The following is a 53,663-nucleotide window of genomic DNA, read 5'->3' as shown; positions in this document are numbered from 1 at the left end:
CAGGCCGACCACCGTGGCCGCGAGGACGACGAACTCGACGGTCAGCAGCGCGATCTGGCCCCAGACGTAGCCGTAGCCCTTGGTCGTCGGGTCGAAGAAGAAGTACGGGTACGGCAGCGGGTAGTTGGAGAACAGCCCGTTGCGGGCGAGCACGATCGCCGCGTAGCCGAGCGGGAAGGCCAGCCAGAGCGGGATGTCGCGCCAGGCGGAGGCGTTGCGCGGCTTCAGCGTCAGCCAGTCGATGATCACCATCACCGGCGTCACGTAGTGCAGGAAGAAGGACGACCAGTGCTGCAGCTTGTCCGGTCCGTCGAAGAGCCCCGGCAGCGGGTTGGCGCCGTGCTCCAGCAGGACGTGCGAGACCAGCCCGGTGATCAGGATGTAGAGCGTGGCAGCCCCACGCAGCCGGGGGGCGGGCGCGTCCACCGTGCCGCGCTTGACCATCCAGTAGACCGCGCCGATGAAGTAGCCGAGCACGATCACGTTGCTCTGGATGGTGAAGTAGACCAGCGGGGCGGTCTGGAGGGTCAGGCCGAGGCCCGCCGAGAGCACGATGCCCATGCGCCACCAGAGCGCGGGGCCGGTCCGGACTGACATGCGGTCACCAGTTCGTTTCAGGCGATACGGGAGGTATCGGGTGGAAGAGGGGGGATCGACGCACTCTACTCGCTGGTAGGGCCGGGACGGAAGAAACGTCACCGCAGGTGGCAGGCCCCCCGGCCCCGGCCGCTCCCTCGTCCCGCCGTCACCCCGGCAGGACGAAGCCCGACTCGTACGCGGCGATCACCGCCTGGGTGCGGTCGCGGGCGCCGAGCTTGGCCAGCACGCTGCCGACGTGCGTCTTGACCGTCTCCGGGCTGAGCACCAGCCGCCCGGCGATCTCGCCGTTGCTGAGCCCGGCGGCCATCAGCCGCAGGACCTGCCCCTCCCGCTCGGTGAGCCGCCCGATCGGCCCGTGCCCCGACGCGGCCGCCGACCGCCCCGCCGGCCGCTGGCGCAGCGCGAGTTCGCGCACGGCGGCCGGGTAGAGCAGCGAGTCCCCGCGCGCGACCAGCCGCACCGCCTGCACCATCTCCTCCGCGCTGGCCCGCTTCAGCAGGAACCCGGCGGCGCCGGCCCGTAGCGCGTCGTACACGTGGTCGTCGTGCTCGAAGGTGGTGACCACCAGGATCCTGGGCGGTTCGGCCATCCCGCCGACCAGCTGCTCGGTGGCCCGGATGCCGTCGATGCCGGGCATCCGGACGTCCATCAGCACCACGTCCGGACGCAGCTCGCGCACCAGCGGGACGACCGCGGCGCCGTCCGCCGCCTCGCCGACCACGGTGAGGTCCGGCTCCGCGTCGATCACCACCCGCAGGCCGGTCCGCACCAGCCGTTCGTCGTCCGCGATCACCACCCGGACGGTTCCGGTCGGGTCGTTCATCGTGCTCCCTCCAGCGGTAGCCAGGCGGTCAGCCGCCAGGTCGTCCCGTCGCCCGTCGGTCCGGCGGCGCAGCCGCCGCGCAGCACCGCCGTCCGCTCGCCGATCCCGCGCAGCCCCCGGCCGCCGCCGGGGCGGCTGGGCCGGGCCTCGCCCAGCGGATTGGTCAGTTCGATCTCCAGCCGGTCCGCCGCCAGGCCGACCCGGAGCCCGGCGGGCGCCGGCCCGGCGTGCCGCAGCACATTGGTCAGACCCTCCTGGACGATCCGGTAGGCCTCGCGGGAGACGGCGGCCGGCAGCCGGTGCAGCCCGGGGCCCAGCTCGGCGTCGACCTCGACGCCGGTGCGGGCGAGCTGGCGCAGCAGGTCGTCCAGCCCCGCCAGGGTCGGTCCGGCGGACTCCGCGTCCGCCCGGTCCTCCTCGCGGAGCAGCCCGAGCACCGCGTCCAGCTCGGCGACGGCCGCCCGCGCGGTCTCGGCGATCGCCCCCAGTGCCTCGGCGGCGAAGTCCGGGTCGGTCCGCAGCACCCGGGCCGCCGCCGAGGCCTGGATGCCGACCGCGCCGAGCGCGTGGCCGACCGAGTCGTGCAGCTCGCGGGCGAGCCGGTTGCGCTGGGCGAGGACGGCGGCCCGCCGTTCGGCGGCGGCCAGCCGCTCCTCCGGGGTCGGGCCGAGCAGCACCGGCGCCCACCGGGCCAGCAGGGCGCCGCAGCCGGCGCTGGTGGCGAGGATCAGCAGCAGGAGCGCGAGGCCGAGCACCGGTCCGGGCAGCCAGGCCGGGAACCCGCGGTCCTGCCAGAAGCGCACCACGTCGTCCACCGCCGGCCCGCCGAGCGGAGTGATCACCAGCACCACCGCGAACGGCGTCCCGGCCAGCGTCATCCCGCTGACGATCCCGCCGAACAGCACGTGCAGCACGTACCAGGCGGCGCTCCGGCGCCTGGCGGCCCAGGACCTGGCCGGCCCGGCGGAGACCTCCTCGGCCCGCTCCGGCGCGCAGAGCGCCCGTGCCGCCGCCCCCTCCAGCGACCGGACCGTCGGCACCAGGGCGGTGACGGCGGCCATCGGCAGCGAGAGGGCGAGCGCGGCGAAGTAGAGGAGGACCTGGACCACGGAGCCGTGCGCCGGGTCGAGCGCCCCGAGCAGGACGGTCGAGAGCATCCAGTACGGCATCAGCAGGGCGCCGCCGAGCACCAGGTGCACCCAGCGCAGCCGGGCCCGCCGGCCCAGCAGCGCACCGCCGATCCGCCGCGCGGTGCCGCCCGCGCCCACCCCCGTGATCACCCGGCCGACTCTACGTCAGCGCCGGCGGTCCCCGGGGGCCTTGCGGCCGCCCGCTCGACCAGCGCGACGGCGCCCACCGCCAGCACCAGCAGCCCGGTGACCACCTGGACGGACTCCACCAGGGTGAGCAGGCCGGGCATCGCCCGGCGCAGGTCGGTCACCGTGGTGAACGTGCCGTACGCCACCAACTGCCAGGAACCCCAGGCGAACAGCGAGCCGCCCGCCGTCCAGGCCACGGCCAGCGGCACCCGCAGACGCCAGTGCGGCCGGGCCCGGAAGGCCAGGAGCAGCAGCGCCGCCGGGGCGGCCACCGCCATCACCGCGGTCACGCAGTTCATGACCGCCACGCCCCGGCTCTGCTCGTCGGCCCACTCGGTCGGCAGCCCGGTCCGCCCGCCCGCGGCCCAGTACCACCGGGCCGCGGCCACCCCGAGGCCGAGCAGCGCGGCCACGCAGGTGAAGGCACGCTGGAGCGTGAGGGTGGGGGAGTCGGGCAGCCCCCCGATCCGGCTGCGCAGCAGGCCGGTCCAGCGCCGCCGGGCGTACAGCAGGAAGCCGGTGATCAGCGCGACGCCCTGGACGGCGAACCCGCCGTACACCAGCGGGAAGACCCAGCCGGCCTGCCCGCCGCCCGCGCCGCCCGCGCCGCCCGCGCCGTCCGCCTCGGGTCCGAGCACCAGCGTGCCGAGCAGGAACAGCGGCAGCGCCACAAGGATGGTGCCGAGCAGCCCCGTCGCCACCCACATCGGGAACGCCAGCAGCCCGGCCGGCGCGCGCCGCCCCCACGGCCGGACGAAGGCGAGGGCCAGCAGCACCGCGATCGCGTCCATGCCGAAGGACAGCAGGTTCACCAGCCGCAGGTCGTCCAGCCGGTTCGAGCCGCCGGCCCCCACGGGGTGGCCGGTCAGCCAGAGCAGTTTGAGGGTCAGGTACGGCAGGGTCGCGGCGACGGCCACCACGGCCGCCGCACCTCGCACCCCGCCGACGGAGGTCGTCGTGGTCATGCCCCCACGTTCGCGCGGACGCCTCGCCGGCACGTCCCCCCAGCACACGATCCCCCTCCCCCGCCAGGGGGATCCGCCGGCCCACGCCCTCGTCCCCGAGGCCCGGGCCGGATCCGGCGGGCCGTGGCGAGGGGGTGAAGGGTCTTGTTACCGGCGGGTCGCTTCCCTATCATCGCGAGTGTTACAGCTTTACTGTCAAACCCCGAGGGGGCGGTCGCCAGTGCGTGACCCGAGCAGTCCCGGCCCGCTGGCCGGGGTCCGGGTGGTCGAGCTCGCGGGGATCGGCCCCGGGCCCTTCGCGGGCATGCTGCTGGCCGACCTCGGGGCCGACGTGGTCCGGGTGGACCGGCCCGACCCCTCACCGCTCTCCCAGGACCCGGCCTACGACGTCACCAACCGCAACAAGCGCTCGGTGCTGGTCGACCTCAAGTCCCCCGGCGGGCCCGCGCAGGTGCTCGACCTGGTCGAACGCGCCCACCTGCTGATCGAGGGCTACCGCCCCGGAGTCGCCGAACGCCTCGGCGTCGGCCCCGAGGCCTGTCTCGCCCGCAACCCCGCCCTGGTCTACGGCCGGATGACCGGCTGGGGCCAGGACGGACCGCTGGCCGCCCGGGCCGGCCACGACATCGGGTACGCGGCGGTGGCCGGGGTGCTCGGCCTGATCGGATCGCCCGAGCAGCCGCCCGCCGTCCCCGCCAACCTGCTCGGCGACTACGCCGGCGGCTCGCTCTACCTGGTCGTCGGTCTGCTCGCGGCCCTCCACCACGCCGGTGCGACCGGCGCCGGCCAGGTCGTCGACGCCGCCATCGTGGACGGCGCCGCCCACCTCACCACCGTGCTCTGGGGGCTGCTCGCGGCCGGGCAGTGGCAGGACCGGCGCGGTGTGAACCTGCTCGACGGCGGTGCGCCCTGCTACGCCGTGTACCGGGCCAAGGACGGCGGCGACCTCGCCGTCGGCGCGCTGGAGCCGCGGTTCTACGCCGAGTTCGCCCGGCTGCTGGAGCTCGGTCCGGACGCCCCGGGCCAGTACGAGGTGGCCCGCTGGCCCGAACTGCGGGCGCGGATCTCGGCCCGCTTCGCCACCCGTACCCGGGCCGAGTGGGAGGCCGTCTTCGCCGGCTCCGACGCCTGCGTGGAGCCGGTCCTGACGCTGCGTCAGGCCGCTTCGTACGGGCACCTGGTGGCCCGGGGGACGTACGTCGAGGCGGACGGCGTCACCCAGCCGGCGCCGGCGCCCCGGTTCTCCGCCACCCCCGGCACGCTGCGCCGTCCGCCGGCCCGGCCGGGCGCCGACACCGACGAGGTGGCCCGCGACTGGGGCGTGGCCGCCCTGCTGGCCCCGCCGGACTCACCTGCTGAGCCCGCTGAGCCGGCTGAGCCCGCTGAGCCCGCTGAGCCCGCTGAGCCGGCTGTCCCCGCTGTCCCCGCTGTCCCTGCCGACCGGGCCGTCCCGGATTCCCCGGACGCCCCCGAGTCCCCGGATTCCCCGAATTCCCTGGGCTCCGAGGCCCGTTAAGGAGCTTGCCGTGGAACGCGACATCTACACCGAGGAGCACGAGGACTTCCGGGCGACCGTCCGGTCCTTCCTCGCCAAGGAGGTGCTGCCGCACTACGACCGCTGGGAGCGGGCCGGCATCGTGGACCGCTCCGCCTGGCTGGCCGCCGGCCGGCAGGGGCTGCTCGGGCTCGCCGTCCCCGAGGAGTACGGCGGCGGGGGCGCCGCCGACTTCCGCTACGCCGCCGTGCTCGCCGAGGAGTTCGCCCGCGCGGGCGCCTCCGGCCTGGCGCTCGGCCTGCACAACGACATCATCGGCCCGTACCTCACCTCACTCGCCACCGACGAGCAGAAGCGCCGCTGGCTGCCCGGGTTCTGCAGCGGCGAGCTGATCACCGCGATCGCGATGACCGAACCCGGCACCGGCTCCGACCTCCAGGGCATCCGCACCCACGCCGTGGACCAGGGCGACCACTACCTGCTCAACGGCGCCAAGACCTTCATCTCCAACGGCATCCTGGCCGACCTGGTGGTCGTGGTCGCCAGGACCACCCCCGAGGGCGGTTCGCGCGGGCTGAGCCTGCTGGTGGTCGAGCGCGGGACGCCCGGCTTCGAGCGCGGCCGCAACCTCGACAAGATCGGCCAGAAGGCCCAGGACACCGCCGAGTTGTTCTTCGAGGACGTCCGCGTCCCCAAGGCGAACCTGCTCGGCGAGGAGCACCAGGGCTTCCTCTACCTGATGCGGAACCTCGCGCAGGAGCGGCTCACCATCGCGGCCGCCGCGATCGCCGGCGCCGAGTACCTGGTCGAGATCACCACCGACTACGTGAAGCAGCGCGAGGCCTTCGGCCGGCCGCTCGCCAAGCTCCAGCACGTCCGGTTCGAGATCGCCGAGATGGCCACCGAGTGCGCGGTCACCCGGGCCTTCGTGGACCGCTGCATCACCGAGCACAACCGCTACGCGCTCACCCCGGCGGACGCCTCGATGGCCAAGTGGTGGGCCACCGAACTGCAGAAGCGCACCGCCGACCGCTGCCTCCAACTCCACGGCGGCTACGGGTACATGACCGAGTACCCGGTCGCCCGCGCGTTCACCGACGGCCGGATCCAGACCATCTACGGCGGGACCACCGAGATCATGAAGGAGATCGTCGGGCGCTCCCTGCTGGGCTGACGCCGCTCCCCGCCCCCCGCCCGCCCGGCGAAGCGCCCGCCAGGCCGCGGAACACCCGCCCCGGCCCCTCCCGAACCCTCCCACCCCCCCGCCCGGTCAGACCCCCGAAAGGCACTCCACCGTGACCACCGAAGCGTACGTCTACGACGCGATCCGCACCCCGCGCGGCCGGGGCAAGGCCAACGGCTCACTGCACGGCACCAAGCCGATCGACCTGGTCGTCGGCCTGATCCACGAACTGCGCCGCCGCTTCCCCGAGCTGGACCCGGCGGCCGTCGACGACATCGTGCTCGGCGTGGTCAGCCCGATCGGCGACCAGGGCTCCGACATTGCCCGGATCGCCGCCATCACCGCCGGCCTGCCCGACTCGGTGGCCGGCGTCCAGGAGAACCGCTTCTGCGCCTCCGGCCTGGAGGCGGTCAACCTGGCCGCCGCCAAGGTCCGTTCGGGCTGGGAGGACCTCATCCTGGCCGGCGGCGTCGAGTCGATGTCCCGGGTGCGGATGGGCTCCGACGGCGGTGCCTGGGCGATGGACCCGATGACCAACTACGAGAACCACTTCGTCCCGCAGGGCATCGGCGCCGACCTGATCGCCACCATCGAGGGCCTCTCCCGCACCGACGTGGACGCCTTCGCCGCCGAGTCGCAGGCCCGGGCCGCCAAGGCCCAGGCCGACGGCCTGTTCGACCGCTCGGTCGTCCCGGTCCGGGACCGCAACGGCCTGGTGGTGCTGGACCGCGACGAGTTCATCCGCCCCGGCACCACCGTGGAGACCCTGGCCGGCCTCAAGCCCTCCTTCGCCGGCATCGGCGAGGCCGGCGGCTTCGACGCGGTCGCCCTGCAGAAGTACCACTGGGTCGAGGCCATCGACCACGTGCACCACGCCGGCAACTCCTCCGGCATCGTGGACGGCGCGGCCCTGGTCGCGATCGGCAACCGCGGTATCGGCGAGCGGTACGGCCTGCGCCCGCGCGCCCGGATCGTCTCGGCCGCCGTCTCCGGCTCCGAGCCCACGATCATGCTCACCGGGCCGGCCCCCGCCACCCGCAAGGCGCTCGCCAAGGCCGGGCTGACCGCCGCCGACATCGACCTGGTCGAGATCAACGAGGCCTTCGCCGCCGTCGCCCTGCGCTTCGTCCGCGAGCTCGGCTTCCGCCCGGACCAGGTGAACGTCAACGGCGGCGCGATCGCCCTCGGCCACCCGCTCGGCGCCACCGGCGCGATGCTCCTCGGCACCCTGGTCGACGAGCTGGAGCGCCGCGAGCTGCGCTACGGCCTGGTCACCCTCTGCGTCGGCGGCGGGATGGGCATCGCCACCGTCGTCGAGCGCGTCTGAGCCTCCGGCGGCCCGCCGCCGCCCCTTCCCGGGGCGCGGTGCGCGCGGCACCCCCCTTGTCCCGGCCCTCACAGGAGATCCCAACCCCATGAGCGACACCACCACCATCCGCTGGGAGCAGGACCAGGACGGCGTGGTCACCCTCGTCCTCGACGATCCCACCCAGTCCGTGAACACCATGAACGAGGCCTTCACGGCCGACTTCGACGCCACCGTCGAGCGCCTCGCCGCCCTCGGCGACGACCTGCGCGGCGTCGTGGTCACCTCGGCGAAGAAGACCTTCTTCGCCGGCGGGGACCTCCGGATGCTGTCCGCCGCCCGCCCCGAGGACGCCGCCGCCGTCTTCGAGAAGTCGATGCGGATCAAGCGGGCGCTGCGCCGGCTGGAGACGCTCGGCAAGCCGGTGGTCGCCGCCCTCAACGGCAGCGCGCTCGGCGGCGGTCTGGAGATCGCCCTCGCCTGCCACCACCGGATCGCGCTGACCGCCCCGGCCAGCCGGATCGGCCTGCCCGAGGTCACCCTCGGCCTGCTGCCCGGTGGTGGCGGAGTCGTTCGCACGGTGCGGCTCTTCGGCATCACCGACGCCCTGCTGAAGGTGCTCCTGGAAGGCCGCCAGTACCGTCCGGAGCAGGCGCTCCAGCACGGCCTGGTCCACGAACTGGTGGACACCCCAGAAGAGTTGACCGCCCGGGCACGCGCCTGGATCGAGGCCAACCCGACCGCCGTCCAGCCCTGGGACGTCAAGGGGTACCGGATCCCCGGCGGCACCCCGGCCACCCCGGCGCTGGCCGCCAACCTGCCGGCCTTCCCGTCCAACCTGCGCAAGCAGCTGGCCGGCGCGCCCTACCCGGCGCCGCGCAACGTGCTGGCGGCGGCGGTCGAGGGCGCCCAGGTGGACGTCGACACCGCGATGGTGATCGAGGCCCGCTACTTCACCGAGCTGGCCTGCGGGCAGACCAGCAAGAACATGATCCAGGCGCTCTTCTTCGACATGCAGGCGGTCAACTCCGGCGCCGGCCGGCCGCAGGGCGTCGAGAAGCGGACGGTGCGCAGGGTCGCCGTGCTCGGCGCGGGCATGATGGGCGCCGGGATCGCCTACACCTGTGCCAAGGCCGGCATCGAGGTGCTGCTGAAGGACGTCAGCACCGAGGCCGCCGAGCGCGGGAAGGCGTACTCCGCCGGCCTGCTGGACAAGGCGGTGGCGCGCGGCCGGGCCACCGAGGCGCAGCGCGAGGAGCTGCTCGCCCGGATCACCCCCACCGCCGAGGCCGCCGACCTGGCCGGCTGCGACGCGGTGATCGAGGCGGTCTTCGAGAACCCCGAGCTCAAGCGGAAGGTGTTCCAGGAGATCGAGGGCGTGGTGGCGCCGGACGCGCTGCTCTGCTCCAACACCTCCACCCTGCCGATCGGCCTGCTCGCCGAGGGCGTCGGGCGCACCGCCGACTTCATCGGCCTGCACTTCTTCTCGCCGGTCGACAAGATGCGGCTGGTGGAGATCATCCGCGGTCCGCAGACCGGCGACGAGGCGCTCGCCCGCGCCTTCGACCTGGTCCGGCAGATCGACCGGACACCGATCGTGGTCAACGACTCGCGCGGCTTCTTCACCTCCCGGGTGATCGGCCAGTTCATCAACGAGGGCGTGGCGATGGTCGGCGAGGGCGTCGACCCGGCCACCGTCGAGCAGGCCGCCGCCCAGGCGGGCTACCCCGCCAAGGTGCTCTCGCTGCTGGACGAGCTGACGCTGACGCTGCCGCGCAAGATCCGCGACGAGTACCGGCGCGCGGTCGAGGAGGCCGGCGGCAGCTGGACCGCCCACCCGGCGGACGCGGTGGTGGACCGGATGGTCGACGAGTTCGGCCGCCCCGGCCGCAGCGGCGGCGCCGGCTTCTACGAGTACGGCGAGGACGGTCGGCGCGGCAGGCTCTGGCCGGGCCTGCGCGAGCACTTCACCTCGGCCGAGGGCGCCGCCGGGAGCGCCGTCCCCTTCGAGGACCTCAAGGAGCGGATGCTCTTCAGCGAGGCGCTGGACTCGGTCCGGTGCCTGGAGGAGGGCGTGCTGACCTCGGTCGCCGACGCCAACGTGGGCTCCATCCTCGGCATCGGCTTCCCGGCCTGGACGGGCGGCGTCTTCCAGTACGTCAACGGGTACGAGGGCGGCCCGGCGGGCTTCGCGGCCCGCGCCCGGGAACTCGCCGCCGCCTACGGCGAGCGGTTCGCGCCGCCGGCCCTGCTGGAGCGGGTCGCCGCCGAGGGCCGGACCTTCTCCGACTGACGGACGGTCGGTCAGCCGGGCGGGGCGGCGTCCTCCACGGAGCGCGCCGCCTCGCCCAGCTCCTCCCGCAGCGACCGCTGGAACGCGGTCACCAGGGCCTGCGCCACCATCGGCTGGATGTGGTCGGTGAGTTCCTTCATCCGTTCCAGCTCGGCCGGCGCGGGCTCGCTCTCCCGGTACGGCTTCCAGACCGTCTCGCGGAACAGCCGCTGCAACTCGTGCGCCGTCGCCCGGCTGTGCTCCAGCACCACCGCGCGCGCGGCCAGCAGGGTCTCCAGCGGGATCGGCACGTCCAGGATCCGCACCCCGAGCGGCAGCAGCCCCGGGTCCACCCGGAACACCTCCGGGTCGGGCGTGCGCTCCAGCGCGCCCATCGCCGCCAGCCGTTCCAGCTGCGCGGGCGAGAGTTCCCGCCCGGCCCGCCCCTCCAGCTGCCCGCGGCTCAGCTCCTCCGCCGTCTCCGGCGTCCAGGACGCCACCAGCGCCCGGTGGATGGCCAGGTCCAGTGGCGTGCTGTCCCGCGGCAGCCAGGCCAGGTAGCGCTCGATCGCCGCCAGCGTCAGGCCCTGCCGCTGCAGCTCCTCGATCAGCCCGAGCCGGTCCAGGTGCTCCGCGCCGTACCAGCCGACCCGGCGCGGTCCCAGCTCCGGCGGCGGCAGCAGCCCCTTCGTCCCGTAGAACCGCACCGTGCGCACGGTCACTCCCGCCCGCGCCGCCAGCTCGTCCACCGTCAGCCGGATCTCGACACCCTCCCGCGCCCCCATCCGCCACCTCCGCCTCTGTTGCACCACTGCTGTGACAGCAGCAGTGTGACAGTGCTGGGCGACCCGGTCCACCGGCGGTGCCCGGCACGCCCCGGGCCCCGCCCGGCGCCGTCGGCGCGGGAGCGGGGCCCGGGGCGGTGTCCGCCGGTGCGGTCGAGGGGTCGGCGAGACCGGGGCGGTGGGCGCGGGTGTAGCCCTCCCCCTCGTTGCGGCCGAACCCGCCGGGGGTCAGCGCGAGCCGGCGTCGGCGAGGTCGGGGTGGTGACGGCGGGTGACCTCGGGGTGGGCGCGGGTGTAGCCCTTCCACTCGTTGAGGCCGAACTCGGCGAAGAGCGGGTTGCCCGGGTCCTGGGTGGCGCCCGGGGCGTGGTGCGCGAGGGGGAAGTCGAGCGGCTCGATGTGGGCGTCGAGGCGCGGGTTGTAGAAGAACGGGATGGAGAAGCGCTCGCGGGCGCCGGCCGGGCTGACCACGCGGTGGTTGGTGGCCTTGAGGTAGCCGTCGGTGGCGACCTCCAGCAGCTCGCCCAGGTTGACCACGAAGGCGCCCTCCATCGGCGGCACCTCCAGGAAGCTGCCGTCCGCGCGCTCGACCTGGAGGCCGCCGACGGTGTCCTGGAGCAGGAGGGTGATGAAGCCGTAGTCCTTGTGCGCGCCGACGCCCTGGCCGGCGCCGTCGGGCGCGGTGCCGGGGTAGCGGACCAGCTTCAGCCGCAGGTGCGGGTGGCCGGCGAAGGCGTAGTCGTAGAAGTCGGGAGCGGCGCCGATCGAGGCGAGGAGTTCGTGCAGCAGCCGCTGGGCGACCGCGCCGAGGCGGTCGATCCAGCCGAGCGCGGCGGTCCGCAGCTCGGGGAGCGCGGCGGGCCACTGGTTCGGGCCCTCCAGCCACCAGTACGGGGGCTCGCCCCGCTCCGGGACGTGCGGGGGCAGCTCGGCCCCGATGTCCAGCTGGTCCCGCCAGTCCTGGCTGCCGCCGGTGAGCTCGTGCCCGGTGCGGGTGTAACCGCGGAAGTGCGGGGAGTTGAGGTTGCTCACGGCGAGCCGGTCGGCCTCCGGCAGGGCGAAGAACGCCCGCATCGCGTCGATCAGGGCGGCCGTCTCGGCCGGGGTGACGCCGTGGCCGACGAGCTGGAAGAAGCCGACGCCGGTGGCCGCCTTCCGCAGGTCGTCGTGCAGGCGGAGCCGGTCGTCGGCGCTGCCGTCGGCGAGCGAGAGGTCGATCACCGGGAGGGCGTCCGCGGGGGCGGCGGAGGGGGTGCTGGAGGAGTGCTGCTGCGTCATGGGTGACATCCGCTGGGTCTCGTCCTGGCCTGTCCCGGTGATCGACCGGGGATGCCGGGGCCGCGCCTGGTGCGGCGGGTGCTCCGGGGGTCAGGAGGGGGGACGCGGCCGCCTGGGGCCGCGCATGAGGGTGGGAGGCGCGAGGTTCAGCTGGAGCGTCGACAGGACATGCTCGTCACGCGGAGCAGGTCCACGTGGCGACGGCGAACGAGTATGAGCACCTCACCAGCCTAAATGACGGTCGCACCGCCGGGGGAGACCCCTGCACCGAGTTGATGGCGTGAGCCTGACAAGCTGCCCCGGGCGCTCGCGCCACCGGTCAGCCCCGTGCCACCCGGGCCGCCTCCCGGAGGGAGGCGAGCAGCTGGGCGAGGGCGGGCTGCCCCCAGGCGGTGGTGCGGACGGCGGCGTGCACGGCGCGGACCGGCTCCGGGGCGCGGAGCCGGCGGACGGTCACACCGGGGTGGCGCCGGGCGAGGCCCAGGAGCGGGACCAGGGCCACCCCGAGCCCGGCCGCGACGAACCCCTGGGCGGTCGGGTAGTCCTCGCTGTCCACCGCGAAGCCGGGGCGGAACCCGGCCTCGGCGCAGGCGTGCAGGACGGTGTCGAGGCAGGGGCCGGTCCGCTCGCTGCCGACCCAGGGCTCACCGGCCAGGTCGGCCAGGTCGAGGACGCGCCTCGCACCGAGCCGGTGGCCCCTCGGCAGGACGGCGCGGTACGGGTCGTCGAGCAGGGGGACGAGGCGCAGCCCGGGGTGCTCGCCCCCGTGCGGCCGGACCACCACCGCCACATCCGCCCGCCCCCGGAGAACGTCCTCCAGCGGGTCCTCGGGGTCGGTCATCCCCAGGTCGAGCCGCACCCCCGGGTGCTCGCGGCGGAAGGCCGCGACGGCGGGCGCCACCAGGGCGGCTCCCGCCGTGGCGAAGTAGCGGACCGTCAGGGAGCCGCTGCGCCCGGCCAGCAGATCGGCGAGCGCCGTGCCGGCCTCGGCCACCTGCCGTTCGATGACGGCGGCGTGCTCGGCGAGCAGCCGCCCGGCGGCGGTCGGCCGCACGCCGCGCCCGGCGCGTTCGAGCAGCGCCGTCCCGGTCTGCTTCTCCAGCGCCGCCACCTGCTGGCTGACGGCGGACGGCGTGTAGCCGAGCGCGGTGGCGGCAGCGCTCACCGAGCCGCCGGTGACCACGGCGCGGAGCACCTGCAGACGTCGCACATCGAGCATGTAGTCCAGCTTAAACGTGCTGAAGAACGTTTCACTTGTCCTGTCGGGTCCGGGCGGGCAGCGTTCCTTCCGGCGCTCCCGGCGCTCCCGGTCGGGAGGCCGGCCGACGAAAGGCAGGTGTCCCGTGCTGCGGATGGCCGTGCTCGCCCTGCTGTGGGGATCGGGCTTCCTGTGGACCGAACTCGCGCTCCGGAACGGGCTGACCCCGCTGCAGATCACCGTGCTGCGCTCCGCCCTCGGGGCCGCGGTGCTGCTGCTCCTCGCCCGCTCCGCCCGGCAGCGGCTGCCGCGCGGCGCCGCGGTCTGGCTCCGGCTCGCCGTGGCCGCCCTGTTCTGCAACGTGCTGCCCTTCTTCCTGGCCGCCCTGGGCATGCGGACCGTCGGCTCGGGGCCCGCCGGGGTGCTCAACGCGACGACCCCGCTCTGGTCGCTGCTGATCGGCCTGGCGCTCGGGACGGAACGCGGGTGGCACCCGAGGCGCCTCGGCGGACTGCTGCTCGGCTTCGCGGGGGTGCTGGTGATCTTCTCGCCGTGGCAGGGCGACGCGGGGCCGGCGCACCAGCACGGCGGCGCCCCCGGCTGGGGCGTGCTCGCCCTGCTGGGCGCGGCCGCGAGCTACGCGGTGGCGTTCACCTACATGGGCCGCGTGCTCACCGGCACCGGTACCGCCCCGCTCGCCCTCTCCGCCGCCCAGCTCACCGTGGCGGCCGGGATCGGCTCGCTGGCGCTGCCGGCCGCCGCCGGTGCCACCGACGGATTCAACGTCCGGGCCCTCGCGGCGGTGACCGTGCTCGGGGTGCTCTCCACCGGGCTCACCTTCCACCTCAACTACCGGCTCATCGCCACCGAGGGCGCCACCGCGGCCGCCACCGTCGGCTACCTGCTGCCGGTCGTCTCCACCGGGCTCGGCGCGCTCGTGCTCGACGAGCCGTTGAGCGCGAGGGGTGTCACGGGAATGGCCGTGGTGCTGGCCGGGGTCCTCCTGACCCGTCCGCGGCCGACCCGGGAACGGGCGGTCACGGCCGCCCCGGACGCCCGGGCGACCCCCGTGCCGGCTCTGCCCGCCCTGCCCGCCGTGCCCGCCGATCGGACGAACGGACCGGGAGCGCCGGACCACTCTGGCGGACACCCGGCTCCCGCACCCTGTTCACCGCCACCGCGCTCACCCGGCTCGGCACCGGCATCGGCCACGTCGCACTGCCCCTGACCGCCGTCACCGCCCACGGCGCGAGCGCCGGGCAGGTCAGGGCCGGGGTGGAGCCCGCGGCCCAAAAGGCTTGACCTCAAGTCGGCTTGAAGGTCGATCATGGTCATCATGAACACGAACACCACGGCCGTCGAGGCCGATGCCCGGATCGGCGCCGAGGCCGACATCGCCGTCGAGACCGAGGCCGTCGGGCGGGTCGTCGCCGCCCTCCAGTACGCCCAGGTCAACGAACTCGTGGAGGAGTTCGTCGGCCTCTTCCGCGAGGACGCGATCTGGACCACCGGCCACGGCAAGCGCCTCACCGGGCGGGACGAGATCGCCGCGTTCACCCGCACGGTGCTCCCGGGCGCCTTCCTCGGCTCCGGGAACACCGCCGAGTACGAGGTGGTGCACGTCCTCTTCGTCCGCCCCGACGTGGCCGCGGTCAAGGTCCGCCAGCGCTACCTCACCCTCGCCGGCGAACAGGTCGGCGAGGAGGGCAGCCCGCTGTACGTGATGGCCAAGGAGGACGGGCGCTGGCTCCTGACGGCCTGCCAGAACACCCTCGTCGTCCCCGAGTGAGGGCGCCGGTCCGGGACGGAGTGGGTGCGGCGGGCGGTCAGCCCCCGGCCGGGTCCGTGCCCCCGGCCGGCCCGGTCGCGGCGGGCGGGAAGGGGCAGCCGCCCCGGGGCGCGGCGCCGTCCCCGGAGGCGCCGTACCCGGAGGCGCCGTCCTCGAAGGTGCCGAGCTCGGCGATCCGGTACCCGCCCGGGTAACTGCGCACCTGCCGGCCGTCGCGGGCCAGGCGCGGGGAGCGGCGCGGCGGCAGGAGACGGACGAGCCGCCCGCGCAGCCGCATGCCGGAGCGGACGGCGTACCGGAGCGCGGCCGGGGGCCGGGGGTACCCGAAGGCCTCGCGCAGCGGATCGTCGAGCAGGCAGATCGAGGACACCCGCATCGAGGGCCGCAGCGGGGCCGGGTACCAGGAGGCCATCAGGCCGAGGGTGGCGTCGGAGACCTCCAGGCCGCCCCGGTCGTGGCCGAAGTGGGCGCGCTCGTAGCCGTCCAGCAGCCGCTCGAACGCGTCGTACGTCTCCGGGATGTCGCTCAGGCCCATGTGGCGGCCCAGTTCGCGGTAGTAGTTGGTGGTGGCCCGCACCTCGTGCTCGGAGTACGGGCGCCAGCCGTAGTCGTCCAGCCAGCGCTTGGGTACCACGACGAAGGTGGCGAGCACGTACAGGAAGTCCTCGTTGGAGATGTCGTACCGGTGGTGCATCCGGTTCATCCGCCGGATCGCCTCCCGGCCCTGCTCCGAGGCGAAGCCGTGCTCGACCACGGCCTCCAGGATCAGCACGGTGTCGTCGTAGCGCTTCTGCGCGCGGCGGGTGAACTCGCCGGTCCGCGCGAGCAGTCGGCCGATGCTCGGAACGGCGTAGGTGCGGTAGAGCGCGAAGCTGAGCGACTGGGTGGTGTCCCACGGGAACTCGTACCAGCTGCTGATCCGGTAGATCTCGGTGAACTCGGTCTCCGGGTCCATCCGCTGAATCGTCTTCAGCCAGTCGTATCGCTGCACAGGCCAGACCCTAGGGTCCCGGTCAGGGACAGGTCAACGCGGCCCCGCCGCGCCGCCGGCCACCCCGTGGCGCGCGTGGGCCTACGCTTCCCGGGGGCGGCACGCCGGGTCGGCCGCCGGGGGAGGGGGAGACGGCATGCTCGAATGGCTTCTGGTGGTCCTGATTCCGGTCGGCCTCGTCGCCGTGGCCGGCCTCGCGTACTGGTGGTGGGCGAGAGTCGGCACCGAACGGCCCGTGGAGCACCACAGCTCCATGCCGAGCGAGTACCACGGCACGGACGGCGCGGGCTGAGGCCCGCTCGGGGAGGTCAGGTCGAGCGGTCCTGGCCGGCCGTGCGGGCTGCTTGTTCGACTCGGGTGTGGTGCTCCTCCCACTGGGGGCGGTCGCCGGGGGCCATGTTCCCGTCCCCGTCGCGCAGGCCGGTGGTCCCGTCGAGCTGTTCCCGGACGATGTCCGCGTGGCCGGCGTGGCGTTGGATCTCCGCGATCATGTGGACGAGGACCCGGTGGAGCGTCAGTTCGCTCCGGTTGCCGAAGGGCACCCGGCCGACGGCGTCCAGCGGGAGTGACCCGATCGTCGCGTCCGCGTGGACCCATGCCGCGCGGTACCGGTCGACGATCTGCTCCCGGGTCTCCTCGGGGGTCGCCCAGAGGTCGGCGTTCGGCTCGGCGTCGCCCGTGATCCACAGGGGCGTTCCGGCGAACGGCCGCCCGAAGGTGGCGCCGAAGTAGAGGGCCTCGGCGCCGGTCGCGTGCTTGACCAGCCCCAGCAGGTTGGTGCCGGTCGGCGTCATCGGGCGGCGGATGTCGTACTCCGACAGCCCGTCGAGCTTCCAGAGCAGGGCGTCCCGGGCGTCCTGCAGATAGATCTGAAGGTCCTTCTTGAAGTCCGGTCCGATCATGGGACCAGTCTGCCACCCCGCCTCCGACCGACGGGCGGTCAGCGCCGCGGCGGGGTCCGGCCGGGAGGCGTGGTCAGCGCGGTGGCGGCGGCGTCGAGGATGTTCCGGAACGTGCGGGTGATGACCGGCCGGGCGAACAGCCGGGTGAGCGGGCCGCCGAGCAGCGGGACGCCGACCTCGGCGCGGGTGGTCCACCGGACGTGGGTGCCGCCGTCGACCTCCGTGAAGGTCATCCGGCCGAGTTCGTGACGGGACGGCGGCAGGCTGCGGTCGACGACGTACTCGGTGGCGTACGGGGGGTCGTAGTGGGTGATGCGCTCGCTGAACCAGCCGATGAGCCACAGGTGGTTGCGGACGGCGCCGACGCCGTAGGGCGCCCCACTGCCGCGCCGGGCGAGGCGGCAGCGCAGCACCAGCGGCGAGGCCGTGTAGTTGGTGGTCGTGGTGAGCCAGCGGAACACGTCGTCGATGGGGGCGTCGATGACGCGTTCGACGGTCATGGTCTCCATGGTGCGTCCTCCTCGGTCGAGCGGGTCGCTTCCTCGTGTGCCAGGGAGACGACGTGCACCGGCGGGATGTGACGCTCCATCAGTGTGACTGCGGTCACGCCCGGTTGGCGAAGGCTTCGGTCGCGGAGCCGGGCTCGCGAAGGCGGCGGGGCGGACACCTCGCGCCCGTCGGGTGCGCGGGTGTCCGCCTCGTCGGTGACCCCGGTCCGGGCCGGATCCGGCCGTTCCGGGCAGTGCTTCCGCTCAGGCGAACTGGCCGGGCCGGTAGTCGCCGGCGGGCATCTGGAGCATGACGTTCCCGCGGTTGAAGGCGTTGATGACGGTGATCACTCCGACCAGGGCGCCGAGCTGGTCCTCGTCGTAGTGCTGGGCGGCGTTCGCCCAGATCCGGTCGGAGACGCCACCGGCCGCATCGGCGATGCGGGTGGCCTCCTCGGCGAGTTCCAGGGCGGCGCGCTCGGCCTCGGTGAACACCGTGGCCTCGCGCCAGGCCGCGACCAGGTTGAGGCGCTCCGGGGACTCTCCGGCGTGCACGGCGTCCTTGAAGTGCATGTCGGTGCAGAAGCCGCAGCCGTTGATCTGGCTGGCGCGGAGCTTCACCAGCTCCTGCGTCGCGGTCGGCAGGGTCGAGCCTTCGAGCACCTTGCCCGCGGCGATGATGTGCTTGAAGACCTTGCCCAGGACCGGGTTGGTGAAGGGGTTCAGGCGTGCTTCCATGACGCGCTCCAAAGTCGGGTGTCCGGCGGCTTGCACTCCTTTGACGAGGTAGCCCGGCGGGTTGTGACGCGGCCGTTCCGTGAGGTGCCCGGACCCCGCCGTGCCGGGAGGGCGGCGCCCGCGCCGCGACGGGGGTACCCGTGCCGACCTGGGCGATCGCCCCTGGGGCGGCGGTCCGGGGCGGTCCGGGGCCGTCCGGGGTGGCCCCCGAGCGGCGGGCAACACGGAGAGTGACCGTTGGGGTGGACCAAGCAGACTTGAATCTTTGCGAACGAATGTTCGATCCTGGGGGTGTGCCCGTTTTCGAATCTGTTTTCGAATCCACCGCCGAGCGGCAGCCGCTCCGCCCGGTGGTGTCCGCGGCTGCCCTCGGTGCCGCTACCGGCACCGAGGCGGTCGACGGTCGGCGCGGGCTGCTGCCGGTGCTGCCCGCGCTGGGGGCGGTGCTGCCGGAGGGCGGGCTCCGGCGGGGGACGGCGGTGTCGGTGGGGGCCGGGGACACCGGGCTGCTGCTCGCGCTGGCCGCCGGCGCACGCGGGTCGGACGGCGGCTGGGCGGCCGCGGTCGGGCTGCCCGATCTCGGGCTCGCCGCGGCCGCCGGGTACGGGCTGGACCTGCGGCGACTGCTGGTGGCGGACGACCCCGGGCCGCACTGGGCCGAGGTGGTGTCGGTGCTGGCCGGGGCAGTCGAGCTGATCATGCTGCGTCCGGACGGGCCGGTGGCACCCAAGCCGGCCGCCCGGCTGGCGGCCGTGCTGCGGCGCAGTGGCTGCGTGCTGCTGGTGGCCGGGCCGTGGCCGGGGGCGGGGCTGCGGCTGGAGGTGCGCTCCGGCCGCTGGTTCGGGCTGGGTGACGGGCACGGCCAGCTCACCGGGCGGCAGGTGGAGGTGGCGGTGGAGGGGCGTGGCTCGGCGGTGCGCGGGCGCACCGCCCGGCTCTGGCTGCCGGACGAGCACGGCGAGGTGCGGGCGGTGGCCGAGGCCGCCGAGGCGGGGGAGGACGTGACGTCGGGGGTCGGGGCGGACCTCGACCGAATGGCGGTGGTGTGAGATGACCGACGGTGGAGCGCCCGGAGCGTCCGGAACACCTGCGGCAGCCGGGACCCCCGGGACGCCGCGGGTGCTGGTGGTCTGGTGCCCGGACTGGCCGGTGATGGCCGTCGAAGGGAGCGCGGCCGGCGGCGGCGACGTCCCGGTGGCGGTGGTCGCCGGCGGGCGGGTCCTGGCCTGCTCGGAGGCGGCGCGGTCGGCCGGTGTGCGGCAGGGGCAGCGGCTCAAGCTGGCCCAGCGGCTCTGCCCCGCGCTGGAGCTGCGGGAGCGGGACCCGGAGGCGGAGACCCGGCGGTTCGAACCCGTGGTCGCGGCGGTCGAGGCGTTCACGCCCCGGGTGGAGGTGCTGCGCCCGGGTCTGTGCGCGATCCCGATGAAGGGCCCGAGCCGGTACTTCGGCGGCGAGGAGGCGCTGACGGCGAAGGTGCAGCGGGCGGTGGCGGCCGCCCTGGCCGGTGCGGCGGACCGGGGCGAGGAGGCCCCGGAGGTCCGGGCCGGGCAGGCCCATCCCGCGGACGCCGAGTACGCCGGGCCCGCCGGGCGGGCGCACCCGCCGGAGCCCGGGGCCGCCGACGCCCCCGGGTGGACGCGCCCGGCGGAGGCCGAGCGTGCGGCGGCGCGGCGCCGCGCCGGGGCGGTGGACGGCCTGTTCGCCGCGGCGCCCGCGGCCCGGGACGGCGCACCGGGCGGGTTCGCCCGGCCGCCCGAGCCGCCCGCCGGGCCGGATTGCGGGCCGGACACCGAGGCGCGCCCCGGGGAGGCGGTCGCGGTGCCGCCGGCCCGGATCGGGGTCGCCGACGGCCTGTTCGCCGCCGTGCTGGCAGCCCGGGCGGGGGTGCTGGTGCCGGCCGGCCGGACGGCGGAGTTCCTCGCCCCCTATCCGGTGGCCGCGCTCGGCGACGAGGGGCTGGCGGAGCTGCTGGACCGGCTCGGCCTGCCCACCGTCGGGGCGTTCGCCGCGCTGCCCGCCGAGGCGGTCGCGGACCGCTTCGGCCCGGCGGGCACGGCCGCCCACCGGCTGGCCCGGGGGCTGCAGCCGCGCCCGCTGGTGCCGCGGACGGAGGGGCCGGACCTCTCCGTCGAGCAGTGCTTCGACCCGCCGGAGGCGCTCGCCGAACCGCTGGTGTTCGTCGCCCGCACCCTGGCCGAGCAGTTGCACCAGCGGCTCGCCGGGGCGGGTCTGACCTGCCAGCGGGTCGCCGTCGAGGTGGCCTGCGCGGACGGGCGGACCGTCTCGCGGCTCTGGCGGCACGAGGGCCGGCTGTCGGCGGCGGCGCTCGCCGAGCGCGTCCGCTGGCAGCTCCAGGCCTGGCAGGGCGCGGGGACGTTCGCCGTGCCGGACGGCGGGCCGTCGCACGACGCGGGGTTCACCGCCCTGCGGCTCGTACCCGATGACCTCTCGCCCGACCAGGGCCGGCAGCTGGCGCTCTGGGGGCAGGCGGTCGCGGACGACCGGGTGGAGCGGGCGGTGGCCCGGGTCCAGGCGGTGCTCGGGCACGCCGGGCTGCGCCGGATCGAACCGGCCGGCGGGCGGGGACCGGGCGAGCAGGTGGTCCGGGTGCCGTGGGGCGAGCCGTACGACCCGGCGGCGCCGGCCGACGCGCCCTGGCCGGGGCGGCTGCGGGACGTCTGGCCGGCCGTGGTGCACCGCGCCCCGGTGCCGGTCGCGGTGCTGGACACGGCCGGGCGGCCGGTGAACGTGGACGGCCGGGCGGGGGTGTCGGCCCGGCCGGCCCGGATCGCGGTGCGCGGTCGGGACCTGGTGGTCGACGGCTGGACCGGACCCTGGCCGGCGGTCGAGTACTGGTGGGACCAGGCGCGCGCCCGCCGCCGGGCACGGTTCCAGGTCACGGTGGCGGACGGGCGGGCGCTGCTGCTCACGGTGGAGAACGGCGAGTGGTTCCTGGAGGCCGGTTACGACTGACGGAGCACGGCGGCGGTGCGGCGGGGACGGAGCGGCGGGGACGGAGCACGGCAGGGAGAGATCGGCGAGGAGAGGCCGGCGGGAAGCGCGGCAGGGAGCGGCCGGCGGGGAGTACGGCAGGGGGGCAGGACACGAGCGAGAGACCGAAGGCGACAACCCCCGATGGGATTCACCAGCCACCCCGCGCTCCCCTGGAGCGAGCTGCACCGACGCCTGGCCGGCGGCCGGCCGGGCCCGGCCGCCGGCCAGGTGGTGCCGATCCGCCGCCGGGCCGGGGACCGCGGCCCCGGGCCGGCCGGGCCGACCGGCGATCCGGCCTGGGCGGAACTGCACGTCCACTCGGCCTTCAGCTTCCTCGACGGTGCCAGCGACCCCGAGGAGCTGGTCGCGGAGGCCGCCCGGCTGGGCGTCGAGGTGCTCGCGCTCACCGACCACGACGGCCTCTACGGCGCGGTCCGCTTCGCCGAGGCGGCCCGCGAGGCGGGCGTCGGCACGGTGTTCGGCGCCGAGTTGACGCTGCGCCGCGACCAGGAGGTGGAGCACCTGCTCGTCCTGGCCCGCGACCCGGCCGGCTACCGCCGGCTCTCCGCGGCGATCGGCGCCGCCCAGCTGGCGGGCGGGGCCAAGGGCCGTCCGGCGTACGACTTCGCCGCGCTCGCCGACGCGCACGACGGCCACTGGGCGGTGCTCACCGGCTGCCGCCTCGGCCGGGTCCCGGCCGCCCTGGCCGTCGGAGCCGCCGCATCCGCTCCCGGCGCCGGAGCCGCCGGAGCCGCCCTGGCCGCCGGAGCCGCCGGGGGCGGGGCCCGCGCGGACACCTCCCGGGGCGTCGACGGGGCCGAGCGCCGGCTGCGCACCCTCACCGAGGCGTTCGGCCGCGAGAACGTCCACGTCGAGCTGATCGACCAGTGGCTGCCCGGCGACGACCTGCGCAACGACGCCCTCGCCGCGCTGGCGGCCCGGCTCGGCCTCCCCGTCGTCGCCTCCACCAACGCGCACCACGCGGGCCCGGCCCAGGGCCGGCTGGCCCAGAGCCTGGCCGCCCTGCACGAGCGCCGGACGCTCCAGGACGCGGCGGGCTGGACGCAGGCGGCCGGCACCGCGCACCTGCGCTCCGGCCGCGAGATGGCGGCCCGGCTGGCCCGCTTCCCGGGGGTGCGGCAGGCCACCGTCGACCTGGCCCGGGCCTGTGCGTTCGACTTCACCCGGCTCGACCCGGAGCTGCCCGGCTTCCCCGTCCCGCCCGGCCACACCGAGATCAGCCACCTGCGCGCGCTGGTCGCCGCCGGCGGCCCGGCCCGCTTCGGGCCCGGGAACGCGGCCGCCCGCCGGCAGCTCGGCAAGGAACTGGACGTCATCGAGGACCTGGAGCTGGCCGGGTACTTCCTGATCGTCCACGACATCGTCGACTTCTGCCGCCGGGAGTCCATCTGGTGCCAGGGCCGGGGTTCGGCGGCCAACTCGGCGGTCTGCTACGCGCTCGGCATCACCGCCGTCGACCCGATCCACTACCGGCTGCTGTTCGAACGCTTTCTCTCCGTCGCCCGGGACGGGCCGCCCGACATCGACCTGGACATCGAGCACCGCCGCCGCGAGGAGGTCATCCAGTACGTCTACCGCCGCTACGGGCGCGAGCACGCCGCCCAGGTCGCCAACGTGATCACCTACCGGCCCCGGCTGGCGCTGCGCGACGCGGCCCGGGTGCTCGGCTACCCGCAGGGGCAGGTGGACGCCTTCAGCCGGCAGAGCGACTTCCGCTCCGCGCCCGGCCCGGACGCCGTCATCCCCGCCGACGTGCTCGCCCTGGCCGGTCAACTGCACGGCCTGCCGCGCCACCTGGGCATCCACTCGGGCGGCATGGTGCTCACCAGGGAGCCGATCGCCGAGATCTGCCCGACCGAGTGGGCCCGGATGCCGGGGCGGTCGGTGCTGCAGTGGGACAAGGACTCCACGGCCGGTGCCGGACTGGTCAAGATCGACCTGCTGGGCCTCGGCATGCTCTCCGCCCTGCACGACACCTGCGACCTGATCGCCGAACACCACGGCGCGCACTACGACCTGGCGACCATCCCGGTCGACGACGCGGGCGTGTACGCGATGCTGCGCCGGGCCGACACGGTCGGTGTCTTCCAGGTCGAGTCGCGCGCCCAGATGGCGACCCTGCCGCGGCTCAAGCCGGACCACTTCTACGACCTGGTGGTCGAGGTGGCGCTGATCCGCCCGGGCCCGATCCAGGGCGGCTCGGTCCATCCGTACCTGCGCCGCCGGGCCGGGGTCGAACCGGCCGGCTGCCCGCACCCGTTGATGGAGAACGCGCTCGGCAAGACCCTCGGGGTGCCGCTGTTCCAGGAGCAGATGATGCAACTGGCCATCGACTGCGCCGGGTTCACCCCCGCCGAGGCGGACCGGCTGCGCCAGGCGATGGGCTCCAAGCGCTCGCACGAGCGGGTCGCCCGGCTGCGCGAGCGGCTGCTGGGCGGCATGGCCGAACGCGGCATCCCGCCGGAGACCGCCGAGGACGTCTACGTCAAGATCGAAGCCTTCTCCAACTACGGCTTCCCGGAGAGCCACGCGATCAGCTTCGCCCACCTGGTGTACGCGAGCGCCTGGCTCAAGTACCACTACCCGGCCGCCTTCACCTGTGCGCTGCTGGCCAACCAGCCGATGGGCTTCTACGCGCCGCTCAGCCTGATCTCGGACGCCCGGCGGCACGGCGTACGGGTGCGCGGGGTGGACGTCAACGCCAGCGGGGCCCGGCCGACCCTGGAGCCGTACCGGGGGCCGACCCCGGAGCCGCCGCTCACCGCCGGCAAACCGCAGGCGGCCATCCGGCTCGGGCTGGACACCGTGCGCGGGGTCGGCACCCCGCAGGCCGAGGCGATCGCGGCCGGGCAGCCGTACGCCGACCTGGAGGACTTCGCGCGGCGCACGGGCCTGCCCGCGCCGGTCCTGGAGGCCCTCGCCGCGGCGGGCGCGTTCGGCTGCTTCGGGCTGGGCCGGCGTCAGGCGCTCTGGGCCGCCGGGGCGTTCGCCGGAGTGTCGACGGCGCTGATCCCCGGCACCACGCCCGGCACCGAGGCCCCGCCGCTGCCCGAGATGACCCCGGTGGAGGAGACCATCGCCGACCTCTGGGCCACCGGGGCCTCCGCCACCAGCCACCCCGTCCAGCACCTGCGCGCGCACCTGGAGCGCGGCGGCGCACTGACCGCCGCCCAGCTGCCGGGGGTGGAACCCGGCTCGGCGGTGGTGGTCGGCGGACTGGTGACGCACCGCCAGCGGCCGCCGACGGCGGGCGGTGTGCTGTTCCTCAGCCTGGAGGACGAGACCGGCCTGATCAACGTGATCTGCAGCCGCCCGGTCTGGGAGTCCCAGCGTCGCACCGCCCTGGACCGGGCCGGCCTGCTGGTGCACGGCCACGTCGAACGGGACCGCGGGGCCACCAACCTGGTCGCCACCCGGCTCACCCCGCTGCGCCTGGGCGCCTGACCCGGGGGCGCCGGTGACGGCTGGCCGGTCAGCCGTCCGACGCCGGCCCGGTGGCGCCGTCCGGAGCCGCCGCGGGCTGCGGGTGCAGGATCTCGCGGGCCTGCTCGGCGGACCGGGCGATGCTCTCGGAGACGAAGTCGAGGAAGCGGGCGATGTTTTCGAGGCGGGCGCCGGCCGGCGTGCCGGCGTCGAGCACGCCGACACCCTGGCGTGCGGTCTCGGCGATCTGGGCGGTGGAGCGGGCGCTGGCGATCATCGACTGGTACCAGATGTCGTTGTCGACGAGGTAGCGCTCCCGGCGGCGCTCGTCGCGCTCCCGGCGGACGAAGCCCTGGGCGTCGAGGAACGTGATCGCCTTGGAGACGGAGGCCGGGCTGACCTGGAGGCGCTGGACGAGTTCGGACGCGGTGAGGCTGCCCGAGTCGGTGAGGCAGAGGCAGGCCATCACCCGGGCCATCATCTGGGGCATGCCCGACTGCAGCATCGCGGTGGTGAACACCTCCTCGTACGCGCGCACCGCGTCGGCGTCGCGGCCGTGCTCCTGCGGGACGGCCGCGGGGTCCCGGGGCGCCGCCTGCCGGCGGCGGGCGCGGTGCCCGGTGGCGCGCTGGGCCAGGTCGGCGCGGTAGCCGGTGGGGCCGCCGTTGCGCATCACCTCGCGCGTGATCGTCGAGGTCGGGCGGTCGAGCCGCCTGGCGATCTCGGCGTAGGGGAGGCCGTCGGCCAGCCCGAGCGCGATCTGCTGGCGTTCCTGCTGGGTGAGCCTGCCTCCGGGCATCGCGGTCTCCTTCGGGGTGGGTGGTGCGCCGAGCATAGCGTTCACTCTCAATCCATTGCAACGAATGGATAGCGGCTCGTTGCATTAGGCGCGAAACCATTGCAATGAAATCACCGCAACTACCTGCGCAGATAGGATTCTGACGCAACGAGTGTGTTGCCAGCATCGTGAATGCAACGTAGCTTTTCCCTCATCGGAAACGACGGGCCGACCGAGTGCCCGCCGCCGCAGAAGGAGAAGAACGATGCAGAAGTTCGCCACCACCACCCCGATCGCCGCCGTCCTCGACATCCCCGCCGGCAGCGTCCGGCTGATCGCCGCCGACCGCAGCGACACCACCGTCGAGGTCCTCCCCGCCAACGCCGCCAAGGGCGCCGACGTGAAGGCCGCCGAGCGGATCACGGTCGAGTACACCGACGGCGTCCTGCGGATCGCCGCCGCCCCGGCCGCCCACCGCCTCCTCGGCCAGTCCGGCGCCGTCGAGATCACCGTCCAGCTCCCCGCCGGCTCCCGGATCCAGGCGAAGACGGCCGCCGCCGACCTGCGGGGCGTCGGACGCCTGGGCGACGTCACCCTCGACGGCGCCCAGGGCTCGGTCAAGCTCGACGAGACCGCGAACGCCCACCTCACCCTCCTCGCGGGCGACATCACCGTCGGCCGGCTGAACGGCTCCGCACAGCTCAGCACCCGCAAGGGCGACCTGCGGATCACCGAGGCCACCGGCGGCACCCTCGACCTGCGCACCGACGCCGGCGCCATCGAGATCGGCGCCGCCCGCGGCATCTCCGCCACCCTCGACGCCGGCACCACCCACGGCCGGATCCACAACACCCTCCAGAACACCACCGGCACCGACGCCGCACTCACCATCCGCGCCACCACCTCCCACGGCGACATCACCGCCCGCAGCCTCTGAACCGCTCACAGCCCCCGCACCGCCCGCAGCCCCGAACCGCCCGCAGCCTCCGAACCGCTCACAGCCCCCGCACCACTGTTCGCAGCCTCTGAAGGAGCACCTCTCATGACCGACCTGGCCATCGCGGCGAACGGGCTGCGCAAGTCCTACGGCGACAAGAGCGTCCTCGCCGGGATCGACCTCGCCGTCCCCGAAGGAACGGTGTTCTCCCTGCTCGGCCCGAACGGGGCCGGCAAGACCACCGTCGTCAAGATCCTCTCCACCCTGATCGGGGCCGACGGCGGCCAGGCCCGGGTGGCGGGCCACGACATCGCGACCGCGCCGCAGGCGGTGCGCGCCGCGATCGGTGTCACCGGGCAGTTCTCCGCCGTCGACGGCCTGATCACCGGCGAGGAGAACATGCTCCTGATGGCCGACCTGCACCACCTGTCCAAGCGCGAGGGGCGGCGGGTCGCCGCCGAACTCCTGGAACGCTTCGACCTGGTGGAGGCGGCGGGGAAGCCCGCCTCCACCTACTCCGGCGGTATGAAGCGCCGGCTGGACATCGCCATGACGCTGGTCGGCGGTCCGCGGGTCATCTTCCTCGACGAGCCGACCACCGGCCTCGACCCGCGCTCGCGCCACACCATGTGGCAGATCATCCGCGAACTCGTCACCGGTGGCGTGACCGTCTTCCTCACCACCCAGTACCTGGAGGAGGCCGACCAACTCGCCGACCGCATCGCGGTCCTGAACGACGGCCGGATCGCCGCCGAAGGCACCGCCGACGAGCTGAAGCGACTCATTCCCGGCGGCCACGTGCGGCTGCGCTTCGCCGATCCGGCGGCCTACCGGTTCGCCGCCCTCGCCCTGCACGACGTCACCCGCGACGACGAGGCCCTGGCCCTGCAGATCCCCAGCGACGGCAGCCAGCGCGACTTGCGCGCCGTCCTCGACCGGCTGGACGCCGCCGGCATCGAGGCCGACGAACTCACCGTCCACACCCCCGACCTCGACGACGTGTTCTTCGCCCTGACCGGCTCCAGCGTGCCCGCCCAGAACAACCAGTCCAAGGAGACCGTCCGATGAGCACCTTCACCCTCGCCGCCCGTGACTCGGCCACCATGCTGCGCCGCAACCTGCTGCACGCCCGGCGCTACCCGTCACTCACCCTGAACCTGCTGCTCACCCCGGTCATGCTGCTGCTGCTCTTCGTCTACATCTTCGGCAACACGATGAGCGCCGGCATCGGCGGCGGCGACCGCTCCGCCTACATCGCCTACCTCGTCCCCGGCATCCTGCTGATGACCATCGGCAGCACCGTCATCGGGGCCGCGGTGTCCGTCTCCACCGACATGTCCGAGGGCATCATCGCCCGCTTCCGCACCATGGCGATCCACCGCGGGTCGGTGCTCGTCGGGCACGTCGTGGGCGGCGTGCTGCAGTCGGTCGCCAGCGTGGTCCTGGTCGGCGCGGTCGCCGTGGCCATCGGCTTCCGCTCCACGGACGCCACCGCCCTGGAGTGGCTGGCCGCCTTCGGGCTGCTCGTCCTCTTCGCCCTGGCGCTCACCTGGATCGCGGTCGGGATGGGCATGGCCAGCCCGAACGCCGAGGCCGCCAGCAACAGCGCGATGCCGCTGATCCTGCTGCCGCTCATCTCCAGCGCCTTCACCCCGGTCGACGCGATGCCGGGCTGGTTCCAGCCGATCGCCCAGTACCAGCCGTTCACGCCGGCCATCGAGACCCTGCGCGGCCTGCTGCTCGGCAGCGGGATCGGCTACAACGGCTGGCTCGCCGTCGCCTGGTGCCTGGCGCTCACCGCGCTCGGCTACTTCTGGTCGACCTCGACGTTCAACCGTGACCCGAAGTAACCGGGACGACGGTGCGGGTCGCCTCCCGCACCTCGCCCCGCCCCAGGGCGGCGTACCGACACCGGGTGTCGGCCTGCGCCGCCCTGCCGGCGTTCCCGCCCGCCGTCGTGCGGAGCGCCTTCCCCGGGCAGTCCGGACGACGGTTCGTGTCATGATCGTCCGCATGAACCCGACGCCGCCGAACGGAATCCGTCGAATCGCGCCGCCGGCCCGGGCGGCGCTGCTGCTCGTGGGGGCGGCCCTGCTGGCGGGGTGCGGCAGCACGCAGGTGTCGGGCGCGGGCGGGGGAGCCCCGGGGCCCGTGGGCGCGACCGGCGGCAGGACCTCCGCGAAGGCCACCGCCCCGAACACTCCCAGCTCGGCGGCCCTCCCCACACCGACGCCGGTGCCGGCGCCGACCTGTTCCCCGGAGGGCGTCTCGCTGGCCGCGGAGGAGGCGAACGCCGCCATGGGCCTACGGGTCATGGCGATCCGCCTGACCAACTGCGGAGCCGCCCCCTACACGCTGAACGGCCGACCCGGGGTCCGCGTCCTCGACGCCGACCGTGCGCCGCTCGAAATCGCCGTGCAGCAGGGTTCGGCCGGCATCGCGACCCTGGAGGGCTTCGACGCGGCGCCGACGGCGGTGACGCTCCGGCCCGGCGAGTACGCGGCGTTCCAACTGGTCTGGCGCAACACCGTCACCTCGGGGACGAAGGGGGCCGACAACGGGCGCTTCCTGGAGATCGCCCCGCTGCCCGGCCGCCCCCCGGTCGTCGTCCCGGCCTACCTCGATCTCGGCACCACCGGCCGGCTGGGCATCTCCGCCTGGGCCGAGGCCACCGCGGCCGCCCGGCCGGGGAACGACCGCCCGGGAGCCCCGCCCGCCCGGTAGCCGAGCCCGGCTCGGCGCGTCGGGGCGCCGGTGGTCGGGGCACCGGTCGCCCGGGTACCGGCGCGGCGCAGTCGTGGGGGCGCCTGCGCCGCGCCGGGGCTGGAGGGGGAGCGGCGGGCTCAGAAGGCGGGGGCGTCATTCAGCTCGACGATCCGCAGATCGCCCAGGCGCACGGTGTACCAGACCTCCTGGCCGCTGCCGCCGCCCCAGTACTCGGTGAAGCGGATCGAGGCGAAGCCGTGCTCCTCCCCGACCTGCTGCACGGACCACTCCGACGGCACGTTCTGGGCGCGGAACACCGGGTCGGCCCCGTGCTCGGAGGCCCAGGCGTCCAGCCGGACGTTCAGGTGCGGGGCGAGGAAGCGCTCGCGGACGGCGCGCGGCGTCTCGCCGCTCTGGTGGAGCACCGCCCTGCTGTACTCCTCCACGAAGGTGACCACCCGGTGGGCGGCGGCCGTCCCGGCCCGGACCTCCGCCCGGGAGGAGCCGGGCACGTCGGCGGGCCGGGCGAAGGCCGCCTGGGCGGAGCCGGCCGGCCCACCGATCGCGAGCAGACCGGCGAAGGCGGCTCCGGCCAGAACGGTACGCAGGGCGTCAGCGCGAATCATGGGGGAATTCCATCATTCGTCGACGAACTCCGTATATCGCCGTAAAGAGTGGTTTGGCCTACCAATGTTGTTATTTGACGATCAATCACCAGGTGCGCTGGTGGGCGGGGGCCCGGTCGTCAGCTCAGCTGCTCGGCCAGCGCGAGGATGATGCCGCTCGGCCCGCGGAGGTAGCAGAGCAGGTAGCTGTCCTCGAAGCGCGTCACTTCGCCGACGAGTTCGGCGCCGTGCGGGCGGAGGCGGGCGAGGGTGTCCGCGAGGTCGTCGACGGCGAACATGACGCGGTGCAGGCCCCGGGTGTTCGCCGGGGTGGTCTCCGGCTCGGGGGTGATCGCCTCCGGGCTGTGGTACTTCGCCAGTTCGAGCCGGCCCGGGGCGCCCGGGATCCGCATCATCGCGATCTCGCTCCGCATGCCGTCGAGCCCGACGACCGCGCCCGCCCAGCGTCCTTCGATCGGCATCCGGCCTTCCAGCTCCATGCCGAGTTCGAGGAAGAAGGCGACGGCGGCGTCGAGGTCGTCGACGACGATGCCGACGTTGTCCATGCGCTGAATGGTCATGCGGCCCAGGGTAGGGGCCGGGTACGACGACGCCGGTTCGGCGGGCCCGTCGCACCCGCCCGTCTCACCCGCCCGCCGGGCGTCCCTTGCCCGGGTTCCCGGCGAAGGCCTGGGCGATCGGCAGCCAGGCCGCGGCCGTCGGGCCGGTGGCGCTCAGGGCGAGGTCGTCCCGGTGGCGGCGCTGGGTCACCAGCAGGCAGAAGTCCAGGGCCGGTCCGCTCACCCGGTCCGCCGCGTCCTCCGGGCCCCAGGCCCACAAGCCGCCGTCGGGCGATGTCAGTTCGACCCGGACCGGGGTCTGCGGCGTCGGCAGCCCGTGCAGGGTGAAGGCGAATCCCATGGTCCGTACGCCCAGGTGGGCGATGTGCCGCAGCCGCGCGGTCGCCTCGCGGACCGCGCCCAGGGTGTCCGCGACGTCCTGCCCGTGCGCCCAGGTCTCCATCAGCCGGGCGGTCGCCATCGACGGGGCCTTCATCGGCGGCCCGAACCACGGGAGCCGGAGGCCGTCCGGGGCCTCGGCCAGCGCCGACCGGAGCCGTTCCCGGCCGGCCCGCCAGCGCGTCAGCAGCGCGTGCGGCTCCTCCGCCGCGCCGCGCGCCGCGCCCTCGTCCACCGGGTCCGCGCCGGCGGCCAGCAGCTCGCCGAAGACCCGGCCGGACTCGGCGACGAAGGCCTCCGGATCGCGGGCGGAGAGCGTGGTCCAGTCGTCCGTCCAGGCCAGGTGGGCGATCTGGTGCGCGATCGTCCACCCCGGCGCGGGGGTGTCCGTCGCCCACTGCTCGGGCGCCAGCGGGGCCACCAGGTCGTCCAGGGCCTCGCTCTCGGCCCGCAGGTCGTCGAGCAGGCCGGTCAGTACAGCTGCGGCCGCCGGGGCCGTACCGTCCGTGGTCATGGGCGTTCTCGTCTCCTCGGTAGTGACTCACCGGTAACCCGAGCCCGCACCCTACGCCGTGCCCGCGGCCGCCACCCGGAACTCCACGGAACCCGCCGGTCGGGACGCCCACCGGCGCACCGGAAGGGGGCGCCGGGTGCCGGTTCGGGAGCCCGGCACCCGGACCGGACCGGTCAGTTGACCTGCCGGTCGCGCTCGACCCAGTAGGGCTCGCGGAGCCGGAACTTCTGCAGCTTCCCGGTGGTGGTGCGCGGCAGGGTGTCCCGGAACTCCACCGAGGTGGGCGACTTGTAGCCGGCCAGCCGCTGCTTGCAGTGCGCGATGAGGTCGGCCTCCAGGACGTCGTACCCGGGCTTGAGCACGACCAGGGCCTTGACCGTCTCGCCCCACTTCTCGTCCGGTACGCCGATCACCGCGACCTCGCCGACCGCCGGGTGGTCGTAGAGGCAGTCCTCCACCTCGATCGAGGAGACGTTCTCCCCGCCGCTGATGATGACGTCCTTCTTCCGGTCCGAGATGGTCAGGTAGCCGTCGGTGAGGGTGCCGCCGTCCCCGGTGTGGAACCAGCCGTCCCGGACCGCCTCCGCCGTCTCCTTCGGCTGCTGCCAGTAGCCGTCCATCACGACGTTGGCGCGGACGAGCACCTCGCCCTGGCCGTCGACCCGCACCTGGTTGCCGAGGGCCGGCGCGCCCGCCTGCACCAGCTTCTCCGCGCGCTCACCGGCGGGCAGTTCGTCCCACTCGGCGCGCGAGCGGTTCACCGTGACCACCGGCGAGGTCTCGGTCAGGCCGTAGATCTGCATGAACTCCCAGCCGAGTTCGGCCTCGACCCGCTGCACCACGGAGGTCGGCGGCGGCGCGCCGGCCACGATCATCCGCACCCTGTCCCGGCCGGGGACGGGGCCGTCCCAGTCGGCGGCCGCGTCCAGCACCATCTGGACCACCGCGGGCGCGCCGCTCAGGAAGGTCACCCCGTGCCGCTCGACCCGGCGCAGGATCTCGGCGCCGTCCACCTTGCGCAGCACGATGTGCCGCGCGCCCAGCCCGGTGAGGGCGAACGGCAGGCCCCAGCCGTTGGCGTGGAACATCGGCAGGGTGTGCAGGTAGACATCCCGGTCACCGGCACCGAAGTGCAGGCCCATCAGCACGGAGTTCAGCCAGATGTTGCGGTGGGTGAGCTGGACGCCCTTGGGGCGGGCGGTGGTTCCGCTGGTGTAGTTGATGGTCGCGGTGTCGTTCTCGCCGATCTCGTAGCGGCGCGGCGCGCGGTCGAAGTCGTACAGCCGGGCGTCGCTGTCCGTGCCGAGCACGAAGGTGTGCCGGGCGCGGACGCCGGCCAGCGGCTCGGCGAGTTCGGGGTCGACCAGCAGCACGGAGGCGCCGCTCTGCTCGACGATGTACGAGACCTCCTCGGCCCGCAGCCGGAAGTTCACCGGTACCAGGACCCGGCCGTGTCCGCTCACGCCGTAGAGCGAGGTCATCAGCCGGGCCGAGTTGTGCGACACGATCGCGACCCGTTCGCCCGGCCCGATGCCCAGCCGGTCCAGGCCGGCCGCCTGCGCCCGGGCCAGCTCGGCGACCCGGCGGTAGGTCAGCTCGCCCCAGGATTCGGCGGGTTGCGCCGGCTCGTCGACGATGCCGACCCGGTCGCCGTAGACCAGCTCGGCCCGGTCGAGGAAGTCCATCACGGTGAGTGGAATCTGCATGCGCCCACTTTCCTCCGCCGACCGCCCGCTGCACACCCCTGATCAAGGGTGTCACCCGGACGGGCCGCGAGTGTCAGCGCCCGCCGCCCGCCACCGTCGGCGGGCGCCCCCCACACCGGCGCGCCGCCACCGTCAGCGGTCGCCCGCCACCACCGGCGCGCCGCCGCCGGCCACCGGCGCCGCCTCGTCGCCGGCCGCCGTCAGCGCGGCGAGCAGCCGGTCCCGGGCCTCGGTCTGGGCGGCGATCCGGCGCTCCAGGACGGCGAGCCGGTTCCGGGCGATCCGCAGCGCGCCAGCCGAGGGTCGCGCGGCCAGCATGTCGCCGTCCAGGCAGGACAGGAAAGGCCGGACGTCCTCCAGGGTGAACCCGGCCGCGAGCAGGCCGCGGATGTTGCGGACCCGGACGGCCGCCGAGTCCTCGTACACCCGGTAGCCGTTGGCCGCGCGCGAGGACGCGATCAGCCCGGCCTGCTCGTAGTGCCGCAGGGCCCGGGCCGTGCTGCCGGTCACCCGGGCCAGTTCGCCGATCCGCACCGCTGCCCCGCCCCTTCCCGGACGGTACCGCCCGGCTCACTCCGGACCACCGCCCGGCTCACCCCACGACGGCACCGCCGTCCACCGGCAACACTACTCCGGTGACGAACGAGGCCTGTGGAGAGGCGAGTTGCGTGATCGCCCAGGCCACCTCGGCGGGCCGGCCGATCCGCCCGAGCGGGGTGTGGGCGATCTGCCACCGCCGCACGGCCTCCCGCTGTCCGGCGTCGAGCCCGGAGTGCTCGCCGATCGGGGTCTCGATCGCCCCGGGCGCCACCGCGACCACCCGCACGCCGCGCGGTGCCAGCTCCACCGCCCAGCTGCGGGTCACCGACTCCAGTGCGGCCTTGCTCGCCGCGTACACCGCGTTGCCCGGCCAGCCGCGCTGGCCGACGGACGTCGTGACGTTGACGATCACACCCCGGCTCGCCTCCAGCGGCGCCAGGGCGGCCTGGCCGAGCAGGACGGCGGCGGTCAGGTTGGTCGCGAGCTGGTCCGCGACCGCGTCCCGGGTGATCCCGCCGAGGGCGCCGCCGCGGACGATCCCGGCGTTGTTCACCAGCACGTCCAGCCGCCCGTACCGGTCGAGCACCTCGCGTACGAGCGCCTCGGGGGCGTCGGCGCCGGTGATGTCCGCGGTCAGCGGGTGGATCCGGCCGGGGGCGCCGCGCGCGGTCTCCGCCAGTGGCTCGGCCCGCCGTCCGACCGCCACCACCCCGACCTCCGGGTCCTGGGCCGCGAAGGCGTGTGCGGTGGCCCGGCCGATCCCCGTCCCGGCGCCGGTGACCAGCACGATGCGGGTGGCCGGTCGGTGCTGCGTGTGCTCGTTCATGCGGTCCACCCTCCGACCCTGCCGCCAGTGGCAAGGTCAAGCGGGTGCCCGGCTCCGGTCGGGGGCGGCGGGCGGAGTACCGGCGGGGGCGGGCGGAGGACCGGAGGGGGCGGCGGGCCGGAACATCCGCCTCCGCTTGCTGTGCCGGGCGCGAACAGGCGCCGCCCGGGGGCGGTCGCGGGCCGGGCGGGCTGCTAGGAAGGTGCCATCGGAAGGCGCCGTCGGAAAGGTGCCCTCGGATCCGAACGGGGAGAACACGCATGAGCGACGAACGGCCCGAGAGCCTGTACGACGCGCTGGGGGGCATGGAGGCGCTCCGCCGTCTCAGCAACACCTTCTACGAGGGCGTCCTGGCCGACCCGGTGCTGAAGCCCGTCTTCGCGAACTTCACCACCACCCACATCGAACACGTCGCCGTCTGGCTGGCCGAGGTCTTCGGCGGCCCGGCCCGGTTCACCGCCGACCTCGGCGGCCACCAGGCGCTGCTCCGCACGCACCTCGGACTCGCCATCACCGAGGAGCAGCGCGGGCGCTGGATGGAGCTGATGGGCGCCGCCGTGCGGCAGGAGCTGCCCGGGGACGAGCTGCTGCGCCGCCGGGTGCTGGAGTACTTCGACTGGGGCACGAAGATCGCCAGGGACGTCTCGGCGGCGCCCGTCGGCGAGGACCTCGGGGACCCGGGGCCGACCCCGCGCTGGGGCTGGGAGGGCCTGCGATGACGGTCGCCACCGAATCGCCCGTCGCCGAGGGCCTGCTGCTGCGTCCGTTCCGGGACGAGGACGCGGCTGCCCTGGTCGAGATCTACCGGGACGAGACACTGCGGCACTTCACCCGTACCCCCGTGGCGGATCTGGACGAGGCGGCCCGCTGGCTGGAGGCGCAGGAGCGCGGCCGGGTGGCCGGCGAGCGGTACAGCTTCGCCGTCCTGGCGCCCCTCGGCGGTCCCGCCGGGGCGTTGCCCGCCGACCGCGGCCCGGCCGGGGACCGGCCGGCCGAGCTGGTCGCCAACGTGGTGCTCAAGCGCGGCGCGCCCGGTGCGCCGGCGGCCGAGGTGGGCTACTGGACGGCCGCCGCCGCCCGCGGCCGCGGCGTGGCCCCGCGCGCCCTGGAGGGGCTCACCCGCTGGGCGTTCGCGGCCTTCGCGGCGGACGGGCTGGTCCGGCTCGACCTGCTCCACCAGGTGGACAACACGGCCTCCTGCCGGGTGGCCGAGAAGGCCGGCTACCGGTTCGGGAGCGTTCTGCGGGCCAGCCCGCCGGAGTTCCCCCTGGACGGCCACCTGCACAGCCGCTCGGCCTGACCCGCACAGCCGCTCGGCCCGGCCCGCCATTGGCGGGTTCGCGGCGAATCCGGTGGACGCGGGCCGGGGCGGCGGTCCAGAGTGCTCCCCATGGCTTCTCTGGTACGACATGTGACGATCGACTGCGCCGACCCCTACCGCCTCGGCGAGTTCTGGGCGAAGGTGCTGGACGGCAAGCTGGCCGACGACGACTTCCCGGGGGACCCGGAGGCCCTCCTGGAGACGCCGGGCGCCGTGCTGCTGTTCATCCGGGTGCCCGACGGCAAGACCGTGAAGAACCGCGTCCACCTGGACCTCCAGCCCCAGGACCGCTCCCGGGACGAGGAGGTGGAGCGCCTGCTGGAGCTGGGCGCCACCGTCCACGACGACCAGCGGCGCCCGGACGGCACCGGCTGGGTGACCATGGCGGACATCGAGGGCAACGAGTTCTGCGTCGAGCGCAGCGCCGCCGAGCGGGCCGCCACCGCCTGACCGGTCGCCGGCTCCCCGGCCCCCCGGCTCCCGACTCCTGCCTCCCGGGGGTCACTCCCCGGCCACGGCCGCCCGCCAGCTCCACGAGGCCCTGCGCGGACGGCCGTTCAGCTCGCCGCGCCCGGTGCACCAGAGCAGGACGGCGGTGGACCCGCCGGGCGGGGCGTCGGGGAACAGCCGGGCCAGGACCGCCGCGCCGAGGCCGGCCGGGGGCCGCCAGGACAGGCCGAGTCCGAGGGCGATGTCATGGGTGTGCAGCAGCAGTTCGGCCACGCCCATCGCGGCGAACCCGGCCGGGTCGCAGGGCCCGTAGTGCCAGGCCCGCAGGTCGGGCGGCGCGGCGTCCAGGGCGGTGGCCAGCAGGTGCCCGCAGGCCGTCACCACCGCCAGGACGTCCTCGGGCGGGGCGTCGGCCCGCACGGTGAGGTCGAGCGGCAGGTATCCGGCGGCGGGTCGGCCGGCGAGCTGCCCGGCGTAGGCGAGCAGGTCGTGCGCGAGGTGGACGGCCGTCTCCCGGCAGCTCCACTCCAGCGGCCCGGCCGGCGCGGCCCAGGCCGGGCCGTCACCGGTGTGCGGACCGAGGGTGTCCCGCAGTTCGCCGAGCGCGGCCCGGACGTCGTCACCGTTCATGGCGGCAGCCTCTCACTTCCCCCCGGTGCGCCGGGCCCGTCCCGTGGGCGCGCGCGACGGCCCGCCGTCCGGGCGGTCCGGGCCGCCGGCCGGCCGGGCTGGGTCGAGCGTCGGGCGGTCCGGGCCGGTCGCTGTGCCGGTCAGCCGAGCTGGATCGAGCGCTTGGCCAGGCCCATCCAGAACCCGTCGATCACGCTGCGCTGGCTGCCCAGGTCGGCCTCGCCGGCGCCGAGGGTGACGAACAGCGGGGCGAAGTGCTCGGTGCGCGGGTGGGCGAGCCGCCCGGCCGGGGCCTTCCGCTCGAAGTCGAGCAGCGCGTCCAGGTCCTCGGCGGCCAGGGCGCGGCGGCCCCAGTCGTCGAACTCGGCCATCACCGAGCTGATCCGGCCGTCGGAGCTGAGCGCCCGCAGGTTGTGGGTGAAGAAGCCGCTGCCGACGATCAGCACGCCCTCGTCGCGCAGCGGGGCGAGCCGGCGGCCGATCTCCAGCAGCCGCTGCGGGTCCAGGGTGGGCATGGAGACCTGGAGGACGGGGACGTCCGCCTCGGGGAACATCTCCACCAGCGGGACGTAGGCGCCGTGGTCCAGCCCGCGGTCCGGGATGTCCTGGACGGGCGTGCCGGGGGCGCGCAGCAGTTTGCGGACCCGCTCGGCGAGCGCGGGGGCGCCGGGGGCGGCGTACCGCACCTGGTAGTAGTGCTCGGGGAAGCCCCAGAAGTCGTAGACCAGCGGCACGGTGGTGACGGCTCCGAGGGCCAGCGGGGCCTCCTCCCAGTGGGCGGAGACCATCAGGACGGCCTTGGGGCGGGGCAGCTCGGCGGACCAGGCGGCCAGCTGGCCGGGCCACAGCGGGTCGTCGGCGAGCGGCGGTGCGCCGTGCGAGAGGTAGAGGGCGGGCATGCGCTCGGGGGCGGCGGTGCTCATGACGGCTTCTCTCGCTTCCAAAGTAGTTCAATTTTGAACCTCGACACGTCGACCGTACACCTTGGTTCGAATTTGAACAACAGGAGTACGCTTCCTCCATGGCCTCCCTGAACGAACCGCGCTGGCTGGACCACGACGAGATGGCCGCCTGGCGGGGCTTCGTCACCGCGAGCAACCTCCTGAACCGCCGGCTGGAACGCCAGCTCAAGGAGGACTCCGGCCTCTCACACACCCAGTACGAGATCCTGGTGCACCTCTCCGCCGCCCCGGCCGGCTCGCTGCGGATGACCGAACTGGCGGAGAAGCTCGTCACCTCCAAGAGCGGACTGACCTACCAGGTCACCCAGCTGGAGCGGATGGGCCTGGTGGGGCGCCGTTCGTGCCCCAGCGACGTGCGCGGCGTCTTCGCCGAACTCACCGACGAGGGGCGGGACATGCTGCGCCGGGCGGCGCCCGGCCACGTCGCCCTGGTCCGCGAGCTGCTGATCGACGTGCTCAGCCGCGAGCAGCTCGCCGTGCTGGCCGAGGGCCTCGGGGAGGTCAGTGCCCGGCTGCGTCTGGACGACGGGGCGTAGCGGGGGCGACGGCGGCCGCGGCCCGCTCCAGCAGCAGGGCGCGCTCCCGCGCGTTGCGGGCCAGCGATGCCGCCCGCTCGAACTCCGCCCGGGCCTCCTCGGCCCGCCCGAGCCGCGCCAGCAGGTCGCCGCGCACGCTCGGCAGCAGGTGGTACGCCCGCAGGGCCGGCTCCGCGGCCAGCGCGTCCACCAGCTCCAGTCCGGCCGCCGGGCCCCGGGCCATCGAGACCGCCACCGCGCGGTTCAGCTCGACCACCGGGGACGGCGTCAGCGCCGCGAGCCGCCCGTAGAGCGTGGCGATCATCGCCCAGTCGGTGTCCTCGTAGCGGGCGGCCCGCGCGTGGCAGGCGGCGATCGCGGCCTGGACCGCGTACGGCCCGGTGCCGGCCAGCCGCAGGGCCGCGAAGCCGCGCCGGATCAGCAGCCGGTCCCAGCGGGCGCGGTTCTGGTCGGCCAGCAGCACCGGCTGCCCGTCGGGCCCGGTGCGGGTCGCCGTCCGGGACGCCTGGAACTCCAGCAGGGCGGCCAGGCCGTGGACTTCGGGCTCCTGCGGGGCCAGCCCGGCGAGTACCCGGGCCAGCCGCAGCGCGTCCTCGCAGAGCCCCGGCCGGAGCAGGTCGTCGCCGGCCGTGGCCGCGTAACCCTCGTTGAAGATCAGGTAGACGACCTCCAGGACGGACGAGAGCCGGGCCGCCCGGTCCTCGCCGCGGGGGACCTCGAACGGCACCCGCGCGGTGGCGAGCGTCCGTTTGGCCCGGACGATCCGCTGGGCGACGGCCGGTTCGGTGCTGAGGAACGCCCGGGCGATCTCCTGGGTGGTGAGGCCGCCCAGCAGCCGCAGGGTGAGCGCGATCCGGGCCTGGGCCGACAGCACGGGGTGGCAGGCGGTGAAGATCAGCCGGAGCAGGTCGTCGTCGATGTCGTCCGGCTCGGCCGGCTCCGGCGGCGCCACGTCCTCCAGCGTCCGGCCGACCTCCGCGAGCTTGCGCGCGTACGTCTCCCTGCGGCGGACCAGGTCGATCGCGCGGTGCTTGGCGGTGGTCATCAGCCACGCGCCCGGCCGGTCCGGGACGCCCTGCGCGGGCCACTGCTCCAGCGCGGCGACCAGCGCGTCCTGGGCGAGCTCCTCGGCGATGCCGACGTCCCGCACGATGCGGGTGACACCGGCGATGATCCGCGGGGACTCGATCCTGAACACGGCCTCGACCGCCGCGGTCGCGCTGCTCTCCGTCACGGCCACCCATCAGAGCAGCCGGACGGCACCGGGGCAAACGCGGGCGCGGCGGCCGGGCGCGGGCCGGGCGGGTCGGGGATCAGGCCTCCGGCGGGGTGGTGTTCCCGTCGATCTGGCGCAACTCGGCGCCGACCTTCCAGCTCTCCGGGTGGATCTCCAGGAACCGCTTGGTCCACTCCAGGGCCTCGGCCTTGTCCTTGCACTGCATGATGGCGTAGCCGCCGACGACCTCCTTGGTCTCGGTGAACGGCCCGTCGGTGAAGCTCAGCTTCCCGCCCTCCCAGGTGACCCGGGTGCCCTCGGCGGTCGGCAGCAGTCCGGCGGTGTCCAGCATCACCCCGGCCTTGGTGATCTCCTCGAACAGCGCCCCCATCCGCTGCTCGAACTCCGGACCCGCCGACTGCATGTCCGGGGCGTCCTGCTCGTCGATACGGATCAGTGACATGAAGCGCGGCATGGTGACTCCTCGGTCGGGAGGGCGGGGCTTCTCCCCGCCTCTCACCCCTGCGTCGAACGGGGAGCGGCCGTTTCGACAGCCGCGACGGAATTCTTTCCGGAGATTCCGGGAGCGGCCACCGCAGGGCGCCGGGCGGTCGTCTCCTGGGCCGAGATCGCGGCCGCCCCGGCGGTGATCGCGGCGGACGGGGCGCCGTCCGCGACCTCGACCTCCACCCCGGCCGTCGCGCCGCCGGCGGCCACCTCGGCGACCGTGCCCGGGATCTGGTTGCGGCTGCTCAGCCCGGCGGCCCGTCGCGACTGCCAGAGCCCGGGTGCGACGGGCGCGCGTCTGCCGCTCCCGACAGTTCAGTACTTGCTGAATTCAGCCAAGGCTGTACTGTTGGAGTCATGGAACCGACCGCCGTGAACCCCCGCAACCCGCACCTGCCCGCCGAGGCGCAGGAGGCGGCCATGGAGCGGGTGGGCAAGGCCCTCGCCGACACCAGCCGGCGCCGGATCCTGCTCGCCCTGCTCGCCGCCCCGCACTACCCGGCCGACCTCGCCGAGGAGCTGGGCCTGACCAGGGCCAACGTCTCCAACCACCTCGCCTGCCTGCGCGACTGCGGCCTGGTGCGGACCGTCCCCGAAGGCCGCCGCACCCGCTACCACCTGGCCGACGACCGCCTCGCCCACGCCCTGCGGGACCTGCTCGCCGCCGTCCTGCCGCCCGAGAAGGAGCACTGACATGGGAGCGAACCACGGCCCCGCCGCCCCGGTCACCGTCAGCGGCGCCTACCGCCGCCGGATGCTGCTGACCATCACCGTCACCGCCGCCGTGCTGGTCCTCCAGGTGGTCGGCGGCCTGCTCTCCGGCAGCCTCGCCCTGCTCGCGGACTCCGGGCACATGCTGACCGACCTCTCCGGCGTCGCCCTCGCTCTGCTGGCCGTCCAGGTCGCCCAGCGCTCGCCCACCCTGCGGCGCACCTTCGGCCACTACCGGCTGGAGATCCTGGCCGCGCTCGCCAACGCCGTCCTCCTGGTCGCCGTCTTCGCCTGGGTCGCCTACGGCGCCGTCCGGCGCTTCGGCGAGCCCGTCGAGGTCCGGGGCGGCCTGATGCTGACCGTCGCGCTCGTCGGCCTCGCCGCCAACCTGGTCGGCGTCGTCCTGCTGCGCGGCGGCAAGGACCACAGCCTCAACCTGCGCGGCGCCTACCTGGAAGTGCTCGGCGACGCCCTCGGCTCGGTCGCCGCCATCGCCGCCGCCGTCACCATCCAGCTCACCGGCTGGCAGTACGCCGACCCGATCGCCTCGCTGCTGATCGGCGTGATGATCCTGCCGCGCGCCTACCTGCTGGGCCGCGACGCCCTGCGCGTCCTCCTGGAGGCCACCCCCGCGGACGTCGACCTCGCCGAACTCCGCACCCACTTCCTGGCCGAGGACGGCGTCCGCGAGGTCCACGACCTGCACGCCTGGACGATCACCTCCGGCATGCCCGTCCTCACCGCCCACGTGGTCGCCGACCCCCACCCGCCCGCCGACCTCCTCACCCGCCTGCGCCGCTGCGCCGCCGACCACTTCGGCATCAGCCACGCGACGCTGCAGGCGGAACCGGTCCGCCGCCTGTGCGACGAGGCGGCCCACGCCTGACGCCCCCTCGGGAACCGTCCGCCCCGGCGCGCCTGCGCCGGGGCGGACGGTCCGGCGTCGGAGGTCTCGCGTTCGGAACGGCCACGGCGCACGACGTCCGGAGTCCTGCGGATGGCGAAGGTCTCGGGGGTGTCCGGGGCCGAGGACGCGCGCCAGGTCGGCGGCGATCCGCTCGTTGGGGGCGACGGCTTCGTCGGTGCGCCTTCCGTCCACCGCCACCGTCAACTCCGGTGCGGGCCAACGGCTCCGGTGCGGATCCGTGTCCCGGTGCGGACACGTCGAGTCCGGCTTCGACTCGGAGAGAAGAGAATGGCCGTCAACTCGGCTGCGACGAGCGGGGAAGGAGGAGTGCCCACTCCTTTCCACTCTCAACTTATAGCGCACGGGGGGCCTTGCGGCAACGCCCCGGTCATGACGCAGAATCTGCGGTCGAAGCCGATGTCGATGCACAGGGGAGTTCTGAATGCGTGTGGTGCTGTCTGCCTACGATTCGCGCGGGGGCGTCGAGCCGCTGGTCGGGCTCGCGGGGCGGTTGCGGGAGCGCGGCGCGCAGGTGCGGGTCTGTGCGCCGCCGGACGATGAGTTCGCGAGGCGGCTGGCGGCGGTCGGGGTGGAGATGGTGCCGACCGGGCAGTCGGTGCGCGATCTGGTGACCGGGCGGACGCCGCCGTCGCCGGGCGGTGTGGTCCGGCGGGCGGCCGAGCTGGTGGCCGCGTTCTACGACGGCGTCATGTCGGTGGCCGAGGGGTGCGACGTGCTGGTGGCGACCGGTCTGCTGCCGGCGGCGGCCGGGGTGCGGGCGGCGGCCGAGAAGCTCGGCGCCCGTTACGTGTACGCGAGTTACCAGCCGGTCAGCCTGCCGTCCCCGCACCACCCTCCGATACCGCGCCCCGGGCGGCCGCTCCGTTCGGATGTGACCGACAACCGGGTGCTCTGGGAGCAGGACGCCGTGGACGCGCAGGAGGTGTTCGGCGAGGTGGTCAACGCCCACCGGGCGTCGATCGGCCTGCCGCCCGTGGACAACGTCCGCGACCATGTCTTCACCGACCTGCCGTGGCTGGCCACGGACCCGACCCTGGCGCCGTGGCAGCGGCCGGCGGAGCTGGACGTGGTGCAGACCGGCGCGTGGGTCCTGCCGGACGAACGCCCGCTGCCCACCGACCTGGTGGAGTTCCTGGACGCGGGCGCGCCGCCGGTGTACGTGGGCTTCGGCAGCGTTCCGGTGCGCGATCCGCAGGAGGTCGCCCGGTCGGTCGTCGAGGCGGTCCGCGCGCAGGGCCGCCGTGCGGTGATCTCCCGTGGCTGGGCCGCCCTGGGGTCGGCCGACGACCGGGACGACTGCTTCGTCGTAGGTGAGGTCAACCACCAGGCGCTGTTCCGCCGGGTGGCGGCCGTCGTGCACCACGGTGGCGCGGGCACCACGACGACGGCGACCTGGGCGGGTGCGCCCCAGGTGGTGGTGGCCCAGGGCGGGGACCAGCCGTACTTCGCGGGCCGGGTGGTCGGCCTGGGCATCGGTGCGGAGCACGAGGGGCCGACGCCGACCACCGAGTCGCTGTCGGCGGCGCTCAAGGTGGCGCTGGCGCCCGAGGTCCGTGAGCGGGCTGCGGCCGTGGCCGGTGCGTTCCGCACCGACGGCGCGGCGGTGGCCGCGGAGCTGCTGCTGGAGGGCCTCGGGCGGTAGCGGCCCGCCGTCGTCGCCACTACCCGTCGCCACCGCACCTGCCGCCACTCCAGCTGCCGCCGCTACCCCGTCGCCGCGCCGAGCTGAGCGACCAGGGTGCGCCAGTCGACCCGCCGCGAGGTGCTGGGAGCGGGCTCCGCAGTGTGGGCGGCGGCGGTGCGGGCGGCGGCGCGGGTGCGGCAGTCCCCGCAGCGGTGTTCGCCGTTCACCGGGCGGAAGGCACGGTCACAGGAGTCGCAGCAGACGGGTGCCGTCACGGTGCTCGGCTCCAGCGGGGCGGGCATCTTGCCCTCCAGGCGCCAACGCAGCAGGGCGGCAGGAGACTTGACCTGGTCCGGCAGTCCGCTGGTCAGCGCGGCGCGCAGGGCGGTCGAACTCACGCCCCTGGCCAGCCACTCGGCGGCCAGGGGCGCCAACCGCCGTACCTCGCGGGCCCCCAGGGTCAGCCGGGGGTCGATCCGCCGCAGCTCCAGCAGCGCCCGCTCGGCCTCGGTGGACCCGCCCTCGCCGAACCCGTCCTCGGTGAACTCACCCCGGGTGCGGGCGGGTTCGAGGGCCGGCGGGGGAGGGAGGGGGGAGGTGTTCACCCTGGGTGTCACTCCCGGGAGGGCGGTGCCGGAGGACCGGACGGACGACGACCCGCGGCTACGTTTCCCGGCATCCGGCGGGTCGTCGTGGCCGGACCGCTCCGCCCGCTCGAACTGCCCGTCGAACAGCCGGCCCGCCTCCGCCGCGCCCAACGGCACGCTGGAGAGCAGGGATTCGGTCCGCACCTGCCCGGCGGCGCCGCGCCGCCGGGTGGTGTGCAGCAGTCCGGCGCGGGCGAGTTGGCGGCGGGCGCGATCGGTGGTGACGCGCCCGCCGGAGAGCCCGGCGGCGAGGGCCGTCACCGTGGTGGTGCGGGCCTTCGCCGGGCCCAGTGCCAGGGCTCGTACAAGGAGTCGAAAGGCGGAGTCCGACAACTCGTCGTCCCACACCAAGGAGTTGGCAATCTGGGTGAAGTCGCGCGACGGCGCGATAGCATGCAGGAGCATCGTCAGTGGAGGCCTTACCACTCGGCGTATGAAGAGCCCGGCCGCGTGCGCTAACACGTTGCCGGGCTCGCCCCATTCTTCGGGGGCGATCCGCTTCTGGCGGTCACGGTACACCCAAATGACGGCCGGTCAGCACGCTCCGAACTGAAATGATTACCCGTTGTAGTGATGATCCGTGTCCTTGGCGGGCCGCAGCTCGGGCGGCAGCGGGGGCGCCTCCGAGAGCTTCACGGCCAACCCGCGCGCGAGGTCGAAGGCCGTCACCGGATCGCCCTGGTCGGCCCAGACCTCGGCGCCGCACCAGCGGCCGATCAGCCGGAACTGCTCCAGCGCCTCCGCGGGCAACTCGGCCTTGCCGCAGTAGTAGGCGAGCAGGTGGCGCAGCATCGGCAGCCGCTCGTCGTCCGCCGGGACGGCCGCCAGCGCCGTCGCGACCGCCTTCAGCCGCTCCTTGGCCTTCTCCCCGGCCAGCGTGGACCCGAGGGTCTTGCGCTTCTCCAGCTCGGACAGCGCGTGCAGGTAGATCCCCGGCAGCGGGCTCCCGGCCGGAGCGTGGTCCATCGCCCGCTCCGCGAACGCCAGCATCTGCTTGTCCGAGCCGAACCACTTGGCGCACCAGTACTGCATGCCCTGCCAGTGCGCCTCGTAGTGGTGCGGGGCCCGCTCGGCCAGTCCGGCCCAGAGCGGCTCGAACTGCTCCGGGGTGTACTGCGCGCCGCGCGCCGTCGTCACCATGACCACCCACGGAGCCGGGTCCCGCGGTGCCAGCAGGGCGGCGCGGCGGGCCGCCTCGATCGCGGCGGGCAGCAGCTCGCGGAACTTCGCCATGTCCTCGGCGGGCACCTCGTGCGCGTACTTGGAACCGCGGATCGCCCAGGCGCGGTGCACCATCTGCTTGGCCTCCAGGGTGGCCGCGTCGCAGCTGTTCGGGTCCGCGGCGCGCCAGGCCGTCAGCCAGGCGTCGTCCTCGTTGGCGATGCTCGCCAGCAGCTCCAGCCGCGACCAACGCTCCTCCCAGTCCTGGCCGGCCGCCTCGACGTGGGCGGCGGCGGGCCGCCAGTCCCCGCCCCAGGCCGCGTCGGCTATCGCCTGGGACCGTTGGCGCCGCTCCTCCGGCATCGGCGGCCCGGACCGGCGCGGGTCGAGCCGTTCGCGGGGGACGAGGCCGAAGGCGGCCGGATCGAACCGGTGCCTGGCCCACTCCACGGACTTGGTGGCGCGGGACTTCTTCACCGCGAAGTAGACGAGAACGGCCACGAGAATGAGCAGGAAATGGGTCACGGCGGCGAATCATCCCTGGTGGGAGGGGGTGAATGCAACGTCGAAAAAGGCTCGCCGAACACCCTTTTCCATGCAAACATGCCCTATATGGGGACGATTCTGCACGGCGCCCAGGTCACTCTCCGCCCCGCCGCGGAGGCGGACATCCCGGCCCTCGTGGCCATCCGCGGCACGCCCGAGGTCTTCGCCCGCTGGCGCGGTGGCGACGATCTCGCCGACGCCGTCGCCACCGACCTCAAGGAGCCGGGCACCGAGACCCTGGCGATCCTGGTCGAGGGTCAGGTGGCCGGCGCCATCCAGTGGTACGCCGAGAACGACGACGAGTACCGCCACGCGGGCATGGACATCTACCTCGACCCGGCCCGCCACGGTCGCGGCCTGGGCACCGACGCCGTCCGCACGCTGGCCCGCCACCTCGTCGCCGACCACCACTACCACCGCCTGATCATCGACCCGGCGGCGGACAACGCGGCGGCGATCCGCTGCTACGAGAAGGTCGGCTTCCGCCCGGTGGGCATCATGCGCCAGTACGAACGCGGCTCCGACGGCAGCTGGCACGACAACCTGCTGATGGACCTGCTGGCCGACGAACTCCGGTAGTGGCCGGGGCCCCGGGGGGTGCCCCGGGGCCCCGGCCGCGGGCTCTACCGCGCGTCCGGCGGCCGCGGTGCGTGCCGGGCCTCCTGCTCGGCGGCCTCGGCCGCTTCGGCGAGGCGCTTGATGGCGGCCAGCCGTCGGTCCCAGTCGGTCGCGAGCGCCGCCATCCACCGGGCCGTCGCGTCGAGCGCTGCGGGCCGGACCGCGTACCGCACCTCGCGGCCGGCCCGGGCGGCGGTGACCAGCCCGGCACCGTCCAGGACGGCCAGGTGCTTGACCACCGCCTGCCGCGAGACGGGCAGCCGCTCGGCGAGCGTGGTCGCGGTGGCCTCGCCCCGTTCGGCCAGCAGGTCCAGCAGCTGACGCCGCGTCGGGTCGGCGAGGGCGGCGAGCACACCGTCGACCGGCTCGGCGCCGCCGCGGCCCCCGTCGCTCACGCGGGCCGGGCCGCCGCGGTCACCGTCGTTCACGCGGGCGGCTGTTCGGCGCGCTTGCGGAGCGCGTCGAGCACCTGGGGCCATCCGCCGGAGTTGTCCTCGACCGCCTTGCCGCGCAGCTCCTCGGAGCCGGCCAGGGCGGCGAACCCGCTCTCGACCACGCGCAGCCGCGTCCCCGCGCCCTCCGGGGTCAGCGTGAACTCCACGAGGGTGCTGTTGTCCTCGCGCAGGTCCTCGCCGGGGAAGGCGCTGGCCCAGCGGTAGGCCAGGTAGGTCGGCGGCTCGACCTTCTCGACCCGCACCGGGAAGACCCCGTACTCGGGGTTCTTCGCCACCATCGACTCGCCCTCGCGGGCCACCGTGCCGGCCAGGCTCGCCTCCTCGGTGACCCAGAACCCGGGCTGGGCCACCAGGGTCCAGACCAGCTCCGGGGATGCCGCGATCAGGGTCTCGCGCTCGATCCGGTCCTCACTCATGGGGAACTCCTTCGTCGCTGCCAGCTGTGTGCAACCCCAGAGTTGCACGTGGATCGCCCAAGTGCAACCAGGGGGTTGCGTGTCGATGCGGCCTTCGACGGCGGGCGGCCCACGGCCCCGCGCCCGGTGTCCGGTGCTCAGCGCTCGGGCGGGGGCGCGAGCACCATCGGCCAGGCCTCCCCGCCGGCGAGCAGGTCGTCGAGCGTCTCGTCCGGGCCCGCCGTGAACACCACCGTCGCGGGCGCCGCCCGCGCGTAAAGCTCCGGCTCCACCGCGGCCTCGGCCCGGAGCACCAGCACGGCCTCCGGGTCGACGGACGAGCGGCCGGTGAAGGCCGCGAGGTCCACGCCGGCCCGGTCGAGCGGCGCCGGGTACACGGCGACCTCGACCACCAGGCGGTCACCGGCCAGGGCGTGCTCGGCCCAACCGTCGGTCCGCACCAGGTGGAGCACGCCGTCGCCCTCGTAGCAGTGGGTGTCGAGCCGGGCGACGGCGCGCTCGGCCGGCGGGCCGTCGGGGTCGACGAGGAGGGCGACGACGGGCACCTCGGGCCCGTCGGGATCGATGCCGGGGCGGACGAGGAGCCGGGCCACGGGGGACCTCCGGGGTCAGGGCGGGCGGACGGGGTCACCGTAGGGCACGCCGCCGACGGAGCCCGCCGGTGCGGGGGCGAAATCGGGTGTGCCGTGCCCGGTCCACCCGTAGGGTGGCGCGATGATCATTTCTCATGAGGTGGCCGGGAGCGGCCCGGCGGTGGTCCTGCTGCACTCCACGGTCTGCGACCGGCGGATGTGGGACGGGCAGGTGCCCGCCCTGGTCGGAGCGGGCTTCCGGGTGGTCCGCTGCGACCTGCGGGGCTTCGGCGGGACGCCCGTCCCGGACCGGCCGTACGACAACGCCCGGGACGTCCTGGACCTCCTGGACGGGCTCGGGATCGAGCGTGCGGCACTGGTCGGGGCGTCCGGCGGGGGCCGGGTCGCGCTGGCGCTGGCGGCCCGATGGCCGGACCGGGTGACGGCGCTCGCGCTGCTCTGCACCGCGCTCGCCGGGCAGGAGCCGAGCGCCGGACTCCGCGCCTTCGGCGAGCGCGAGGACGCGCTGATCGAGGCGGGGGACATCGCCGGAGCGACCGAGCTCAACGTGCGGACCTGGCTGGGCCCCGAGGCGGGCGAGGCCGTCAGGGAGCAGGTGCGCCGGATGCAGCGGCACGCCTTCGACGTCCAACTCGCCGCCGAGGAGGACTTCCCGCAGATCCGGGTCGAGACCGATCCGGCCGCCGTCACGGCGCCCACGCTGCTGGTCACCGGCGCGCACGACTTCGCCGACTTCGGCCGGATCGCCGACCACCTCGCCGAGCGCATCGCCGGTGCCCGCCGCCTCGACCTGCCCTGGGCCGGCCACCTGCCCGCCCTGGAGCGGCCCGACGAGGTCAACGCGCTGCTGGTCGACTTCCTGGGCGCCGGCGCCGGCCTCCTCGCCGGCGCGGAGGCCGCGGGGAGCTGAACGACGGCTCCGGGGCGGCTCGCCGGCTCAGGCGGCCGCCGCCCCCGGGCAGCCGCAGGAGCGGCGGATCACCAGACGGGCGGGGAAGGTGTGCGCGCCCGCCGGGACGGGCTGCTCGTTCGCCTTGGCGGTCAGCACCAGGTCCACGGCGGCCCGGGCCATCTCGCCCTGCGCGGTGGCGACGGTGGTGAGCGGCGGCCCGGCGATGACGGCCTCGGCGATGTCGTCGAAGGCGGCCACCGCGAGGTCCTCCGGCACCCGGATGCCGAGGTCGTCGGCGGCGCGCAGCAGTCCGATCGCCTGGTCGTCGGTCGCGCAGAACACGGCGGACGGCCGGTCGGGCCGGGCCAGCAGGGCGAGGGCCTCGGCGTGGGCCCGGACGCGGTCGAAGGGCGCGGGCGTCAGCCGGCCGTCGGTGGGCAGCCCGGCCTCGGCCAGGGCGGCCGCCCAGCCGGCGGTCCGCGAGGTCACCGGGTCGTTCGGGCTGAGCGCGAACGTCCCGCCGAAGCAGTGGACGTCGGCGTGCCCGTGGGCCAGCAGGTGGCGCACCATCTCGCGGGCGCCGCCGTCGTCGTCGGCGACCACCGCCGCGCCGGTCTCGGTCTCCGCCCGGTGGTGCAGCAGCACGACGGGGGTGCCGTCGGTGGCCTCGAACCCGGCCACCCCGGGGACGGACGGGTCCTGGGTGACCAGGATCAGCCCGTCCACCTGCATGCCGAGGAAGGCCCGGATGTAGTGCGCCTCCCGCTCGTCGGCGTAGTCGGAGTTGCCGATCAGCAGCAGTCGGCCGCGCTCGGCCGCCGCCTGCTCGACCATGTGCGCGAGCCCGGCGAAGAACGGCTGCCGGGCGTCCGGCACGACCATGCCGATCAGGTTGGTCCGGCGGCGGGCCATCGCCTGGGCCACCCGGTTCGGCCGGTACCCCAGCTCCTCGACCGCCGCCAGGACACGGGCGCGGGTGGCCGCGGCCACCGGTCGTGGTCCGTCGTTGATCACATAGCTGACCACCGCCGTCGACGTTCCCGCCGCCCGCGCCACGTCGTCCCGCGTCACCCTTGCCATGCCCGCGAGCCTACACATCACCTCTGACCAGGCCCGAAGACGCCGGACCGACCGGTGTCCGGAGTCCGGACGCGCCGGCCCCCCGGGGGCGTCCGGCCGCCGCCTGCCTCCCGCGGCCGGAGGGCGGCGGCGCGATGGTCGGGCCGGCCTCGGAGGCCTGACCCGCCCGGCACGGGCCCCCGCCTGAACGTGCACGCGCCCCGGCGCTAGTAGGTGTGATCGGCCGTCACGTCCGCCGAGCGGTCGAGCGCGCGTTCCGCCGCCTCCCCCCGCAGGGCCAGCAGGGTCAGCGTCAGCGCGTCGACCACCGCCAGGTGGACCAGCCGGCTGGCGGTGGTCTCCAGGCCGAAGACGAGGTCCTGCCCGCCGGCGACCAGCGTGTGGGTGGCGGCCTCGCTCAGCGGCGAGCGGGCGTAGCTGGTGAGCGCGACGACGCTCGCGCCGGCGTCGCGCGCCCGGCGGGCGGCGTCGACCACGGTCGGTGACGCGCCGGTGTGGCTGACGGCCAGGCAGACCCCGGTGGCCGGGAGCCCGGCGGCGGCCAGCTGCGCGGTGAGCGGGTCGGCGGGGGCGTCGACCGGGATGCCCAGGGCGCGCAGGCGGTAGGCCGCGTCCAGGACGACCGCGCCGGAGAGGCCGGTGCCGACCAGGACGACCCGGTCGGCCGCGTTCAGCAGCTCGGCCGCCGCCCGCAGGCGCTGCGCGGACAGCGTGGTGGCGATCCCGTCGAGTGCCTCACGGGCGGCGCGGACGGTGTCGGTCAGCGCGCGGGCCGCCGGGTCCGCCTCCTCCGAGGGGTCCGGCGCGGGGGCCGGGCTCTGGCGGACGGCCGCGATCTTCAGCTCCTGGTAGCCCTTGAAGCCGAGCCGCTGGCACGCCCGCACCACGGAGGAGGAGGCGGTGCCGGCCAGTTCGGCGACGTCGCTCACGCTCAGGTGCACCAGATCGGCCCCCCGGTCGAGGACGACCTGCGCGACGCGCGCCTCGGTGCCGCGCAGCTCGCCGAGGCGCGCGCGGATGTGGGCGGCCAGCTGGGATTCCAGCGGCGAGAATTCGGAACGCTCTTCCATGGATCTAGGGTAGCGTGGAATTCGATTCCAGCCCGTCGGAGGGGAGCTTCGCCATGCCCGCAATCGCGTCCGCGCTGCCGAGCGGTGGGTCGGCGGCGGCCGTGCCGGTCGCCGTCCTCACCGCGGCGGTCCTGCACGCCGTCTGGAACGGGCTGGCCCACCGGATCCGGGACAAGCTGGTCGGCTTCGCCCTGATCAACCTCACCTACACCGCCTGCGCGGTGGTCCTGGTCGCGCTCAACCCGCTGCCGGCCGCCGGGGCCTGGCCGTACCTCCTCGCCTCCGTGGCGATGCAGGTCTCCTCCCAGCTCCTGCTGCTGCGCGCCTACCAGCTCGGCGACTTCGGGCAGATGTACCCGATCGCCCGGGGTTCGGCGCCATTGCTGGTGGCGGTGCTCTCCGTGACGGTGCTCGGCCAGGCCCTGGGCGGCGGCGAGCTGCTGGGCGTGCTGGTGATCTCCTGCGGCCTGATCGGGCTGGCCTTCGCCCGGGGGATACCCGGGCGGGCGCAGCTGCCCGCTCTCACCGCCGCCGCCGGTACCGGCGTGATGATCGCCTCGTACACCGTGCTGGACGGCAGCGGGGTCCGGCACGCGGGCACCGTCGGCGGCTACGTGGCCTGGCTCTTCCTGCTCCAGGGGCCGTGCCTGGCGCTGATCGCCCGGATCCGCCGGGGCCGCGGCCTGCTCGTCGGGGCCGGCCCGGTGGTGCCGGTGGGGATCGTCGGCGGGGTGCTCTCCCTGACCGCCTACGGGCTGGTGGTCTGGGCGCAGTCCCGGGGCAGCCTGGCGGCCGTCGCCGCGCTGCGCGAGACGAGCATCGTGATCGCCGCGCTGATCGCGACCGTGGTCTTCCGCGAACGGCTCGGGCGGCTGCGGATGACCGCGAGCGCCACCGTCCTGGCCGGGATCGCCGTGTTGGAGCTCGCCCGTCCGTAGCGGCCGGGCGAGCACCGGGCGGCTCAGGGGACGATGACCGTCAGCGTGCTCCTGGTGAGCCGGAATCCGAGCGACTCGTACAGTCGGCGGGCCGCGTTGCCCTCGGTGACGGCCAGCCCCATCCCGGGGTTCCCGCGGCCGGCGAGGTCGGCCATCACCCGGCGCATCAGGTCGCGGCCGAGCCCCGGGTAGCCGAGCTCCGGGTGCCGGAAGACATGGGCGATCCAGGGCAGGCCCTCGTAGTCGGTCACGACGGCGCCGGCCACGACCCGGTCGTCCGCGTCCACGACCAGGGCGCTGGACGGCAGCACGGGGCCGACCACCCCGCCGGCCAGCAGGCTGCGCAGTTCCTCCCGCGAGGTCCGCTCGTCGTGGTCGGGGCGGTGGTCGGGGTGGCCGGGGCCGAACGCGGCGCCCAGCGCCGGGGCGAGCTCCTCGGCGGTGCGGTCGCACGGCACGCTGCGGTACCCGTCCCGCAGCGGGGTCCGTGCCCAGTCCGGCCATCCGGCCGGCGGTGGATCACCGGCGAGGTCGCGCAGCATGGTGTGCCCGAGCCGGAGCGGGCGGGCCCCGCGGCGCCGCAACCGCTCGCCGAAGCCCACCCGGCTGGAGACGACCCAGCCCGACATGTCCGTCAGCACGAACTCCACCGGGTCGACGGTGCTCACGGCCTCGCCGCCGGGCGTCCCGGGGCCCATGACCTCCAGCAGACCGGCCCAGGGCCGGCCCTCCCGCTCACCGCGCTGGTAGCGGACGACCGGAAGGCCGTCGGCGTCGCGCCCGAACTCCCAGTCGGGTTCCATCTCTGTCACGCGGTCCATCCGATCTCCGAGAGCCGTCCTGCCTCCGCCATGCTCGTCGGACGGCCGTTCGTGGATCAAGTGGTCGGGTTCTCCCTGCCCGGTCCGTCACGACACCGTCGCCGCCCTGACACAGAGCACGTCCGGCAGGTGGGAGAGCAGCAGCGACCAGTTCTCGCCCTCGTCGGGGCTGCCGTAGACCTCGCCGGTGCGGTTGCCGAAGTAGATCCCGGCCGGTTCGGCGTCGTCGGTGCGCAGCGCGTCGCGCAGCACGACGCCGTAGTGGTCCTCGCCCGGCAGGCCGTTGGCGAGCGGCTGCCAGCTGTCCCCGCCGTCCTCGGTGCGGTAGACCCGGCAGCGGCGGCCCGGGGGGATCCGGTCGCCGGCGCCGCCGAGCGGGAAGAGGTAGGCGGTGTCGGCCCGGCGCGGGTGGGCGGCGACGGCGAAGCCGAAGTCGGCGGGCAGGCCGTCGGTGACGGAGCGCCAGCTCGCGCCCGCGTCGTCACTGCGGTACACGCCGCCGTGGTTCTGCAGGTAGAGGCGGTCCCGCCGGACGGCGTCCGGTGCGATCTTGTGCACGCACTGGCCGAACTCGGGGTACTGGCTCTCCTCCGGGAAGAACTCCGCGCGCAGCCCGGTGTTGGAGGGCTCCCAGCTCGCGCCGCCGTCCTTGCTCCGGTAGACGCCGCCGCTGGAGACGGCGACGAGCAGGCGTCCGGGGTCGCGCGGATCGGTGAGGATCGTGTGCAGCCCCTGGCCGCCGTACCCGGCGCCCCATTCGGACCGCTGCGGATGGTTCCAGAGCGGCTCGACCAGGGCGAAGGTCTCGCCGCCGTCCTCGGAGCGGAACAGCGCCGCCGGTTCGGTGCCCGCGTAGACCACGCCGGGCGCCTCCTCACCGGCCGGCTGGAGCTGCCAGACCCGGGTGAGCGACGCTCCGGTGTGCTCGGGGAAGCGGACGGCCGGCTTCGCCGGTTCGAACCAGCTCGCGCCGAGGTCGTCGGAGCGCCAGACCGACGGGCCCCAGTGGCTGCTGTCCGCACCGACCAGCAGCCTGGTCCGGCCGCCCCGGCGATCGATCGAGACGGCGTAGATCGCGTTCATCGGGAAGTGCGGCCCGCTGAACTCCCAGTCCGCCCGGGATCGGCTGCGGCCGAGAAAGAGGCCCTTCTCCGTCCCGACGGCCAACAACACCTCGGTCATACCGGCCACCACCTGTTCGGCGCAACGGCCCCCACCGGACACCCCTCCACGGGCCAGTGTCCCGCCGCCCGCCCGGGGTCACACCTTGCCACGCCGACGCGGCGAGGTGCCGGGAGCGGTGCGGCGGCCGGCACCCCCTACGACTCCGACCTCGCCCAAGGGACCACCGAGGCAGCCAAGTTCGTCGCCGCTCTCGACCCCGGTGACCCGCCCGTCAC

56 protein-coding genes (1 of these 56 running past the window's edge) are annotated in these 53,663 nt (G+C 74.8%); 24 read left to right on the top strand and 32 right to left on the bottom strand.

Annotated features, from left to right (window positions below; genetic code table 11):
* The 4 genes from ACZ4UX_RS04405 to ACZ4UX_RS04390 form a co-directional block, all read right to left on the bottom strand.
* Positions 1–597, bottom strand: the 5' portion of a protein-coding gene (locus tag ACZ4UX_RS04405; protein ID WP_465705495.1) for a Pr6Pr family membrane protein. Its footprint begins 63 nt before the window's first position; 597 of the gene's 660 nt are visible here — the first part of the coding sequence; the start codon lies at positions 595–597; its stop codon lies off the left edge, out of view.
* Between the two features lie 148 nt (positions 598–745).
* Positions 746–1,423, bottom strand: coding sequence for a response regulator transcription factor (locus tag ACZ4UX_RS04400; protein WP_352296544.1), 678 nt, complete (start codon positions 1,421–1,423; stop codon positions 746–748).
* Positions 1,420–2,703: a sensor histidine kinase gene (locus ACZ4UX_RS04395; protein ID WP_465705493.1), complete on the bottom strand. Its 1,284-nt coding sequence runs from the start codon at positions 2,701–2,703 to the stop codon at positions 1,420–1,422. Before ACZ4UX_RS04395 ends, ACZ4UX_RS04400 begins: the two co-directional genes overlap by 4 nt.
* Complete coding sequence (locus ACZ4UX_RS04390; protein ID WP_465705491.1) at positions 2,700–3,707, bottom strand: hypothetical protein; 1,008 nt, start codon at positions 3,705–3,707, stop codon at positions 2,700–2,702. Before ACZ4UX_RS04390 ends, ACZ4UX_RS04395 begins: the two co-directional genes overlap by 4 nt.
* A gap of 220 nt (positions 3,708–3,927) precedes the next feature.
* On the opposite strand from ACZ4UX_RS04390, the gene ACZ4UX_RS04385 reads away from it, so the two are divergent.
* From ACZ4UX_RS04385 to ACZ4UX_RS04370, 4 genes are all read left to right on the top strand, one after another.
* Positions 3,928–5,223: a CaiB/BaiF CoA transferase family protein gene (locus ACZ4UX_RS04385; protein ID WP_465705489.1), complete on the top strand. Its 1,296-nt coding sequence runs from the start codon at positions 3,928–3,930 to the stop codon at positions 5,221–5,223.
* A 10-nt stretch (positions 5,224–5,233) separates the two neighbouring features.
* Positions 5,234–6,376, top strand: coding sequence for an acyl-CoA dehydrogenase family protein (locus ACZ4UX_RS04380; protein WP_359810662.1), 1,143 nt, complete (start codon positions 5,234–5,236; stop codon positions 6,374–6,376).
* Positions 6,377–6,497: 121 nt separating this feature from the next.
* On the top strand, positions 6,498–7,712 hold the full coding sequence (locus ACZ4UX_RS04375; RefSeq protein ID WP_329487055.1) for an acetyl-CoA C-acetyltransferase: 1,215 nt from the start codon (positions 6,498–6,500) through the stop codon (positions 7,710–7,712).
* A gap of 88 nt (positions 7,713–7,800) precedes the next feature.
* Positions 7,801–9,984: a 3-hydroxyacyl-CoA dehydrogenase NAD-binding domain-containing protein gene (locus ACZ4UX_RS04370; RefSeq protein ID WP_465705486.1), complete on the top strand. Its 2,184-nt coding sequence runs from the start codon at positions 7,801–7,803 to the stop codon at positions 9,982–9,984.
* Between the two features lie 11 nt (positions 9,985–9,995).
* Here the strand turns inward: ACZ4UX_RS04370 and ACZ4UX_RS04365 are convergent, their stop codons facing one another.
* The 3 genes from ACZ4UX_RS04365 to ACZ4UX_RS04355 all read right to left on the bottom strand — a co-directional run bounded on the left by ACZ4UX_RS04365 (position 9,996) and on the right by ACZ4UX_RS04355 (position 13,245).
* Positions 9,996–10,748, bottom strand: coding sequence for a MerR family transcriptional regulator (locus tag ACZ4UX_RS04365; protein ID WP_465705484.1), 753 nt, complete (start codon positions 10,746–10,748; stop codon positions 9,996–9,998).
* 228 nt (positions 10,749–10,976) lie between these two features.
* Positions 10,977–12,026 carry an isopenicillin N synthase family dioxygenase gene (locus tag ACZ4UX_RS04360; RefSeq protein WP_329487052.1) on the bottom strand — a complete coding sequence of 350 codons (1,050 nt, stop codon included), beginning with the start codon at positions 12,024–12,026 and terminating at the stop codon, positions 10,977–10,979.
* A 319-nt stretch (positions 12,027–12,345) separates the two neighbouring features.
* On the bottom strand, positions 12,346–13,245 hold the full coding sequence (locus ACZ4UX_RS04355) for a LysR family transcriptional regulator (protein WP_465705482.1): 900 nt from the start codon (positions 13,243–13,245) through the stop codon (positions 12,346–12,348).
* 133 nt (positions 13,246–13,378) lie between these two features.
* Between ACZ4UX_RS04355 and ACZ4UX_RS04350 the strand changes: the two genes are divergently transcribed.
* Together ACZ4UX_RS04350 and ACZ4UX_RS04345 are read left to right on the top strand one after the other, a co-directional pair.
* Positions 13,379–14,452, top strand: a complete 1,074-nt coding sequence (locus ACZ4UX_RS04350; protein ID WP_465705959.1) for a DMT family transporter — start codon at positions 13,379–13,381, stop codon at positions 14,450–14,452.
* A 108-nt stretch (positions 14,453–14,560) separates the two neighbouring features.
* Positions 14,561–15,013, top strand: a complete 453-nt coding sequence (locus ACZ4UX_RS04345; RefSeq protein ID WP_465705480.1) for an SgcJ/EcaC family oxidoreductase — start codon at positions 14,561–14,563, stop codon at positions 15,011–15,013.
* A gap of 37 nt (positions 15,014–15,050) precedes the next feature.
* Here ACZ4UX_RS04345 and ACZ4UX_RS04340 read toward each other — a convergent pair whose 3' ends face one another.
* A complete protein-coding gene (locus tag ACZ4UX_RS04340; protein ID WP_465705478.1) occupies positions 15,051–16,004 on the bottom strand; it encodes an oxygenase MpaB family protein in 954 nt (317 codons plus the stop codon).
* Positions 16,005–16,140: 136 nt separating this feature from the next.
* On the opposite strand from ACZ4UX_RS04340, the gene ACZ4UX_RS04335 reads away from it, so the two are divergent.
* Positions 16,141–16,296 carry a hypothetical protein gene (locus ACZ4UX_RS04335; protein ID WP_329487048.1) on the top strand — a complete coding sequence of 52 codons (156 nt, stop codon included), beginning with the start codon at positions 16,141–16,143 and terminating at the stop codon, positions 16,294–16,296.
* 16 nt (positions 16,297–16,312) lie between these two features.
* Here the strand turns inward: ACZ4UX_RS04335 and ACZ4UX_RS04330 are convergent, their stop codons facing one another.
* From ACZ4UX_RS04330 to ACZ4UX_RS04320, 3 genes are all read right to left on the bottom strand, one after another.
* Positions 16,313–16,906, bottom strand: a complete 594-nt coding sequence (locus ACZ4UX_RS04330; RefSeq protein WP_465705476.1) for a DinB family protein — start codon at positions 16,904–16,906, stop codon at positions 16,313–16,315.
* 38 nt (positions 16,907–16,944) lie between these two features.
* Positions 16,945–17,415 (bottom strand): SRPBCC family protein, encoded by a 471-nt coding sequence (locus ACZ4UX_RS04325; protein ID WP_396491698.1) that lies wholly within the window; start codon positions 17,413–17,415, stop codon positions 16,945–16,947.
* 243 nt (positions 17,416–17,658) lie between these two features.
* The gene (locus tag ACZ4UX_RS04320; RefSeq protein ID WP_465705474.1) at positions 17,659–18,132 is read right to left on the bottom strand and encodes a carboxymuconolactone decarboxylase family protein; all 474 of its coding nucleotides are present in this window, start codon (positions 18,130–18,132) and stop codon (positions 17,659–17,661) included.
* Positions 18,133–18,425: 293 nt separating this feature from the next.
* On the opposite strand from ACZ4UX_RS04320, the gene ACZ4UX_RS04315 reads away from it, so the two are divergent.
* From ACZ4UX_RS04315 to ACZ4UX_RS04305, 3 genes are all read left to right on the top strand, one after another.
* Positions 18,426–19,181, top strand: a complete 756-nt coding sequence (locus tag ACZ4UX_RS04315) for a hypothetical protein (protein ID WP_329487044.1) — start codon at positions 18,426–18,428, stop codon at positions 19,179–19,181.
* A 1-nt stretch (position 19,182) separates the two neighbouring features.
* Positions 19,183–21,105: a DNA polymerase Y family protein gene (locus tag ACZ4UX_RS04310; protein ID WP_465705472.1), complete on the top strand. Its 1,923-nt coding sequence runs from the start codon at positions 19,183–19,185 to the stop codon at positions 21,103–21,105.
* A 162-nt stretch (positions 21,106–21,267) separates the two neighbouring features.
* Entirely contained in the window at positions 21,268–24,591 is a 3,324-nt protein-coding gene (locus ACZ4UX_RS04305; RefSeq protein WP_465705470.1) for an error-prone DNA polymerase, read from the top strand.
* 28 nt (positions 24,592–24,619) lie between these two features.
* On the opposite strand, the gene ACZ4UX_RS04300 is transcribed toward ACZ4UX_RS04305, so the two are convergent.
* A complete protein-coding gene (locus ACZ4UX_RS04300) occupies positions 24,620–25,369 on the bottom strand; it encodes a helix-turn-helix domain-containing protein (protein WP_329487041.1) in 750 nt (249 codons plus the stop codon).
* A 244-nt stretch (positions 25,370–25,613) separates the two neighbouring features.
* Here ACZ4UX_RS04300 and ACZ4UX_RS04295 point away from each other — a divergent pair, with 244 nt between their 5' ends.
* The 4 genes from ACZ4UX_RS04295 (at position 25,614) to ACZ4UX_RS04280 (ending at position 29,009) form a co-directional block, all read left to right on the top strand.
* Positions 25,614–26,285: a DUF4097 family beta strand repeat-containing protein gene (locus tag ACZ4UX_RS04295; protein WP_465705468.1), complete on the top strand. Its 672-nt coding sequence runs from the start codon at positions 25,614–25,616 to the stop codon at positions 26,283–26,285.
* 105 nt (positions 26,286–26,390) lie between these two features.
* On the top strand, positions 26,391–27,353 hold the full coding sequence (locus ACZ4UX_RS04290) for an ATP-binding cassette domain-containing protein (protein WP_465705466.1): 963 nt from the start codon (positions 26,391–26,393) through the stop codon (positions 27,351–27,353).
* On the top strand, positions 27,350–28,135 hold the full coding sequence (locus tag ACZ4UX_RS04285) for an ABC transporter permease (RefSeq protein ID WP_329487037.1): 786 nt from the start codon (positions 27,350–27,352) through the stop codon (positions 28,133–28,135). Before ACZ4UX_RS04290 ends, ACZ4UX_RS04285 begins: the two co-directional genes overlap by 4 nt.
* A gap of 151 nt (positions 28,136–28,286) precedes the next feature.
* Complete coding sequence (locus ACZ4UX_RS04280; RefSeq protein WP_465705464.1) at positions 28,287–29,009, top strand: DUF4232 domain-containing protein; 723 nt, start codon at positions 28,287–28,289, stop codon at positions 29,007–29,009.
* 119 nt (positions 29,010–29,128) lie between these two features.
* Here the strand turns inward: ACZ4UX_RS04280 and ACZ4UX_RS04275 are convergent, their stop codons facing one another.
* From ACZ4UX_RS04275 to ACZ4UX_RS04250, 6 genes are all read right to left on the bottom strand, one after another.
* The gene (locus ACZ4UX_RS04275) at positions 29,129–29,617 is read right to left on the bottom strand and encodes a hypothetical protein (RefSeq protein WP_465705462.1); all 489 of its coding nucleotides are present in this window, start codon (positions 29,615–29,617) and stop codon (positions 29,129–29,131) included.
* A 119-nt stretch (positions 29,618–29,736) separates the two neighbouring features.
* Complete coding sequence (locus ACZ4UX_RS04270; RefSeq protein WP_352297113.1) at positions 29,737–30,177, bottom strand: VOC family protein; 441 nt, start codon at positions 30,175–30,177, stop codon at positions 29,737–29,739.
* Between the two features lie 64 nt (positions 30,178–30,241).
* Positions 30,242–31,069, bottom strand: a complete 828-nt coding sequence (locus ACZ4UX_RS04265; protein ID WP_465705460.1) for a TIGR03084 family metal-binding protein — start codon at positions 31,067–31,069, stop codon at positions 30,242–30,244.
* A gap of 173 nt (positions 31,070–31,242) precedes the next feature.
* Entirely contained in the window at positions 31,243–32,775 is a 1,533-nt protein-coding gene (locus tag ACZ4UX_RS04260) for an AMP-binding protein (protein WP_465705459.1), read from the bottom strand.
* 132 nt (positions 32,776–32,907) lie between these two features.
* Positions 32,908–33,309 carry a MerR family transcriptional regulator gene (locus tag ACZ4UX_RS04255; RefSeq protein ID WP_352297128.1) on the bottom strand — a complete coding sequence of 134 codons (402 nt, stop codon included), beginning with the start codon at positions 33,307–33,309 and terminating at the stop codon, positions 32,908–32,910.
* Positions 33,310–33,367: 58 nt separating this feature from the next.
* The gene (locus ACZ4UX_RS04250) at positions 33,368–34,141 is read right to left on the bottom strand and encodes an SDR family NAD(P)-dependent oxidoreductase (protein ID WP_465705457.1); all 774 of its coding nucleotides are present in this window, start codon (positions 34,139–34,141) and stop codon (positions 33,368–33,370) included.
* Positions 34,142–34,401: 260 nt separating this feature from the next.
* Between ACZ4UX_RS04250 and ACZ4UX_RS04245 the strand changes: the two genes are divergently transcribed.
* From ACZ4UX_RS04245 to ACZ4UX_RS04235, 3 genes are all read left to right on the top strand, one after another.
* Positions 34,402–34,860: a group II truncated hemoglobin gene (locus ACZ4UX_RS04245; protein WP_352297133.1), complete on the top strand. Its 459-nt coding sequence runs from the start codon at positions 34,402–34,404 to the stop codon at positions 34,858–34,860.
* Positions 34,857–35,441 carry a GNAT family N-acetyltransferase gene (locus ACZ4UX_RS04240; RefSeq protein WP_465705454.1) on the top strand — a complete coding sequence of 195 codons (585 nt, stop codon included), beginning with the start codon at positions 34,857–34,859 and terminating at the stop codon, positions 35,439–35,441. Before ACZ4UX_RS04245 ends, ACZ4UX_RS04240 begins: the two co-directional genes overlap by 4 nt.
* Positions 35,442–35,531: 90 nt before the next feature.
* The gene (locus ACZ4UX_RS04235; RefSeq protein ID WP_329487027.1) at positions 35,532–35,912 is read left to right on the top strand and encodes a VOC family protein; all 381 of its coding nucleotides are present in this window, start codon (positions 35,532–35,534) and stop codon (positions 35,910–35,912) included.
* A 51-nt stretch (positions 35,913–35,963) separates the two neighbouring features.
* Here the strand turns inward: ACZ4UX_RS04235 and ACZ4UX_RS04230 are convergent, their stop codons facing one another.
* Together ACZ4UX_RS04230 and ACZ4UX_RS04225 are read right to left on the bottom strand one after the other, a co-directional pair.
* Positions 35,964–36,542 carry a maleylpyruvate isomerase N-terminal domain-containing protein gene (locus ACZ4UX_RS04230; protein ID WP_465705452.1) on the bottom strand — a complete coding sequence of 193 codons (579 nt, stop codon included), beginning with the start codon at positions 36,540–36,542 and terminating at the stop codon, positions 35,964–35,966.
* A gap of 140 nt (positions 36,543–36,682) precedes the next feature.
* Positions 36,683–37,465 carry a dioxygenase family protein gene (locus ACZ4UX_RS04225; protein ID WP_380390597.1) on the bottom strand — a complete coding sequence of 261 codons (783 nt, stop codon included), beginning with the start codon at positions 37,463–37,465 and terminating at the stop codon, positions 36,683–36,685.
* Between the two features lie 107 nt (positions 37,466–37,572).
* On the opposite strand from ACZ4UX_RS04225, the gene ACZ4UX_RS04220 reads away from it, so the two are divergent.
* Positions 37,573–38,040, top strand: a complete 468-nt coding sequence (locus ACZ4UX_RS04220) for a MarR family winged helix-turn-helix transcriptional regulator (protein WP_352297187.1) — start codon at positions 37,573–37,575, stop codon at positions 38,038–38,040.
* Here ACZ4UX_RS04220 and ACZ4UX_RS04215 read toward each other — a convergent pair.
* From ACZ4UX_RS04215 to ACZ4UX_RS04205, 3 genes are all read right to left on the bottom strand, one after another.
* The gene (locus ACZ4UX_RS04215) at positions 38,006–39,280 is read right to left on the bottom strand and encodes an RNA polymerase sigma factor (RefSeq protein WP_465705450.1); all 1,275 of its coding nucleotides are present in this window, start codon (positions 39,278–39,280) and stop codon (positions 38,006–38,008) included. The genes ACZ4UX_RS04220 and ACZ4UX_RS04215 overlap by 35 nt on opposite strands.
* 73 nt (positions 39,281–39,353) lie before the next feature.
* Entirely contained in the window at positions 39,354–39,731 is a 378-nt protein-coding gene (locus tag ACZ4UX_RS04210) for a YciI family protein (protein WP_329487023.1), read from the bottom strand.
* A 41-nt stretch (positions 39,732–39,772) separates the two neighbouring features.
* On the bottom strand, positions 39,773–40,012 hold the full coding sequence (locus ACZ4UX_RS04205) for a TOBE domain-containing protein (RefSeq protein ID WP_465705958.1): 240 nt from the start codon (positions 40,010–40,012) through the stop codon (positions 39,773–39,775).
* A gap of 171 nt (positions 40,013–40,183) precedes the next feature.
* On the opposite strand from ACZ4UX_RS04205, the gene ACZ4UX_RS04200 reads away from it, so the two are divergent.
* The 3 genes from ACZ4UX_RS04200 (at position 40,184) to ACZ4UX_RS04190 (ending at position 43,044) form a co-directional block, all read left to right on the top strand.
* Complete coding sequence (locus tag ACZ4UX_RS04200) at positions 40,184–40,456, top strand: ArsR/SmtB family transcription factor (RefSeq protein ID WP_352297190.1); 273 nt, start codon at positions 40,184–40,186, stop codon at positions 40,454–40,456.
* Position 40,457: 1 nt separating this feature from the next.
* Complete coding sequence (locus ACZ4UX_RS04195) at positions 40,458–41,360, top strand: cation diffusion facilitator family transporter (RefSeq protein ID WP_465705448.1); 903 nt, start codon at positions 40,458–40,460, stop codon at positions 41,358–41,360.
* A 463-nt stretch (positions 41,361–41,823) separates the two neighbouring features.
* Complete coding sequence (locus ACZ4UX_RS04190; protein WP_465705446.1) at positions 41,824–43,044, top strand: glycosyltransferase; 1,221 nt, start codon at positions 41,824–41,826, stop codon at positions 43,042–43,044.
* A gap of 62 nt (positions 43,045–43,106) precedes the next feature.
* On the opposite strand, the gene ACZ4UX_RS04185 is transcribed toward ACZ4UX_RS04190, so the two are convergent.
* Together ACZ4UX_RS04185 and ACZ4UX_RS04180 are read right to left on the bottom strand one after the other, a co-directional pair.
* Positions 43,107–44,078 carry a hypothetical protein gene (locus ACZ4UX_RS04185; RefSeq protein WP_465705444.1) on the bottom strand — a complete coding sequence of 324 codons (972 nt, stop codon included), beginning with the start codon at positions 44,076–44,078 and terminating at the stop codon, positions 43,107–43,109.
* A gap of 153 nt (positions 44,079–44,231) precedes the next feature.
* On the bottom strand, positions 44,232–45,359 hold the full coding sequence (locus ACZ4UX_RS04180) for a hypothetical protein (RefSeq protein ID WP_465705442.1): 1,128 nt from the start codon (positions 45,357–45,359) through the stop codon (positions 44,232–44,234).
* 87 nt (positions 45,360–45,446) lie between these two features.
* On the opposite strand from ACZ4UX_RS04180, the gene ACZ4UX_RS04175 reads away from it, so the two are divergent.
* Positions 45,447–45,959, top strand: coding sequence for a GNAT family N-acetyltransferase (locus tag ACZ4UX_RS04175; protein ID WP_465607639.1), 513 nt, complete (start codon positions 45,447–45,449; stop codon positions 45,957–45,959).
* 44 nt (positions 45,960–46,003) lie between these two features.
* Here the strand turns inward: ACZ4UX_RS04175 and ACZ4UX_RS04170 are convergent, their stop codons facing one another.
* The 3 genes from ACZ4UX_RS04170 to ACZ4UX_RS04160 form a co-directional block, all read right to left on the bottom strand.
* Positions 46,004–46,393, bottom strand: a complete 390-nt coding sequence (locus tag ACZ4UX_RS04170; protein ID WP_352297168.1) for an ArsR/SmtB family transcription factor — start codon at positions 46,391–46,393, stop codon at positions 46,004–46,006.
* A 29-nt stretch (positions 46,394–46,422) separates the two neighbouring features.
* On the bottom strand, positions 46,423–46,869 hold the full coding sequence (locus ACZ4UX_RS04165; protein WP_465705440.1) for an SRPBCC domain-containing protein: 447 nt from the start codon (positions 46,867–46,869) through the stop codon (positions 46,423–46,425).
* Between the two features lie 137 nt (positions 46,870–47,006).
* The gene (locus ACZ4UX_RS04160) at positions 47,007–47,462 is read right to left on the bottom strand and encodes a hypothetical protein (protein ID WP_465705438.1); all 456 of its coding nucleotides are present in this window, start codon (positions 47,460–47,462) and stop codon (positions 47,007–47,009) included.
* Between the two features lie 121 nt (positions 47,463–47,583).
* On the opposite strand from ACZ4UX_RS04160, the gene ACZ4UX_RS04155 reads away from it, so the two are divergent.
* On the top strand, positions 47,584–48,372 hold the full coding sequence (locus ACZ4UX_RS04155; protein ID WP_465705436.1) for an alpha/beta fold hydrolase: 789 nt from the start codon (positions 47,584–47,586) through the stop codon (positions 48,370–48,372).
* Positions 48,373–48,399: 27 nt separating this feature from the next.
* On the opposite strand, the gene ACZ4UX_RS04150 is transcribed toward ACZ4UX_RS04155, so the two are convergent.
* Positions 48,400–49,434 carry a LacI family DNA-binding transcriptional regulator gene (locus ACZ4UX_RS04150; protein ID WP_352297176.1) on the bottom strand — a complete coding sequence of 345 codons (1,035 nt, stop codon included), beginning with the start codon at positions 49,432–49,434 and terminating at the stop codon, positions 48,400–48,402.
* 206 nt (positions 49,435–49,640) lie between these two features.
* Positions 49,641–50,504, bottom strand: a complete 864-nt coding sequence (locus ACZ4UX_RS04145; RefSeq protein ID WP_465705434.1) for a MurR/RpiR family transcriptional regulator — start codon at positions 50,502–50,504, stop codon at positions 49,641–49,643.
* Between the two features lie 53 nt (positions 50,505–50,557).
* On the opposite strand from ACZ4UX_RS04145, the gene ACZ4UX_RS04140 reads away from it, so the two are divergent.
* Positions 50,558–51,442, top strand: a complete 885-nt coding sequence (locus ACZ4UX_RS04140) for a DMT family transporter (protein ID WP_329487007.1) — start codon at positions 50,558–50,560, stop codon at positions 51,440–51,442.
* A gap of 23 nt (positions 51,443–51,465) precedes the next feature.
* On the opposite strand, the gene ACZ4UX_RS04135 is transcribed toward ACZ4UX_RS04140, so the two are convergent.
* Positions 51,466–52,245 (bottom strand): GNAT family N-acetyltransferase, encoded by a 780-nt coding sequence (locus ACZ4UX_RS04135; RefSeq protein WP_465705957.1) that lies wholly within the window; start codon positions 52,243–52,245, stop codon positions 51,466–51,468.
* Between the two features lie 105 nt (positions 52,246–52,350).
* Positions 52,351–53,445 carry a WD40/YVTN/BNR-like repeat-containing protein gene (locus ACZ4UX_RS04130; RefSeq protein WP_465705432.1) on the bottom strand — a complete coding sequence of 365 codons (1,095 nt, stop codon included), beginning with the start codon at positions 53,443–53,445 and terminating at the stop codon, positions 52,351–52,353.
* Between the last annotated feature and the right edge of the window lie 218 nt (positions 53,446–53,663).

This window comes from Kitasatospora sp. NPDC028961 (genome assembly GCF_055564815.1).
Note: the sequence above shows the minus strand (reverse complement) of the source record. Positions and strands in the feature narration are given on the sequence as shown.

Bases quoted from the DNA above. Each gene is read 5' to 3' on its own strand.
- ACZ4UX_RS04150 (WP_352297176.1), bottom strand. From the start codon at position 49,434: ATGGCAAGGGTGACGCGGGACGACGTGGCGCGGGCGGCGGGAACGTCG.
- ACZ4UX_RS04175 (WP_465607639.1), top strand. From the start codon at position 45,447: ATGGGGACGATTCTGCACGGCGCCCAGGTCACTCTCCGCCCCGCCGCG.
- ACZ4UX_RS04325 (WP_396491698.1), bottom strand. From the start codon at position 17,415: ATGGAGACCATGACCGTCGAACGCGTCATCGACGCCCCCATCGACGAC.
- ACZ4UX_RS04390 (WP_465705491.1), bottom strand. From the start codon at position 3,707: ATGACCACGACGACCTCCGTCGGCGGGGTGCGAGGTGCGGCGGCCGTG.
- ACZ4UX_RS04400 (WP_352296544.1), bottom strand. From the start codon at position 1,423: ATGAACGACCCGACCGGAACCGTCCGGGTGGTGATCGCGGACGACGAA.
- ACZ4UX_RS04360 (WP_329487052.1), bottom strand. From the start codon at position 12,026: ATGACGCAGCAGCACTCCTCCAGCACCCCCTCCGCCGCCCCCGCGGAC.
- ACZ4UX_RS04355 (WP_465705482.1), bottom strand. From the start codon at position 13,245: ATGCTCGATGTGCGACGTCTGCAGGTGCTCCGCGCCGTGGTCACCGGC.
- ACZ4UX_RS04290 (WP_465705466.1), top strand. From the start codon at position 26,391: ATGACCGACCTGGCCATCGCGGCGAACGGGCTGCGCAAGTCCTACGGC.
- ACZ4UX_RS04370 (WP_465705486.1), top strand. From the start codon at position 7,801: ATGAGCGACACCACCACCATCCGCTGGGAGCAGGACCAGGACGGCGTG.
- ACZ4UX_RS04260 (WP_465705459.1), bottom strand. From the start codon at position 32,775: ATGCAGATTCCACTCACCGTGATGGACTTCCTCGACCGGGCCGAGCTG.
- ACZ4UX_RS04195 (WP_465705448.1), top strand. From the start codon at position 40,458: ATGGGAGCGAACCACGGCCCCGCCGCCCCGGTCACCGTCAGCGGCGCC.
- ACZ4UX_RS04135 (WP_465705957.1), bottom strand. From the start codon at position 52,245: ATGGAACCCGACTGGGAGTTCGGGCGCGACGCCGACGGCCTTCCGGTC.
- ACZ4UX_RS04305 (WP_465705470.1), top strand. From the start codon at position 21,268: ATGGGATTCACCAGCCACCCCGCGCTCCCCTGGAGCGAGCTGCACCGA.
- ACZ4UX_RS04145 (WP_465705434.1), bottom strand. From the start codon at position 50,504: ATGGAAGAGCGTTCCGAATTCTCGCCGCTGGAATCCCAGCTGGCCGCC.
- ACZ4UX_RS04200 (WP_352297190.1), top strand. From the start codon at position 40,184: ATGGAGCGGGTGGGCAAGGCCCTCGCCGACACCAGCCGGCGCCGGATC.
- ACZ4UX_RS04240 (WP_465705454.1), top strand. From the start codon at position 34,857: ATGACGGTCGCCACCGAATCGCCCGTCGCCGAGGGCCTGCTGCTGCGT.
- ACZ4UX_RS04365 (WP_465705484.1), bottom strand. From the start codon at position 10,748: ATGGGGGCGCGGGAGGGTGTCGAGATCCGGCTGACGGTGGACGAGCTG.
- ACZ4UX_RS04280 (WP_465705464.1), top strand. From the start codon at position 28,287: ATGATCGTCCGCATGAACCCGACGCCGCCGAACGGAATCCGTCGAATC.
- ACZ4UX_RS04130 (WP_465705432.1), bottom strand. From the start codon at position 53,445: ATGACCGAGGTGTTGTTGGCCGTCGGGACGGAGAAGGGCCTCTTTCTC.
- ACZ4UX_RS04250 (WP_465705457.1), bottom strand. From the start codon at position 34,141: ATGAACGAGCACACGCAGCACCGACCGGCCACCCGCATCGTGCTGGTC.
- ACZ4UX_RS04270 (WP_352297113.1), bottom strand. From the start codon at position 30,177: ATGACCATTCAGCGCATGGACAACGTCGGCATCGTCGTCGACGACCTC.
- ACZ4UX_RS04295 (WP_465705468.1), top strand. From the start codon at position 25,614: ATGCAGAAGTTCGCCACCACCACCCCGATCGCCGCCGTCCTCGACATC.
- ACZ4UX_RS04235 (WP_329487027.1), top strand. From the start codon at position 35,532: ATGGCTTCTCTGGTACGACATGTGACGATCGACTGCGCCGACCCCTAC.
- ACZ4UX_RS04335 (WP_329487048.1), top strand. From the start codon at position 16,141: ATGCTCGAATGGCTTCTGGTGGTCCTGATTCCGGTCGGCCTCGTCGCC.
- ACZ4UX_RS04310 (WP_465705472.1), top strand. From the start codon at position 19,183: ATGACCGACGGTGGAGCGCCCGGAGCGTCCGGAACACCTGCGGCAGCC.
- ACZ4UX_RS04225 (WP_380390597.1), bottom strand. From the start codon at position 37,465: ATGAGCACCGCCGCCCCCGAGCGCATGCCCGCCCTCTACCTCTCGCAC.
- ACZ4UX_RS04330 (WP_465705476.1), bottom strand. From the start codon at position 16,906: ATGATCGGACCGGACTTCAAGAAGGACCTTCAGATCTATCTGCAGGAC.
- ACZ4UX_RS04185 (WP_465705444.1), bottom strand. From the start codon at position 44,078: ATGCTCCTGCATGCTATCGCGCCGTCGCGCGACTTCACCCAGATTGCC.
- ACZ4UX_RS04190 (WP_465705446.1), top strand. From the start codon at position 41,824: ATGCGTGTGGTGCTGTCTGCCTACGATTCGCGCGGGGGCGTCGAGCCG.
- ACZ4UX_RS04230 (WP_465705452.1), bottom strand. From the start codon at position 36,542: ATGAACGGTGACGACGTCCGGGCCGCGCTCGGCGAACTGCGGGACACC.
- ACZ4UX_RS04155 (WP_465705436.1), top strand. From the start codon at position 47,584: ATGATCATTTCTCATGAGGTGGCCGGGAGCGGCCCGGCGGTGGTCCTG.
- ACZ4UX_RS04140 (WP_329487007.1), top strand. From the start codon at position 50,558: ATGCCCGCAATCGCGTCCGCGCTGCCGAGCGGTGGGTCGGCGGCGGCC.
- ACZ4UX_RS04350 (WP_465705959.1), top strand. From the start codon at position 13,379: ATGGCCGTGCTCGCCCTGCTGTGGGGATCGGGCTTCCTGTGGACCGAA.
- ACZ4UX_RS04245 (WP_352297133.1), top strand. From the start codon at position 34,402: ATGAGCGACGAACGGCCCGAGAGCCTGTACGACGCGCTGGGGGGCATG.
- ACZ4UX_RS04285 (WP_329487037.1), top strand. From the start codon at position 27,350: ATGAGCACCTTCACCCTCGCCGCCCGTGACTCGGCCACCATGCTGCGC.
- ACZ4UX_RS04275 (WP_465705462.1), bottom strand. From the start codon at position 29,617: ATGATTCGCGCTGACGCCCTGCGTACCGTTCTGGCCGGAGCCGCCTTC.
- ACZ4UX_RS04320 (WP_465705474.1), bottom strand. From the start codon at position 18,132: ATGGAAGCACGCCTGAACCCCTTCACCAACCCGGTCCTGGGCAAGGTC.
- ACZ4UX_RS04265 (WP_465705460.1), bottom strand. From the start codon at position 31,069: ATGACCACGGACGGTACGGCCCCGGCGGCCGCAGCTGTACTGACCGGC.
- ACZ4UX_RS04345 (WP_465705480.1), top strand. From the start codon at position 14,561: ATGAACACGAACACCACGGCCGTCGAGGCCGATGCCCGGATCGGCGCC.
- ACZ4UX_RS04165 (WP_465705440.1), bottom strand. From the start codon at position 46,869: ATGAGTGAGGACCGGATCGAGCGCGAGACCCTGATCGCGGCATCCCCG.
- ACZ4UX_RS04210 (WP_329487023.1), bottom strand. From the start codon at position 39,731: ATGCCGCGCTTCATGTCACTGATCCGTATCGACGAGCAGGACGCCCCG.
- ACZ4UX_RS04300 (WP_329487041.1), bottom strand. From the start codon at position 25,369: ATGCCCGGAGGCAGGCTCACCCAGCAGGAACGCCAGCAGATCGCGCTC.